A 52,506-nucleotide genomic window follows, 5' to 3' on the forward strand; every position below is an offset into this window, starting at 1 on the left:
TTTTACGATGAGTAAAATTCCACTGGCTTTTTTACTTCAGAGGAGGATTTGTCCCAGCCTCTTCTCTTTTTTATGGGCTTACTTTGATCAACTTGTTTGATGGTTCCTGTACTCTTCCGATTATGGCTGCCTCAGTGATACCCGCCTGATGTAGATCCTTCACATAAAGTTCGGCTTCCTCTTTACTTAAACTAACCAGCAGACCGCCTGATGTGATTGCATCGCATAGGATCAGCTGATCAGTTTCATTCAGATTGTCTGCATAAACAACATCATTCATCAGCCATTTATGATTCGATTTTGATCCGCCTGGTACCACTCCCAGAGCGGCAAGTTCTTTTGCTCCATCGAGAAGAGGGACCTTGTTATAGAATATTTCAAGGCTGACTCCGCTGCCTCTGGCAATTTCACTTGCATGTCCCATGAGGCCAAAGCCGGTTACATCTGTAACAGCATTCGGATGGTAAGCCTTCAGTTTTTCGGCCGCCGTATGATTCAAGGCTGCCATTACAGCTGTTACGGCTTCGCCCTGCTCCGCGGTTACGGCATCACGCTTAATTCCAGTGGTTAAGATGCCGACTCCGATCGGTTTAGTAATGACCAGAACATCCCCTGGTTTTGCACCGACGTTTTTCCAGACCTTATCAGGGTGAACAATACCTGTTACCGACAGTCCGAATTTAGGTTCCTGATCATCAATGGAGTGCCCTCCAATTGTAGCGGCTCCTGATTCCTTGACTTTATCGGCAGCACCTCGGAGAATTTCTGAAAGAGTCTCGCTGCCAAGCTTCTTGATCGGATATCCGAGGATATTCAGGGCAGTTTTCGGCACTCCGCCCATAGCATAGACATCGCTTAATGCATTGGCAGCGGCAATTTGACCAAACATATAAGGGTCGTCCACAACCGGTGTAAAATAATCTACTGTCTGTATGAGGGCGATTTCCTCAGTTATTTTATATACTCCTGCATCATCGGATGTTTCGTTTCCAACTAAAACTTCCGGAACAGGATCTTGCTTTGGTAAAAGACGCAAAACTTGCGCCAGGTCCTCTGGACCGATTTTGCAGCCTCAGCCAGCTTTTGTAGAAAGTGCTGTGAGCCTGATTTTTTCGTGTTCCGACATTGAGCATGCATCTCCTTTCATAAGTTACTAGTAAATTGTACTACGGAAAAAGAAATATACCAACGAATAGAATTTACAGAGGCAGATCCGTATGGTTATTTCAGCCCACGTCTATAGATGGGGTTGATTTACCTGAGAGAGACAACTTGTTTTTATCGGCACCATAATTCCGTTATTATCGCAAGAATATAGTTAGTTTGGAAACTGTAGTTTATATAAACTTTTTCACTAACGCCTAAGGGGTCAGAAATACCATTATTTTCTCACAGTCTCAGGAATAAAGAGCTGATAATAGAAAAACATTCTTCCACTGAAGTACATCACTAGACTAGCCGCAGGGTATGTATTATCTGCATATTGTAATCTTAGTGTATGATAAATCGTGTTCAATCTATTATAATGAATGAAACAAAAACCTAAAAAAAGAGGAGGGTCTATATGAACAAGTTTGAAGTTAAAGTTGAATTTTGTATGATGTGAAACTACTCACCAAAAGCTGCGAGTTTCGCAGAAGACCTTTTTAGCCATTTTAGAGGCAATGTCACGAAGATGGAACTCATTCCTGCTTCAGGGGGCGTATTTGAAGTAACCGTTAACGGGAAGCTTCTATATTCCAAAAAGGACACAGGACGGTTCCCTAAATCTAATGATATCATTCAGCAAATGGAAGAATTACAGTGAATAAAAAAGAACAGGGCGGTACCGCTCTGTTCTTTTGAATGTATGATGTTATTTTGCGATTCATTGATCGTGCTATGGCATCTATCAATCTCAAACCGCTGCTTTTTTTGTTCCTTTATTTTTGCCAAGACAGTCAATTAGGCGGTGCGGCCACTTCAACTTTTAACCGGTCAGGATCTTCAAAAAATACAGCATAATGCTCTTTTCCACCGGCAAAAGGATGCTTGTCCTCGTATAAAATCCGTATGCCCTTTCCTCTAAGCTTTTCTGTTAATTTATCGACATTTCTCGTGGACCGGCCATGGAAAGCAATATGATTAAGCCCGGTTTTTGCCCGATGGAAGGGGGGAAATAGATGCTTTTCCTCTGTTTGGACAAAAACTAAGTAAGTGTCTTGATGCTTCCAGCTGAATCCCTTTTCCCATGTTTGATATAATTCATAGCCCAGCTCGGGGAGCAGCCATCCCCAAAATTCTGCTGCCTGCGATAGATCTGAAACATTTATTTCTACATGATGCAGCATCTAACCTTCTGTACCTCCTTTATTTGAATACTTTGACTTCAAGTATATCTCTATTCATGGTTGATTGAATCGTTTTAGTGTGGATAGGAATAGGAAAGTATATTTTCCTCTCTAATTGCTCCTTCTCCGTTAACAGACGGATCACTAATTCATATTCTTTTACTGTTACCATGTATTCGTTAGACTGGCAATGATCGATAAGCGCTTCTATAATATAGGCATTCTCCGTATTATATACATCAACCCTGAAGGCGGTAAAATCTAAGTACGAAGTAAAGGGATCTTGGGAATACGCCTTCATCCAATTGTCAAAATCCAAAGCAATTCACCCGCAATGCTCTTTTTTCTAGGATATTCGGGCTTCATCTGAAAAGTGTTATAATGATGAAAATGCGTAACCCTGGAGGATTATTGTGAAGGAACTTGTTCGTCTATTACCAGCTGTACATGAATTACAAAAATCTGATCTATTCTTAGAACTTATACATAAAACTGGCTTTGATGAGATGCGCCTGACCCGGCTGTTAAAAAGTGAAATACAGCAAGTACGCTCTCTATTGTTAAAAGAAGAGTGGGAAGGCGCATTGCCGGGAACTGAGGAATTTACAAGCGAAATCTTTAAGGCGCTGGCAAAAAAAATCAATGACAGCTATGGATTAAAATTAAAAAGAGTCATCAATGCTACAGGGACTATTTTACATACGAACTTAGGAAGGGCCAGGCTCAGTGATCGTGCCATTCATCATGTGGTCAATATCGCCCGTAATTATTCAAATCTAGAATACCGGCTTGAAGAAGGGGAACGGGGATCCCGGCATGATCATATTGAACAATGGATATGCGACATAACCGGAGCCGAAGCTGCCATGGTTGTTAATAACAATGCTGCAGCGGTTTACCTTATCCTGCGGGCTTTGGCCAAGGAAAAAGAAGTAATCGTTTCAAGGGGGCAGCTCGTTGAAATAGGCGGATCCTTCCGAATATCATCCATCATGGAAGAAAGCGGGGCAAAGCTTGTTGAGGTTGGAACGACAAATAAAACCCATTTATATGATTATGAACAGGCAATCAGCGAACATACTGCCATTTTAATGAAGGTTCATACATCCAATTTTAGGACGATCGGCTTTACTAAAACCGTATCAGCAGCAGAGTTGGCCATTCTTGCTGCTGAACATGAACATCTCTTATTCTACGAAGACCTTGGAAGCGGGGTATTATTTGATCTTGCACATCTTGGAGTCGGAGATGAACCCGTGGTAAAAGAGGTCATTTCAAAAGGTGCTGACCTGGTTTCTTTTAGCGGCGATAAGCTGCTCGGCGGTCCGCAGGCAGGAATCATTGCCGGGAAGAAACGATACATCGACAAACTTAAGAAGCATCAGCTTGCGAGAGTACTTCGAGTGGATAAAATGACACTGGCTGCTCTGGAGGCCACACTTTTGGATTATGTAAAAGGTGATCTTGTTCGTGATACAAATCCAGCTCTCTCTGACATCCTGGCGGAACCCGAAGAATTATTTGAAAAAGCCAGTGTGCTATGCGAGGCCATTCAAAGAATCAGTAAAGGGTATACAGCCATTGTAACGGAAGACAAAAGTACGATCGGCGGCGGTACCATGCCCGGAGTAGAGCTTGAAACGTATGGTGTGAGTGTAACACACCCAGAGCTTGCGCCATCCGCTTTTCACAAAAGTCTTCGTTTAAGTGAACCTGCAATAGCTGCCCGCATCATCCATGACCGGCTCTTTTTTGATGTGAGGACATTGAGGCAGGAAGAACTGGCGGAGGTAGTCGCAGTCCTTAAGAATTTATAAAAAACAATATGTATAACAAGCCATTACACTTTTCTTCATATATATAAAAGGAACACAAGAATCTGCAAAAAGGAGGGATTAAATCTGGGCGTTGTATTAGTTCTTCTATATGTATTACTGCCCATCGTGATTCTTGCTTTTATTATTGGTGCTATTCTGAAGAATAACGGTAAAGGAGATGAGCACATGTTTCGCCATTTATATATTTATTTAGTTTTGTTTGCTACGTTAATGATGGCGATTGGGGGCGGTATATCCATTTTCATGGCAGCAGCAGACCTGGCCAGTCCGCCAGCCTATTACCAGAACTATAATGAGTTTGTTGATTTAAAGAAAAGTGAAAATGGTAAGAATTCAATGGAGTATACGGAAGAAGAACTGAGAAAACAGTTTGAGGCTTCTGTAAAGGACCATAAGGACCGGGTAAAAGATGAGGCGAAGAACCAATTGATAAAAAGCCTGGGATTCATTATTATTCCACTTCCGATATTCCTGTATTTTAACAAGCTCAGGAGCAGAGGAGAGCCTCAATGACTTAAGAGCTAATTAATTAGGAAAGATATGCTGCCTTACCCTTTGGAGGCAGCTATCTTTTTTAGATCCGTAAGTTATCATCAGGCTCTTCCAACCAGGGATATAAATCGTTCATTCGTTATCATAGGCGCAAGCTTTTAAGCACCCTTTAAATGATGGACAGGCAGCACAAATTCTTAATGGTTCAGGTATAATAAAACATACTGAATGACTAAAGGAGAGGGATTTATTTGATTTCATTTCTTGTAGCAATGGATAAGAACCGTGTAATTGGAAAAGATAATGGCCTGCCATGGCATCTTCCCGCTGATTTAAAGTATTTCAAGCAAGTAACGATGGGACATCCAATCATCATGGGAAGGAAAACGTATGAATCAATTGGCCGGCCGCTTCCTGGCAGAGAAAATATTATTCTAACTAGAAACCAGGAATACAAGGCTGAAGGCTGTACAATCATACATACCATTGAAGAGCTGATTGAATTAGAGGAAAACCGTAAAGTCGAGTGTTTTGTTATAGGCGGGGCAGAGATTTTTAACCTGTCGTTTTCTATCGCAGATCGTATATATATAACGGAGATTGACGAGGTATTTGAAGGTGATACCCATTTTCCTGAAATCAATATGAAAGAGTGGGAGCTGGTTTCTAAAGAAAAAGGGCCAAAAGACGATAAGAATCCGTATGATTATTATTTCTGTGTGTATGACCGAGTAAGATAACAGCTGCCGTGTATTTCGGCAGCTTTCCTTTTGTAAAGGCCGCGGAACGTGAGTGCCTGCCAGCTGAACTTACAGGCAAATAAAACCTTTTAAAAAGCAGGAGTCTCGCACCTTACGTTCCAATCAACCTGTTTAACAATAGGATAGGTTCACCGAACTATTAAAAAACAACAATCTTTTAGAAAAGAGCCTATTATAAAGAACCGTTAGATATACGATTGGTAATGTTGTTATAAAAGCTTAAATCAGATTGTGCCGAAATGAGGATAGACAATGGAATTAACTCTGTATAGAGAACTCAATTACACCAATAAAGAGCTGATCAACAAGAAAATGTATGAATTTAATGCCCAATACTTCCGAGATGAGCTAAAGGGTAGACACCAAGAGGTTCATGTATTCGTAAAAGATGAAGATGGCCGGGTATGGGGCGGATTACTAAGTGAGATCCGCTGGAATTGGATGGAAGTTCATTATTTATTTATTGAAGAAGAAATTCGTCATGAAGGGTATGGAAGAAAACTTCTTGCGGAGGCAGAAAAAATAGCTGTCCAGGAAAAATGTGATTTCATTAAACTGGATACGCTAAGCTTTCAGGCTTTGGGCTTCTACCAGAAACAAGGATATAACGTTTTTGGGACCATTGAAAATGCAGGGGGAGAATATTCCCATTATTATCTTAAGAAAGATCTTAACCCGTGAATTATACTCTCATCCTTATTAACCAATTCATTAATTTGTCTATAAAGGATACATAAATATCCAGATTCGCGAAAAGCTATGATAAGAGCTTAAAAAATAGGAGGGATAATCATGGCTATTAATATTCGGAACGCAGTCCTTCAAAATGTAATAGGGGACTCCAGGGAGGATTTAGAAGATACTATTGTCGACGCTGTACAAAGTGGTGAAGAATTAATGCTGCCTGGTCTTGGAGTATTGTTTGAAGTCATTTGGCAAAATGCTTCTGAAGCAAACAAAAAAGAAATGCTTCAAAGATTAGCAGGCGGATTGACAAGATAACCTATTAACTGTTTTCAAAGGCAGGCTGTTTTCGTAAACTTTGTTGCTATTGAACAAGTGGTTGATTTCCTCTCCAGGATGCTCGCGGACCTTAGGGGCGGGCGGTAAGCCTCCTCGTCTTCGCCTGCGGGGTCTCACCTGATCGAAAAGCGGAGGACGGTGCTTTTCAAGAAAAGATCCATCCAAAAGCTGAATGATGATCTTTTTTAATTAGAGGCAAAACGCTAAAAGAAAAGCAGACACCTGATAAAGAAGACTTGCTGATTGGCAAGCGATAGCGAAGACAGAAGCTTAGTCGCCCTTACCACGCTCGTGACACCACGTCCTGTGGCCCCGCCTGGCTCGCACATCCTTGTGCGTCGTGCGTTAGCCCGGCATAAGACTAGCGGCAGTAAAAGGCCGATTTTGCCTTTTAATGGCGATTGGCTAGACCCGCGGTGTCAGTCCGGAGCTGGGCAAACCGAAAAGCGGAAAGCGGTGCCTTCCCCAATAACATTGCTTAAGGAAGCTCATGATTAGCTATCTTTTATCACAAAAAACTCTCAGGGAAGGCAGAGACCTGAAAAGCATAAGACGAGCTGGCCGTGAGGAGCGGTTTTCTTCTCATGGACTGATTGGCTTATGACTCGAGGGTCTCAGCTTGTAGCTGGATCAAGGAGTCTCACACCTTACGCTCCAATCAACCTGATTAACAATAAGGTGATGTAACAAAACTCATTAAAAAACAACAATCTTTTAGAAAAGAGCCTAAAGGCATCAAGGCGTTGGAGGTGAGGTACATGAGGAGAAGTAATGATGAGCTATTAAAGAAAGCCCGGGATATGGACAGGAATGTAGAAGTTGAATCCGGTAATGAGCGTACAGGTGATGAACGGTCCAGAGATACGAAAACAATGGACCCGGCCGGACTCAGCGGAGCGGATACACAGGGGGGCTGACCGGGTAAAAAAACACTCCAGGTAAATAATCTTCGTCAAAGCAGTTCTTTTCTTAGAGCTGCTTTTTTTACTTCGTTGCAAAAGGAATTAAATCATTTTTTTCTAGGGTGTCTTTATGTTATAGTTAACGCGGATGGATAGAATCAATGAAATTTGGATGCTGCATACGGAGGATGGGCCATGAGTGAACTGGTTATGGGGATATTGGAGGAGATTTTAACCGCCGCTGAATTATTATTCGTGCTATGCTTTCCCTATTTCATTTATTTTTATATTCATAGAAAAGATTTGCAGGATGAATTAAGAAATCGAGAATAGGAAAGAACAACCATAGATATACCCGGGTTTCTGGCTTATGAGATCATAAGCCAGAAACCCGGGTCCTTCAGCCCTTTTCAGTCTGGGTTAGGTCGTTTTTATAAGAAAGATAATAAGCCATTGATACAAATACACTGCCCCCAATGGCATTACCGATGAATACCGGGATGAAATTATGAATGAATTCAGCCCAGGTAGCATGCCCTTCAAAAATGGCCGCAGGTATGATAAACATATTCGCCACCACGTGCTGAAAACCAATCGCTACAAACCCCATAATAGGAAACCAGATTCCGAGGATTTTTCCGCTCATATCCTCTGCGCCGTATGCAAGCCACACAGCTAAACCAACCAGCCAGTTGCAACCGATCGCTGAGACCATGCTTCCCACAAAGTCATCATGGATCTTATGATCTGCTATGGAAACTGTTTTCGCCAGAAAAGCACCTTCAGCTGTCAGACCTACAACATGTCCAAAAAAATAAGCGACGAATACAGCACCGATAAAATTAGCAATCGTAATAATTGTCCAATTTTTTACCAGACTGCCCAAGCTGATTCGTTTCACAAAGTAGGCAAAGGGGACAGCCATCATATTCCCAGTTAAAAGTTCTCCCCCAGCAAGAATTATTAGTATAAGGCCTAACGGGAATACGGCTGCGCCTAAAAATCCTCCAAACGTACCCCAATCCTTGGGAAGATCTGCAGATACTCTAATATCCAGCAAGAAACCTAACGAAATGAACGCCCCTCCCAGAAATCCCAAAACCAGCATGCTTTTTAAATTCAGAGCAGCCTTTGTCACACCTGCACTAATCGCAATCTCCGCTATTTTCCTTGGTGGATGATACGCCATTTTCCAACCTCCTATTCAACCTTACTATTTCCCATTGAAGGTATTTCTATAAACATTTTCTTGGCTGAAAATAGGGGGTGTTTAACCTTTACACCAATGTTAAAAGGCATCATCCCGATTTGGCTCTGAGAGATAAAAAAAGCAGGATGGAAGTTGAGCAAAAGATATCAAGAAAATTCGACACTTTTTTAGTAAAGGCTATGTTAAAGTAGAATGTTGATTTTTTGCACTATGTTGATTGTAACGGATATGCGAGACTCCTGCGGGATAAGCGAGTCAAGGGAGACCCCACAGGCGAAAACGCCGAGGAGGCCCCCGGACCGCCCGCGGAAAGCGAGTGCCTGAAGCGAAAATCAACAGCACGTTTAACAGACCTATAGTAAAATATGTAATGTATAGAATGAAATAGGAAAGGAGATTTAATATGTGGAGAAAGATAGAATGTACTGCGATTTATACAAAGAATATGGAGAAATCCATTTTATTTTACCAATCTCTTGGGTTAACTAAAGCATGGGATACATATCAGGATGACGAGAAGCAATATAGACTTGTAGGTATGCGGTTCCCGGAGGGAGAAACAGAATTAGTGTTAAAGAATAATCCAGCTCTTAATTTTACAGAAGTGGAAATTTTGGTGGATGATGTACTAAAAACATACGAAAGCATGAAGAGAGATACCGATGCAGAGTGGATTCGCACTCCTTGATTCGCTTGGCGGGCATGTGGCAGTCATGAAAGCACCGGACGGGAATGTATTTGTACTAATTGGGAAGTAACCAGGAGGAATCGAACCGTTTTTATAGAATTCTACTTTAATGGGATAAAAAGGAAGGAAGTGGAGAGTTGGCAGACAGACATTTGTTTTTACATGGGGGAAGTCCTCCCTTTCTTCAAGAGTCAGGAAGAACATTTTCCAAATTAGTTCCCAGAAGTGGGAAAACGGCCGTTTTATTTCTTGAAAGAGAAGGCTGGCAGGAATATATGAAGAGATACACTCAGGTGTTAGAAGCGGGTGGATTGCATGATTTCACTTATATCGCCCTTCACCGATCCCCGGAAGAAATAGCAGACTTGCTTTCTGAATGTAAAGGAGTAATTATTGGAGGAGGAGATACGGAACAGTATCATACCTATATCGTCGGGACTCCCGTCGGCACGTGCATAAGAGAGTTATATCAAAAAGGAGTTCCGATCGCTGGTTTTTCTGCCGGGGCCCTTATCAGTCCTGCACACTGTGTAATACCACCGATCGATAATGACAGGAAACTCCATCTGTTTCTTGATGGCCTTGGACTGTTGAGCGATTGTGTGATAAGTGTTCACTTTTCTAAATGGAATGAAGAAGAAAATCTGATAAATGCAGTTCATAACACACATGCAAACATTGGGTATGGCATAGATGATGAAGCATGCGCTTACTTTGAAAATGAAAAGCTGGTTTCCACAGAAGGTAACCTATTTATATATCAGCCAGCTCACAGAGAATGACTCATGAATAATAAATTATTTATTATAATTTCTATATTTCTCGTACTAACGGGCGGGTGTACGGATAAAACGGTCATCCATAAACGGGATACCGATTATTCTTCTGTTGAGCCGCACACTCTATCTGGAAAAGAAAAAAACCTGCTTCAATTAACAACCATAGAACCTAGTGAATTACTAGTTTATAATGTGCATTTAATCAAGGAACACAAGGTGAATGTAAAGGTAGATTATTATAAAAATAAAGAATTAAAGCAAACATTCATCAATATGACCAGCTCATTAAAAAAAGGAGATTCTCTTATATCTGCAGGTTTTGATAACTTACCAGGAGATCCACAAAATAAACGGATCTGGTTTGCAGCTATGGGCGGGGCAAAGGGAAGTACAGTAGAATCAATGGATATCAACAAAGGCACTGCATCATCAATTATCTCTATTAACGATAAAAAAGAACTTTTACATGACAAATATACCGTTATTGGAGTATATATTCAAAATTCCTTTGAAACCGATTTACATACAGTTACATTAGAGAATGAGCATTCATTAGATACGATATTGAAGGAAAATGAAAATGTGTACATGATCTCCTTTAGAATAAAAGGTTCTTAGGCCACCATTTTTTTACACAGAAATCTAAAACAAGGTGTATCTTTTTTCACATGGCCCCTATTAGAAAAACCTTAAAACCTTCCATAATCTTAGGTATAATAAGAAAGTATGGTGTTACAAAAAAGGGGGTAGGACGATGGTAAATCAGAGCAATTTACCAGAAACTGCAGCGTCTCATGCAAAGCCTGATAGAGGAATAGGCGATACTTTGCATGGGGTGGCAATCATTTTATAAATCGCCCAAAACTGCTGGTATCATTTCTATATTTGGCTTTGCCCTTATTTCAAATTTAAATAAGGAGCTGGCAGAAATGAGACAGATAAAAGCTAATGCCATATTACCGGATAAGCTTATTGCAGAAATTCAAAAATATATTCAAGGTGAAACGATATATATTCCTAAACCGGAAGCATCCTATAAAAAATGGGGTACTCAATCTGGGGGAAGGAAGCATATTGATGAAAGAAATGCTTCAATCAAATCAGCTTATAGAGATGGAGAAACATTTTATCAGCTTGCTGAGAAGTATTGTCTTTCCATGGAAACCATCAAGAAAATCGTTTATTCGAAATAAAATTTCGAATGCTTCAGCACTGATACTTTATTTATCAGTGCTTTTTATCTGGCGATTTTAATTCTACATTGTTTTTTACATGCTGCCCATTTGCCAATTCTATATAATAATAGCTAAACATTCGGTAAAATAGTTTTTTTTCGGAGGCATATATCATGGCTGTAACATTTATAAGGAACCATCAATATAATTTCATTAAAAAACAAGTAGATATAATAAAAGATACGTATAAAAAAGGAACAGATAAGCAAGTGATCAACGCTGTTAAGGATAGTGCTTATGCCAAAATGATCGATTTATTCCAAGATCATCCCGGTATTCCAACCCACATATTTGATTTGTCCGGACTTGCAACAGAAGCGGAGTTTGATCTCTATACAGCTGATTTAAACGCCTTTATACAACCGTTTCCCGCTGTGACTGAACAACAAATAAAAAAAATGTTCCCTAAGACGAAAAAATTAAAGATGCCGGACTTGAAAGCTATAGATTTGGAGCGTACTACTTACCTAAGCTGGTATGACATCGGAACAAATAAAAAATATATCGTATATGAGCTTAATGACCGGTTAGTGGGTATTGAATGCCGTTTTAATATTTTTAGCCGGAAAAATGTATGTTCGTTCTGTAATCGGCATGGACAGGTAGCATTTATATCGTCTGTAACCAAAGCTAAAAAGATAAATAATCCGGATTATTATAAAGCAATCGGCAACTATATCTGTTTTGACAGCACAGAATGCAATCATCAGATAACCAGCGTCAATTACCTCGACAGCTTCATTAAAGAGATCCTGCAGGAAAAATAAAACAACGGAAAACGGATTGTTGGATTTTAACTTTAAAAAAGGATATTCTAATACAATCACATTTAACTAAAAAATCAAGATATTGGATGGGAATTAACGATGATAGCAAAGACAGAAGAAGATTTTAACGGGTTGAAAGAGATTGGAAGAATCGTGTCATTGATTCGTAATGAAATGGTAGAAAAAACGGTACCCGGTGTTACGACCAAGGAACTCGATGAAATCGCCGGCCGCCTTTTCGAACAGAATGGTGCTATTTCTGCGCCTAAGGGAGAATACAATTTCCCTGGCTATACCTGTATAAGCGTCAATGAAGAAGTGGCCCACGGCATTCCAGGGAGCCGTGTGATTAAAGAGGGCGATATTGTCAATGTGGATGTTTCTGCATCAAAAAATGGTTATTTTGCTGACACAGGAATTTCGTTTGTTGTAGGAAACGGCGATCCGATTTTAACTAAGATATGCGAAACAGCTGTAGAAGCCTTTGAGGCAGGCTTAAAGAAGGCAAAACCTGGTTCAAAGAAAAGCGGTCTTGGTAAAGCAGTCATTGCGACAGCTAGAAAAAATGGACTTACAGTCATAAAGAATCTTACCGGCCACGGGATTGGACGCACTATTCACGAAGCCCCTAACCATATTTATAATTACCATGAGCCATGGGACGATGAGCTTCTTAAGGAAGGAATGGTTATCGCGTTTGAACCCTTTATTTCCACCCGTGAAGAAGAAGTATTTCAATACGAGAATGATGAATGGACATATGTGACAGAAAACAGTTTTGTAGCGCAATGTGAACATACCATCATCCTTACGAAGAATGGTCCAATTATTATCACCCAGTGATTATGATGAAGGAGCTGCTCGAGCTTTGAGCAGCTTCTTTTTTGTTTAATTTACCCGGGTAAACACATAAATTGTTAAATAGTGGTATTATAATAGGTATAACGATATAGGAAAGCGGGGATTCCATGGAAAGAAACGAACAGTACCAAAGAGCTAAACGAAGAGTGCAAAATCTAAAAGCTTTCTACTTACACTTGACTGTTTATATCTTTGTGAATATTATGCTTTTTTTTATTAACTTGACTTCAGATGCCGGAAACTGGTGGTTCTTTTATCCTCTTTGCGGCTGGGGAATCGGCTTAATTGTACATGGATTATCAACTGTAGTGTTTGGAAGATTCGGTTCTGAATGGGAAGAAAGAAAAATAAAAGAATATATGGATAAACAAAACTGATCTTATCCTGGTTCCATGATACTGATGGCAGCAGCTGCATTGCTTGCTAAAAACGTTAATCAAGTGCTGAAATCATCTGTAACAGATGCCCAAGTATCCAGCACCGCTAGATACCTTGTTCCAATCATTGCGTTAGGCTGTTTACTTTACGTTCAATGGCCGCAATATACTTGTAACCCTGCTATGAATGGGGTACAGCCTTGTTACACAGTTATTCCCGGCCTTAGTGTTCAGTTTGATGAAAATAATTTTGTCAATAAGCAGGGAGCTATTGCTGGAATTGCAGCAGGTGTAGCCGCCGTTTCTTATGTAACGATAACAGGTTCCACTGCGGGTACGATTTTCCCTTTCCTGCCGCAGGCTATCCAAGATTTCAACGTCGGGTATCATCGCCTTGATCATCAATGAAGTCGTGCTGTGTTGTAAGCTTAGGAACCAAAGCTGTTCCGGTGACAACCTCAAAAACTAAAACAGCATCTTAATTAAGAAAATAATGGAAATGGCAAGAATACAAATATGAAATTATGACTAGAAGAAAAAAAGCGGCAGCAAAATGCCGCTTTTTTTCTTTTTTTTAGGGGGAGTGGTTTTCTTATTAACTCTTTTGGATGGGAGCCGTGAAGCGGTCAGCATGAAAAAGCCTGACGCTGTGTAACTGGCTTTGGTAAAACCTAGTAATGTTTGGATAATAGGTTAAGGCGCAGTCGTGGGCCTGCCAGACCATAAGCATAAACCAGAATCACTAAGCATAACTCCCTTTAGATAAGCATACTCACAAAAGATAAGCATAGGCAAACAGCAAATAAGCATAAGTCTTCAAAACATAAGCATAAATCGTTTAAACTGAAGCATAAATCATCGAAACATAAGCATAAGCTTCCAGCTGGTGACTAAATCCGATTAAAATATAAGTAAAAGCACTAACGGGCCTATCCCAGATCTATATCCCGGCTTGCTGCCCTGATTCCACACAATAGAGGGAAAAAATATAAAAAAAGAGCTGCTGCCCCTTATTTTTAATATTTATGATTCGACCATTTTTAAACCAAAGCCAGCGTTTGAAAAAATCAATAAAACCTTCAGGCGGGGATGGCTTGTTGGTACAGTTGAGTAAGTGAACAAAAGACCGACTGTATTTGAACAGACTTGGACTGATAGATAAAGGATGAGTTCGGCCCCGGCTTTCTCATCTGAGGCAAAAACCATTCCCATACTAATAAGGACTTATTGACTGAAAAACAGAGGTGACTTATCCCTTTGCTGAGGTTACTGGACAAGCTGCCTTTTTTCCAGGCACGTAAAAACACCATACAGGCATACACCTCCATTTTTGGAGGTGTATGCCTTATGGCTCCAGCTTCCTTGTAGTCGAATTTTGAATGCTTGCGAATTCTGATCCTGTGCCGGATGAGCCTGCTTGGTTTTTTGCTGCTTCAGCTTGGTTGTCACAAGTAGCAGCTGCGTCCATTCCTGGAGTAGCATCCTGGTTCTCACGGGAAACAGCCACACAATTTGATTGTGGTTGATTTTTTTTATTCATTGATATGGTCACCTCCGTTTTTTTCGTAATTTTACGGATGTAAATACTATGACATCAAATTCAAATGGAAAAGGACCTGAAAAAAGGTCCTCCTATATTACATATCATGGTGTGCATGATGCTTTTGTCTTGAATGGTTGTGATTTTTGACCTTATGAGAACCGCTCATCGGCTCTGGCTGAGTATTATTTAGATTATCAGGTGCATTTCTTCTCGCATTTTTTTTCGTCATATATAACAGCCCCCTTACATTTAGAGTGCTTACTACACGTTCAGTTTATACGGTATGATGGCAGGCTGTTGAAGTATAAATTATTTCCTTACGCACAATCTAAGAAAGAGAATATTCGTGACGGGAGGAACAGAGATGGATAAATATCCTTATCATAAAAATAAACAGCAGGCTTTCCAGGCGGCACAGCAAGGGGTAGAACAAGCGAGGGATGAAGCCAGTGGAATCGATGATAGCCGTGCAGATTATGGATCGCAGGTCAAAGCGCTAAAAAAGGAAGTTAGTGAAGCATTTCAACAGATTGAAAATGCGTTAGAAGTGGCATCCGAGCATCAGCGGCTTCAACTTAAACAGTATCAGGACGAATTGGCTGAGATCATGAAGGAAGTAGAAGAATTGGAATAAATGTAAGAGCTAATTACAAGGTACATGTAATTAGCTCTTTTTATTTATGTCTGCTGAATTCAGATGCAATCCCTCGCTTTTTTGAAAGTGGATCAGATTTTCCACGTCGTATTTCTGTTTGGACTTCGAATAGCCATGTTTCGGGCAGGCCTCCCAAACAAGCAGGTACCAAAAGGATAGAAATAACTAGACCACGTTTAGTTACAAAAGAACCCTGTCGACAAATGTGAAAAATTAAATCGCTTTCACCAATAAATTTTGCTACAATAATGATAGGTTCCTCATTAGTATCTTTTTCAAGAAAATAGAAGTAAGGACTTTCAAGGTGTTTTCGCGCATTAATAAGTTTTTCTTATGTTATTCAATAACATACTTGTAATTTACTTATTGGAAAAAGAGGAATAATATAATAATGTGAAGTTGATTAAAATGATGGTTCGAATATTTCGACATTATTCTAGAAATCACTTATTATTAAAGAGGATGGCTTGATTCATTGGCTGTCCTATGTGCAATTAACTACTAAACTATGATTTTTTTCGAAACAAAAAGGGGTGTTTGATTAATGGCAAAGAACGATATTTTTCAATCACGCAGTTCATTTGAGGTAAATGGAAAGCGCTATAATTACTATCGTTTACATGCATTAGAGGAAGCTGGGGTTGCGAAGGTTTCTAATTTACCTTACTCCATCAAAGTATTATTGGAATCTGTCCTAAGACAGGAAGATGGATTCGTTATTAAAAAAGAGCATGTTGAAAACTTAGCAAAATGGGGAACAGACGGAGTTCAGGAAGTCGATGTTCCATTCAAGCCTACACGTGTCATTCTTCAAGATTTCACAGGTGTTCCAGTTGTCGTTGACCTTGCATCCATGAGAAAAGCAATGGCAGACCTTGGCGGAGATCCAAATAAAATCAATCCTGAAAAGACTGTAGATCTTGTTATCGACCACTCTGTTCAGGTTGATAAAGCAGGTTCCATGGATTCATTAAAATTCAATATGGACCTTGAATTCGAACGTAATGCAGAGCGTTATCAGTTCCTTAACTGGGCTCAAAAAGCATTCGATAACTACCGTGCAGTTCCGCCGGCAACTGGTATCGTCCACCAGGTTAACCTTGAGTTCTTAGCAGACGTTGTCCATGCTGCTGAAGGTGAGAATGGCGAAGTTGAATTGTATCCGGATACACTAGTGGGAACAGATTCCCACACTACAATGATAAACGGCCTTGGCGTATTGGGCTGGGGTGTAGGCGGAATTGAAGCTGAAGCAGGAATGCTTGGCCAGCCTTCATACTTCCCGGTTCCAGAAGTAGTCGGTGTTCGTTTCATCAATGAACTTCCTAACGGAGCAACTGCGACTGACCTTGCACTAAAAGTAACGCAGGAACTTCGTAAAAAAGGCGTAGTCGGCAAATTTGTCGAGTTCTTCGGCCCTGGGGTTTCTTCACTTCCTCTTGCAGACCGTGCGACTGTTGCTAACATGGCTCCTGAATATGGCGCAACTTGCGGATTTTTCCCGGTAGATGAAGAAGCGATTGCATACCTTCACCTGACAGGCCGCGATGCGGACCACATCAAAGTAGTTGAAGAATACTGTAAAGCGAATGGCTTATGGCTGACTCCAGATAACGAGCCTGTCTATACAGATGTTGTGGAAATTGACCTTGCGTTAATCGAAGCGAACCTTTCTGGTCCTAAGCGTCCTCAGGATTTGATCCCTCTTTCTGACATGCAGTCTTCCTTCAGAAAGGCAGTTGCGGCTCCTGCAGGCAACCAAGGCTTCGGACTTGAAGCAGCTGATCTTGACAGAGAAATCACGTTCAGCCTGAATAAAGAAGAAGTAACGATGAAAACTGGTGCTGTTGCCATTGCGTCGATTACAAGCTGTACAAATACTTCAAATCCATATGTACTTGTAGCTGCTGGTCTTCTTGCTAAAAAGGCAATTGAAAAAGGTCTTGAAGTTCCTAAATTTGTGAAAACATCTTTAGCACCTGGATCAAAAGTAGTAACAGGCTACCTTCGCGATTCCGGTCTTCAGCCTTACCTTGATAAATTAGGCTTTAACATTGTCGGTTACGGATGTACAACGTGTATCGGCAACTCTGGTCCGCTAGAAATGGATGTTGAAAAAGCCGTAGCTGATTCGGATCTTCTTGTGACTTCTGTTCTTTCCGGGAACCGTAACTTTGAAGGGCGTATCCACCCGCTTGTAAAAGGTAACTACCTGGCTTCACCGCCATTAGTAGTGGCTTATGCGCTTGCCGGCAATGTTAACGTCGATCTTCAAAAGGATGTAATCGGTAAGGATCAGGTTGGCAACGATGTATTCCTAAAAGATATCTGGCCAACAAAAGAAGAAATCAGTGAAGTTGTGAGCAAAACCGTTACTCCTGAACTATTCCGTAAAGAATACGAGAATGTGTTCAGAGACAACGAGCGCTGGAATGCAATCCAAACAAACGACGATTCTCTATATGCATTCGATGAGCAATCAACATATATTCAAAATCCTCCATTCTTTGAAGGTCTTTCTGCGGATCCGGAAGATGTTAAGCCTTTAAACGATTTGAAGGTAGTTGCTAAATTCGGCGATTCCGTTACAACTGACCATATTTCACCTGCTGGAGCGATTGGTAAAGACACACCTGCCGGACTTTACCTGCGTGCAAATGGAGTAAGTCCGCGCGACTTTAACTCTTATGGCTCACGCCGCGGTAACCACGAAGTCATGATGCGCGGTACTTTCGCTAATATCCGTATCAAAAACCAAGTGGCACCTGGAACAGAAGGCGGATACACTACTTACTGGCCGACTGGTGATGTTATGAGCATCTATGATGCATGTATGAAATACCAGCAAGACGGAACAGGTTTAATTGTTCTGGCTGGTAAAGATTACGGAATGGGATCTTCACGTGACTGGGCTGCAAAAGGTACGAACCTTCTTGGAATCAAGACTGTTCTTGCTGAAAGCTTTGAGCGTATTCACCGTTCAAACCTTGTGTTAATGGGTGTTCTTCCTCTTCAATTCAAAGCAGGCGAAAATGCTGAAACACATGGCTTGACTGGTAAAGAAACAATCAATGTTCAATTAGATCAAAATGTAAGACCTCGTGACCTCCTAAAAGTTACAGCAACTGATGAAGCTGGTAACACGAAGGAATTTGAAGTCCTTGTACGTTTTGACAGTGAAGTAGAAATTGAGTACTACCGTCATGGCGGTATCCTTCAAATGGTACTCCGTCAAAAACTTCAAGAAACTGCAAAAACAGAAGCATAAGATCTATAGAAAAAGGCCTCCTTCGTCGAGGCCTTTTTTTATGGAAATATTATTTCCTTCATAAATAAAATAAATTATTATAGATATAAGGTATCATTGTCTATACTGGTAATATCCAATGTAAGGAGGAACATCATGATCAAAAAGGTCCTTTCGGCTATAGTCTTGCTTTTAATGATATCTGTAGCGATTGTTCATGCAATGGACAATAAAAAGGAAGAAGCAGCTTCAGCTCCCGGTCTGGAAACGGGAAACAAAGCCCCTGGCTTTAAGTTAACAACAATCGATGGCAAGAGCGTCAAGCTTTCTGACTATCGCGGCAAAAAAATTATGCTGAATTTCTGGGCAACATGGTGCCCGCCTTGTAAAAAAGAAATTCCTGAAATGGAAGAGTACTCCAAACAAATGGGGAAAGACCAGATAATACTAGCAGTAAACATGGATCCGCAAGCAGATGTTAAGGGATTTGCGGCCAAAATGGGGATGACATTCCCGATATTACTGGACACTGATAATGAGGTGAACACAACCTACAAAATCATCTCAATCCCAACTACATATTTTATTGACAGCAAAGGTATAATCAGCAGTAAAATCCTTGGAGCCATGACCAAGAAGGACATGGCCGACAATATGAATAAGATGAAATAGGTACAGCCAGGCAGGTTCACACTGCCTGGCTTTTTATTAAAACTCTGTTAAACATGGCTGTTGATTGCAGCTAGCAGGCACTCGCTTTCCGCGGGGCGGTCCGGGAGCCTCCTCGGCGGTGAAGCCTGTGGGGTCTCCCTTGCCCCGCTTTTCCCGCAGGAGTCTCGGATATCCGTTCCAATCAACATCGTGCAAAAAACAACAATGACCTTTAACATAGCCTTTATTAAAAGGCTGTGTTAAACGATACTGTTGATTTTTTAGAAAAAGAAAAAGGACCTATGAGGTCCTTCTGTTATTCCCTTCTTCAACTAAAGTACCCGTTGCTTTAAGGACATTTCTTCACAAATAGAAGACACTAATAATGCTCTCTTTATATTTCAGGCTCTTTTAAATGAATGTAGTAATTATCAGCTCTTGTATAAATCAATGGTTAGTAGAAAACTGAAAATACTCATACTTGGTTATTTCTTGAAATATAATGTGATTCTTTAAAATTAGCTTGTAAATTATATGACTGATTGAAGTTGTATTTTAAACCACCACGAGACTTTCTAATCCATAAAACAATTAGTGTGATAACGATGAAACGAAAAGCTATCCCTACAATTCCACCTTCTGGACCATATAATCCACCAGAAAGCCAGGAGTCATCTAAAAGTTTTAATTTTAAAATTCCTTCTACTTTAAATCCACTAAGAGGGAAACCTAAAATTGGTGCTTGTACATAATTCCAAGCGAAATGTAGTGCCCAAGGAAGCCAAATTTTCCGTGTATAGATAAAAGCCAGTCCATACATAACCCCGCCTAACCCATTGCTGAAGGCGGATAATACGGTGGCGTGGTCATTATTTAAATGAACATAGCCAAAGTAAATGGATGTAATTAGTATTGCGAACCAAGGTTTTCTGAATACCTTTACGAGAATGAATAATAAGATACACCTGAACACTAATTCTTCATAGCCAGATGATAGTAATGTCAGTCCTGTATAATAAGCAAAGGTACTTGGATGAAAGCCGACATTTGTTATCTCTACTAATCCCAAAATTATACTTGCTACAAATATACCCATCATAGCAAAACTAGTGATTCCTATACCAGCCAAAATATCATTCCTTGCATAAATATCAGGGGTAATGGGTCCAAAGAGTGCTTTCCACTTACTCACTTTAGTCATATTTTTCTCCTTTAGTGTAATACTTTTATCCTAGTTTATTATACAACGAAACCCTTACAAATTAGTTTATATTTGGTAAAAAAACCTAATTCTCACATTTCACAAAAATAATTAAGCTCTTATTAAACAAACCTGCCACGTTAGTTGAACAAGAAAATCAACAGTATCCTTTAACAGAGCCTATTAAAAAAATAATGGGAACCCCATGCCTCTATTACAAAGTCCATCGTAATACAATGCCATTTTACTCTCCTCAACCCCCAGCGATTATAGCTCATATAACTGTTTTTACGGTTAGACAAACGGCATTTTTTATCTTTACCACACCATATAAGAATTAATTTTGATTTTTGTCATAATTTTAAGTTTATTTTAAGTGTATTTGGCCACAATGATACTAAATGAAAAGAAAAGGTGAAAATGATGAAGAAAAGAAGAAAGTTATCTTTTGAAGAATTGGTGAAGGAAAATAAACGTGAACTGTTAAAGGACGATAAAGCAATGGAACGTATTGAACAGCGTTTGGAAAGCCGCCATTTGGAAAAGGCAGAATAACCAGTTTTTATCTCTTATGAAAAGATCCCTCCACTGGGAAACTAATGTCACAGAGGAGGGATTTTTTAATGAGTAATCCAAAAAGGGATTCTAAACACTTCGTTCCGAGCCACCTTGGCACACAGCCTCGTGGATTCAGCGGCAACAATGGCAAAAAAATGCAGGATAAGTCTGGTAAGCATGCCCAAGTGATCCAGACAAAAGGTGAATGATACTAAAGATTTGTTTTGTAAGTGATTTTTTCCGACCAGGAATAGGTCTAAAAGATGTTAACATAATGTATTTATGATGAAATAAATACAGCAACTGTCTCACACTGCATCTCAAACCTGAATACCAGGGGGTACTTTCATGGATGAAACAAAGATTAAACCGGATGACCGCAGTGATAATGTAGAAAAACTTCAGGAAATGATTCAGAATACGATTGTAAGAATAGAGAGAGCTGAGGCAAGTATGGCTTTTTCTAATGAAGAAGAGCAGCAGAATATTATAGAAAAGAATAAAAAACGTGAAAATTCAATTGAATCGATGAGAACAGAAGTTAAAGAAGAAGCTGCGGCCAGGAAGAACGGTTATAGCTGAGGTATTATCCGCGAATTACTGCAAAAAATGTGCTAAGATAAAGGGTAGCTCCCTATATGGGAGTTACCTTATTTTCGTGCTGTTTTTAACGGTCACGAGAAGTAATTTGGTTGGAAGAAGTGACATAACATGATGAATGAAAATGATGAACAGAATATAGAAAAATTGGTTAAAGAACTCACGCTGGAAGCTGACGAAAAAGGGTATGTTGAGAATTATTCGCTCATTTTCGGCCTGCTCGCAAAGCTGGAAAATTCAGCAGGAGAAACGGATAAAAATAAGTCATTCCTGATTAGTGAGCTTTACGGCATTTTAGCCATGACAAGAAAAAAACTGATAGGCGAGGACAAGCTTTTTAAAGCGTGGATTCATGCGGCTGTCCAGTATAATAAAAAAAATTCCAGGGCAAACCGGCTTTTAGCTGAATCTAAATGGAAGCAGTATAGCGATATTTTTGAAGGTTATTCCTTTCCGCATATAAGAGAAACCGATAACCGAACCACAAAAAAGAAGATCGCTGATCAATATATCGAAACCTGCCGAAAAATACTGGACACTGCAGTCGAGACAGCTGAAGACCTGCGTGAAGCGCAAAGCCATATGGCAAAAAATCCTCATACTGAGTTATCCAGAAAATATAATGACTTACTTGATGCTGTAACGGCTATAGAAGAAGCGGTAACCGGGCTATTGCATTCAGCTGTTGATTATGAGGCTTCCATTACAGGTGTTTTCCATACTGCTGTTCATTTTAACTATGTGAAAATACATGTAGAGAAATTCGGGGAGCTTATAGCCGAATGGCGGTCCTTCTTCAAGGAAGATGAGTTAGAAGAACCTCGGGATAGCTCTATGCATGCTTTGAATGAATTAGTAGGGCTGAAGGAAGTTAAGAATCGGATCAATGATTATTACAAGTATCTGCAATATCAAAGGAAAAGAAATGAATTGGGCTTCATTTCCAAAGATGAAATGAGTCTTAATATGGTGCTTACGGGGAATCCCGGTACCGGGAAAACTACGCTTGCAAGATTGTTTGCAAAGATATTTAATGAGCTCGGTGTTCTCCCAAGGGAAGAGGTAATTGAAGTAGACCGTTCCCAGCTGGTGGGAGCATATGTCGGGCAGACTGAAGAAAATGTAAGACAGGTTGTTGAAAAAGCTCTTGGAGGAGTACTGTTCATTGATGAGGCATATGCACTGAGAAGAGCGGATTCCTCGGGAAGTGACTTTGGCCAGACTGCTATTGATACGCTGGTTTCCTTAATGACGAGCAGTGAATATTCAGGGAAGTTCTCTGTTATCCTTGCAGGGTATCCGGAGGAAATGCGCCAATTTTTACATACTAATCCTGGTCTAAGAAGCCGGTTTCCAACTTCTAACTTATTTGACCTGCCAGATTACTCTCTGTCTGAATTATTACAGATTGCGCATCAAACCGCAGCTGACAACGATTACGTGATAACAGCTGATGCAGAAACAGAGCTTGGTAAACGAATTGAACGGGAAAAAGTAGATGAAACCTTCGGTAATGCAAGAACTGTACGATCTCTGGTCATGGAAGCTATCTTTAAGAAAGGTTCAAGACTGGAACGATCGGATAGTCAGAATCTGCTTCAATTTGCCTCACTAAGTAAAGAAGATTTTGCTGCAGACGATACTGCCCAAAGTTCTGATCCAAAAAGCGGATTGGAACAACTGATTGGCCTTGGAGCAATAAAAGACGAAATCCAGACAATAGAATCCTTCGTAAAACTGCAGCAGCTCCGCAGAGAAAGAGGTCTTCCAGTAGTACCTGTGCAGCTGCATGCGGTATTTACCGGAAATCCAGGTACAGGAAAAACCACTGTCGCAAAACTGTATTCAGAAATTTTAAGGGACTGCGGTATGCTAAAGCGCGGTCACTTGATTGCTGCAAGCAGAGCTGATTTTGTTGCAGGTTATGTTGGGCAGACAGCTATTAAAACAAAGAAGAAAATCAGGGAAGCTCTTGGAGGATTACTTTTCATTGATGAAGCGTATTCCCTGTTAAGCGGGTCAGAAGGGGATTTTGGCAAAGAGGTTATAGATACACTGGTAGATGAAATGACCAAGCATAATGAAAACCTTGTTGTAGTACTGGCAGGTTACCCGAATGAAATGAATCAGCTCTTGAACATGAATCCCGGACTCCGATCCAGATTTAAAAAGTTTATTCACTTCCCTGACTACTCCCCTTCGGAACTTATGGAGATCATTACGGTGTATGCTGAATCGTTCCAATATGAATTGTCACAGGATGTCAGAGATTACTTAGTAAACTATCTCGGTACCCATACCGTTCATGGAAATGCAAGATTTGCGACCAACTTAATAGATGAAGTGATTCAAATCCAGGCATACCGCGTGATGTCTGAGGATGAACAAGTCCACATGAATCCAGATTTGTTAAAGCTGCAAAAAGAAGACTTTTTAAAAACCTTTGAGAAAAGAGAAAGAGGCGAAGGGTAATGTTAGTATCAGAAACACAAGTAGACGTACGCTATGGGGAAACCGATCAGATGGGAGTTGTGTACCATGCGAATTATATCGTGTGGATGGAGCTCGGACGGACACAGCTGATTGAAGAGCTTGGCTTTAAATATGCAGATATGGAGGAGGCTGGCATTCTTTCACCGGTGACAGACATCCAGGCATCTTATAAAAAACCCGTTCGTTATCCTGAAACGGCAACTGTGAAAACATGGATTGAGAAATATGATGGAATCCGCGTAACCTATGGCTATGAAGTATACAATGCTGCAGGGGAGCTTTCTTTAACCGGATTCTCTTCACATGTTTGTGTGAAAGCCGAGAACTTTAGGCCTATCTCCATTAGGAAGAAGTTTCCTGACTGGCATGAAGCCTATGAAAAAAACAAAAAAAACGAAGCTTAGGCAAGGTCAGAGAGTTTCTTTAATGAGACTCTCTTTCTTTTACAACATGAGGAGGAAATGTATGGCTTTTGGAATTAAGAGAAGAGATATAGAAAATTGGAAGCGCAAAATAGATCGTGGAGAAATTGCCTTCCTTACTCATTACTGGCTGGATGACCGGTTTCCAGGATGTAAAACGGTGACCAAAGCTGGCTGCAGCGATTTAGACAAGCTGGCCGAATGGGGAGCCAAATATGGCCTTCAAAGGGAGTGGATTCATATTAGGAAAGATGGATATCCTCATTTTGATCTATTGGGGGAGCGGCAGGCAGCCATTTTACAGGCTGAAGGAATTCACGAACCATTATTGAATAAAAATTAATCCATACAGCCATCTCTTTGGATAAAAGAGATGGTTTTTTTCTTGTGAATAAATCTATATAGTTATACGATATACCTGTGGATAAAACCATCTTAAGCATATATCGTAATCCGATATAGTTGTGGATAGGAGGGCGAAATGAGAAAATCAGAGCTGCTAAAAGGAATAACGGAAATGGTGATACTTACTTTTTTATCTGTAGAGGATATGTACGGCTATGAATTAACAGAAAAAATAGAGAAAGAGAGTGAAGGATATCTTAAAATGAAAGAAGGGACTCTTTATCCTGCTTTAAAGAAATTAGAAGCCAAAGGAATGATTGAAAGCTACTGGGAGGAGTCAAGGGAAGGTCCCCGAAGAAAGTATTACTCTCTCACTGATGAAGGTATTCAAGAACTAAACAATCAGAAGAAAGAATGGAGCTATTTCCAAAGCGTGTTGATCAAGCTGATGTTCTACAGCGGCTAAAACAAGCGTATTCGTGCACCGTTTTAGAAGTGCGCGTTTTTTCTGAAAAACAGCAAAAACCTGCAAGCGTCCACAGTGGACTTATTCGTGTATAAAACAGCAAAAAGACGAACTTGGTGCTCGGGCTCCTCTTTTTGCTGTTTTTATCAGTTTTCAATATAGGAATTAATTATTATAACAACTCAGGAACCTCATGAATTTCTTCAGCTGCTTTATCCATTTTTCCCCAGCGAAAAACCTGCAAAAAGTCTGCCTCCATATGGTTCCAAACTTTTGTCAGTAAGGGATATGATCCCACTCTTTTTACCAGTTCGATAGTATTCTTCAAAAGCTGCAAAAAATCTGCTGGCAAGTTCTCTATCAAAGTTCCGAAGAGCTTTATAAATCCATTTGGAACTTCCGGACCATTGTCCATTGATGCGCAAGATAAATTCATGCAGCAATTCTGAGAGGGAGCCTGCGATGAAAATCTCTTCTTCACGACTCTTTGCACCAATAAAATCAAGCAGAACATCGGTTAACATATACCGCTTAATTTCAATCGTTTGAGAATCCCAAAGCTTGGGTCCTTGCGCCAGCAGCGTTTGGGCTTCTTCTTTGATTTTCGGAATGGATGGGCTGTTCTTTATGATCACTCCTTCTGCAACCATTTTTGGCAGTGATGGCCGTCCGCGGTCACAATCGCTGGAAAAATACTTTTTATAGGAAGAACTTGTATGTACAAATGCTTCTACCATCCATCCTTCCTCATAAAAGGACTCTCTATATTCCTTGTGAAGAGATGGCATATAAATAAATAAATCCAGGTCAGAAGTTGACGTTGTTTCGCCACGTACAACGCTTCCCGCAAGAAGGGCAGCCTCACAGCGGGGAAAGTGGGAATTTACGAAAGAGGCAGCTGCAAGTATAGGATCACTTCTCATGCGCTCAGGTCCTTTCTGCAAAAAAAAATTCAGGCGATGTACACCGCCTGAATATATTATAGTAGAATAAGGGTTAATTGCCATATGATATTTCTGGCTCTTCAAACTTCTCATTAAAGTTAATAACTAAATCTTTATTATCAAAGTACCATAAGTCACTTTCTTCTACAAAAAATGTAATACCATTTTTTACGGCAGAAACACCTAGATTAACAGGTCCTTCAAGGCTGATTCCAAGAGAAAATCCGCTTTGGACGGTGCTGCATCCACCATAACGTGCCAAAAAGCGGACAAAATCTCCTTCTTTCAATTCCATTTCTTCGCTGTACCATTTTGCGGCTTCATCGCTGATCTTAATTTGCACAATAAAAAACTCCTTCCAGAAAATCCTTAAATCTTAGTATAGTGTATACAGAGAGAAATATCGAATACACCGACTTGGGGAGGTTCTTATTTTGAAACTGATCTATACCATCTGTTTTATCAGAAGGCTGAAACATCATGAACAGGAAGTACTGATGTTGTTCCGTTCAAAAGCTCCGAATCAGTATAAATGGAATGGTGTCGGCGGTAAAATTGAGCCGCACGAAAGTCCTTATTCTTCCATTGAAAGGGAAATTTATGAGGAGACAGGACTGCGTCCAGTAAACCTGAGGTTTGGAGGCATTGTCACCTGGAACCATACAGGAGGGATGTACCTGTTTACAGCTGATGACCCAGGAGGGAGTTTGGTGGAATCAGAGGAAGGTTCTTTGGAGTGGAAACCTATAAACTTGCTGAAACATTCTGATGATGTGGTACCAAATATTACGTTTTTTATCGATCGTTTATTGGCCGGGCATCCTCCTTGTGAATATTCTTGCACATATGATAAGGAAGGGAAGCTGCTGGAGGTACAGGAAAGAGCGTTGCCTAATCCGGTAATTACGAGTGTATTTCAGCTGCCGTATACTCAGACATAAGCACCTAAAACTTGTATATTCACTGAAGAGAATTAAACAGAAAAATAGCTGAAGCAGCATATTACACTGCTTCAGCTATTTTGCCCATTGCGACATATGTGCCATGGTTTCTGTATAAGATTCCGGCTTTTTCACCAGCCCCATTTTATCGGCCTGAGCCAGTGGAAGAACACGGAAGTTTTCTCTATCTTCACTGGTTACATAAGTGGGGATAAAGCTGAAGCTGTCAATCGCAACCTGTTTTGTCTTGTTACTCACTTTTTTAGTCACTTTAACTATTAAGATGCCGCCGATATCTTTATAGTCTCTAATCTGTCCTGATAAAAAATTTCCTAGAGAATAGATGACAAGGGCCTGCTTTCCATTAGTCTTAATCCATTGAATGGGCTGCAGGACATGAGGATGGTGCCCAATGATGACATCGGCTCCTGCGCCGGCCATCATGTGTGCCCATTCTTTTTGTTCAGGTGAAGGCAGGCGTTCGTATTCGTTTCCCCAATGGGTGCTTACGACCACGACATCGGCATATTTCTCTGCATTTTTTATATCTTGTATAACGGTATTAATGTTAAACATATTTACCATATATGGCTTGTCTTCAGGAAGGACATTTCCGTTTAAGCCATATGTATAAGCGAGGAAAGCAAAAGAAATCCCGTTCCGGGTAAGAATCCGGAGTGTATCGCTGTCTTCAAGATCCTTATATGCGCCGGTATATGGAAGTTTCAGTTTATTGTAGTAGCTGATGGCACTCAGCAGGGCTTTTTCTCCGTGATCCATAGAATGGTTATTTGCTATAGTTACCATGTCCACCCCGGCCTCTTTTAAGGTATCTCCAACTTCATAGGGACTATTAAAGGAAGGATATGAGGAAAGTCCTATTTGTTTTCCTCCAATCATAGATTCCTGATTTGCCACCAGCAGATCCGGATTTTTCAAATAAGGCATGACAGGCTTAAACATTTTATCAAAATCATAGGTTCCATGGTTATATGCATCCTTATACACCGCATCATGGATTAGAACATCCCCAATAGCACCAAGGGTTGCGCTTGTTTGATAAGTTTTTGATTCCAATGAGCTGCCACGGGTGTTGAGGTTCGCAATGTGTCCATTGCTGAAAGCCGGCCTGCTGCTTTTCTTGTCCATATATATAAATGAAGAAGTGATCACCGCAATAAGGAATATACATACTATAGAACCTGTTATATAGATTTTTCTCATCCAGGACTCCTATTTTTAGATTCATTTATATAATAATATATGGAAACGAGTCAGGATTATAGCTTTTTTTAAAAGGCTGTTTTCGAAAACTTTGTTGTTATTGAACAAAGGGTTGAGTGGAACGTGAGGATGCTCGCTTTCCGCGGGGGCGGACGCCCGAGCCTCCTCGGCTTCGCCTGTGTGGTCTCACCTGATTGGCTTATGACTCGAGGGTCTAAAGCCTTGGAGCCGGACAATATCCGCTGCTCCCGCAGGAGTCTCGCACCTTACGTTCCAATCAACCTGTTTAACAATAGGGCAGGTTCAGAGAACTATTAAAAAACAACAATCTTTTGGGAAAGAGCCTTTTTAAAAAGATGAAGGTAATTTTGCTTTTTAATTCGTTGTGGAAATGACGGATCCCAGCTATCTTTTGTTCGAGAAGGGAGTGGAATGATGACTAGACTTTCTGCCGGTTTTTGGGTATCACTTCTTTGCTTCATAGCCTTTCAATGGTCGGCATTGCCTGTTCTGGCTTATATTACGGATCGGGCGGAGCATGTAGTCACGGGGGCTTTGTTCATAGCAGGAGTCCTATATCCCATATATTTTATTGGCACTCTCGTTTATTTACATAAAATCAAGAAGGCAGCATATGAGGACTTGATGGCAGCAGCCTTATTTCTTCTGATCCCTCTATTTTTGTATTTTCCTATTTTTGAATTACTGTGAGAATCAGTGTTGGAATGCAGATCATATTAAAAAACAGATAGAAATTAATCTATCTGTTTTTTTGACAGCCATTTTATTTTGGGCTCTGTTCCGTTTTTTATCCTGACGAGATTTGCTCTGTGTCTGTAGACAATAAAAATCGTCAGTACCGAAATAACGATAATGAGCGGTACATCTCGGATGATGATGGTATAAATCAAGGCAAACACAGCCGTTAAAATGGATGAGAGCGAGACGTACTTTGTTATGTATAAGCATATAAAAAAGACCAGCAGAACCATTATAAACATTAGGGGAACATAGCCAAGAACCAATCCTCCTGAAGTGGCGACAGCTTTTCCTCCTTTAAATCCTGCAAACACAGGGTACATATGTCCTAAAACAGCAAATACTCCTGCCAGCAGAGGGTGAATATCGACACCCAGCATGACAGGGAGAACCGTAGCGAGCGTACCTTTCAGAATATCCATCATGGTCACAATCATCCCTGCTTTTTTACCCAGGGTGCGGAATGTATTAGTTCCACCGAGGTTTCCGCTGCCGTGCTCACGTATATCCGTTTTATAGAAGACTTTCCCAATAATGAGCCCAGAAGGAATAGAGCCGATCAGGTAAGCCAGTATTAAAACAACTATTGTCATATCTTCTAGCCCTTTCTAGCATAATGTTTTATTATTTTACCATGAGTTTGCTAAAAATCCATTACTTGTTGCTAGAATATTATTTTTTTGTTCCGTCAAAAACCTGCGCCCACGCTGCAAAATTAACCGAAACGAGAGTCAGCAATAGTTAAAAAGGGTATAATAACCATGAACATGATGTATGTGACAATGGACAAATTTCTTTTAAGGGGATGGGAAAGATGAGCATTGAAAATCCATCGCGGGAAGAGATCGGCAAAATATTAAAGAAGGCTAAACGCATAGCCGTTGTTGGACTGTCGGAAAATCCTGAAAAGACTTCTTATATGGTTTCTGAAGCGATGCAGAGAGCCGGCTACGACATTATACCGGTGAACCCGACTGCCACATCAAAAATTTTAGGGGTTGACCCTGTAAAGTCTTTGAAAGAAATTGAAGGGCATGTTGATATAGTGAATGTTTTCAGGCGGTCCGAGTATCTGCCGGGGGTGGCAAAGGAATTTGCAGAGATAGAGGCTGATGTTTTCTGGGCTCAGCTTGGTCTTTATCATCAGGAAGCATACGATTTTCTAAAGGAAAAAGGGTATACCGTCATCATGGACCGCTGTATCAAAGTGGAGCATGCAATAACAAGATAAAACGGTTGACCTGAGGGAGCAGATGTTACTGCTCCCTTTTGTTATGGATAAAAAAAGTGATATACTTAGCGAGGCAAAGGTAAGACTACCGAATATAATCCGTAATAAAGAGAAAAACTTTAACTTGAAAAAATTGGAGAAACCATCTTACAATCATGAGAGAATTAAGGGCGACAGAAGCGGCTGCGAAAAGTGTCATTTTAAAACGCTTATTTGCCAAATGCTAAATAACCGCTAAAATGAATGTGAGATGCCAGCAGAGTAAATGGAACTTCTGGCAGGATATAGCTAGAAACAAAATGCGAACATTTGTTCTTTTTCGGAATTTGTTTTATAATTAAAGAACAACACACAATATCCATTATATAAAGACAAGGATCATTGTGATTCAGAACGGCTTCGTGAGTTTAGAAAGGGGATTTTCAGTGTCAAGAAATGCTAAGCAAATTGAATATAATGATGATGCGATCCAAGTACTGGAGGGTCTTGAAGCAGTCAGAAAAAGGCCCGGTATGTATATTGGCAGTACGGATACGAGAGGACTTCATCATTTAGTCTATGAAATTGTAGATAATTCCGTGGACGAAGCGCTGGCTGGCTACGGAAATCATATAATCGTAAAAATACACAAAGACAACAGCATCTCTGTAGAAGATAAAGGCAGAGGGATGCCGGTAGGAATGCATAAGCTGGGCAGACCGACCCCAGAGGTCATTCTGACTGTCCTCCACGCCGGAGGAAAGTTCGGACAGGGCGGCTATAAGACGAGCGGAGGGCTCCACGGTGTAGGAGCTTCTGTTGTAAATGCTCTTTCAGAATGGCTGCTTGTAACAATTAAAAGGGACGGTTTTGTCTATCAGCAGCGTTTTGTAAATGGCGGAAAGCCGGAGACAACCCTTGAAAAAATCGGAAAGACCAATCAAACGGGCACAACGATTTTCTTTAAGCCTGATCCATCCATCTTCTCAGTTACCACCTATAATTATGAAACCTTATGCGAACGTCTGAGAGAATCTGCCTTTCTTTTAAAAGGGATGAAAATAGAATTAATTGATGACCGGGACCGCCTTCGGGAAGTCTTTCATTATGAAACAGGAATCCAAGCCTTCGTAGAGTATTTGAACGAAGAAAAAGATACTCTGCACAAGGTTGTCAGCTTAGAAGGAGAACAGAACAATATTGAAGTGGATTTTGCTTTCCAGTTCAATGACGGATATTCAGAAAATATTCTCAGCTTTGTTAATAATGTCCGGACAAAGGACGGCGGCACCCATGAAGTGGGAGCCAAGACAGCCATGACCCGTGTATTCAACGAATACGCACGAAAAACAGGGCTGTTAAAGGAAAAAGATAAAAACCTGGAAGGCTCGGATATACGCGAGGGGCTTTCTGCAGTTGTCTCTGTCCGCATTCCTGAGGAATTGCTGCAGTTTGAAGGACAGACAAAAAGCAAATTGGGTACGAGCGAAGCACGTTCAAGTGTTGATGCAATGGTTTCTGAACATCTGGCTTACTTTCTTGCCGAGAATCCAGACATCAGCTCTTTATTAATTAAAAAGTCCATCAAAGCTTATCAGGCCCGCGAAGCAGCCAGGAAAGCACGAGAAGAAGCACGGGGCGGGAAAAAACGAAAGAAAAATGAGGCCATCCTGTCCGGGAAATTGACTCCCGCACAGTCCCGGAATCCTCAAAGAAACGAAATATATCTGGTTGAGGGAGATTCTGCAGGCGGTTCGGCCAAACAGGGCCGTGACAGAAGGTTCCAGGCTGTCCTGCCGCTTAGGGGAAAGGTTATCAACACAGAAAAAGCAAAGCTGCAGGATATATTTAAAAACGAAGAAATCAATACGATCATCCACGCAATCGGCGGGGGGGTTGGGCCCGAATTCAGCATAGAGGATATAAACTACGATAAAATCGTCATCATGACCGACGCTGATACGGATGGAGCTCATATACAGGTATTGCTGTTAACTTTCTTCTACCGTTATATGAAACCTTTAATTGAAGCCGGTAAGATTTATATCGCTCTTCCGCCTCTTTATAAAGTGTCCAAGGGATCCGGCAAAAAAGAAGTAGTGGAATATGCATGGAGCGACGAAGAGCTTCAGGGAGCCATGAAAAAGGTCGGTAAGGGATATATGATCCAGCGCTATAAGGGCCTCGGCGAAATGAATGCAGACCAGCTATGGGAAACCACAATGAATCCGGAATCCAGGACGCTGATCCGCGTAAGGATTGACGACATAGCACGGGCAGAAAGACGTGTGACAACCCTGATGGGCGATAAGGTTGAACCGCGCCGGAAATGGATTGAATCCAACGTGGCTTTCAGCCTCGAAGATGAAACAAACATACTTGAAAACGAAAATATCCATGTTGAAGAGGAGGTCCAATAATTATGTCAACACCGGAAAAATTCCGCGACCTCCCGCTGGAAGATGTACTAGGAGACCGATTTGGACGCTACAGTAAATATATCATTCAGGACCGCGCACTTCCTGATGCACGGGATGGATTAAAACCAGTTCAAAGGCGAATTTTGTTTGCCATGCACGAAGAGGGAAACACACATGATAAAGGTTTCCGTAAATCGGCAAAAACAGTTGGGAATGTCATCGGTAATTACCATCCGCACGGAGACACCTCCGTTTATGACGCCATGGTAAGGATGAGCCAGGACTGGAAGCTTCGCAACGTTTTAGTAGAGATGCACGGGAATAACGGAAGCCTCGACGGCGATCCTCCGGCTGCCATGCGTTATACAGAAGCCCGTATTTCCGCCATTGCGGGAGAACTTTTGAGGGACATTGACAAAAGAACGGTAGATTTCATCCCGAATTTTGATGATACGGCAAAAGAGCCGGTTGTACTTCCAGCTATCTACCCAAACCTTCTGGTAAATGGTTCTACCGGAATTTCCGCAGGTTATGCTACGGAAATCCCACCGCACCAGCTCGGTGAAGTGATCGATGCAGCAGCCATGCGCATCGATCATCCTGACTGCTCGGTTGAAGACCTCATGACTGTCATTAAAGGGCCGGATTTCCCGACAGGGGGCATCATCCAGGGTGTAGACGGCATTAAGAAAGCTTACGAAACGGGTAAGGGAAAAATCATCATCCGAGGAAAAGCAGAGATTGAAACGATCCGCGGCGGAAAACAGCAGATCGTGATTACGGAAATTCCGTACGAAGTAAATAAAGCGAATTTAGTAAAGAAAATGGATGAATTCCGTCTTGACCGCAAAGTGGAAGGGATATCCGAGGTCCGTGATGAAACGGACCGAACAGGACTCAGAATTGTTGTCGAGCTGAAAAAGGAAGCAGATGCTGACGGTGTGCTGAAGTATCTCTACAAGAACAGTGATCTGCAGGTGCCATACAATCTCAATATGGTTGCCATTTATAAAAAGCGCCCGACTTTAATGGGTCTTCCGCAGCTTCTCGATGCCTTTATTGACCATCGCAAAGAAGTGATTATCAATCGTTCACGTTTCGAATTAAACAAAGCCTTAGACAGGGAACATATTGTACAGGGGCTTATGCGCGCCCTCTCCATCCTGGATGAAGTTATTGCTGCCATCCGGGCTTCCAAGGATAAGAAAAACGCCAAGGAAAACTTAATGGAGAAATTCGGCTTTACCGAACCGCAGGCAGAAGCTATTGTATCCTTGCAGCTATACAGGCTGACAAACACAGATATCACCGCCCTTCAGCAGGAAGCTGATGAGCTTAAGAGAAAAATAGAAGAACTAAGAGCCATTCTTGAAAGCGAGAAGAAGTTATTTTCTGTCATTAAAAAAGAACTAAAGGAAGTACGCAAGCAATTTAATGACGTAAGGCGCAGCAGGATCGAAGAGGAAATAGAGGAACTTAAAATTAATCTTGAAGTGCTGATTGCGAGCGAGGACGTTATGGTCACCGTTACAAAGGAAGGCTATGTAAAGCGCACAAGCCTAAGATCATATACTGCTTCCGGCGGACAGGATTATGGAATGAAAGAATCCGACCGTCTCCTTTCGCAGTTTGAAATGAATACAACGGACGTACTGCTTGTGTTCACTAATAAAGGAAATTACCTATACTGCCCTGTGCATCAGCTTCCTGATGTACGCTGGAAGGATGTCGGCCAGCATATCGCAAGCATTGTTCCGATTAACCGTGACGAGCAAATCATTAAGGCGATTCCAGTACGAGATTTCGAAAAACCGGAATATCTGTTATTTTTCACCAAGAATGGAATGGCCAAAAAAAGCGAGTTAGGCTTGTATAAGGCCCAGAGGCATTCAAAGCCATTGGTAGCCATAAATCTAAAAGCCGATGATGAAGTAGTCGATGTCCATTTAACGGATGGAACGAAGGATGTATTTCTGACAACGCATTTTGGACTGGCGCTTTGGTTCAATGAAGAAGAGATTAATGTAGTCGGCGCCAGGGCAGCAGGTGTCAAAGGAATCAATCTTAAAGAAGGTGATTTTGTCACAGCCGGCCAAATCATAGAGAACCCTGAGAAACAAAGCATCGTCATTACAACCCAGCGCGGTGCAGTAAAAAGAATGAAGATGAAGGAATTTGAAAAATCCTCACGTGCAAAACGAGGTGTCGTTATGCTTCGTGAGCTTAAGTCCAATCCGCATAGAGTGATTGGAGCCGTTGCTGCAAAAAATGATACGGTCATTTACCTTCTGACTGAAAAAGGCTCTGTAGAAAGTACGGCTGCTTCCTCAATCCGTTTCAACGACCGCTATACAAACGGATCATTCATCATCGATGAAGTGGAAAGTGGAAAAGTGATTGAAATGTGGGCCGTACATCCAGAAGAAGAATCAGAAAATCCATAACTTTATCTGACCCGGCCTGCCTGGCCGGGTTTTATTTCGTTACAATGCAATGAATTCTGCTAAAATAGGGATGAAATGATGCCAAGGAGCTGTAAATGTATGGGATATGAAAACGATTTATTGTTTTTCCAGAATAACATTGGAATGGAAAAGCCAAATAGCATGGTAAACCGCAGTACGGATTGTCCCTTTTGTGATCGCGATGCTTTGACAGATATTTTGGATCATAGAGGCTCTATCTTGTATCTGAAAAATAAATTTCCTACTTTAACAGAAACATATCAAACGCTGATCATCGAAACTGATGACTGCCATGCCGATATCTCTACCTATGAAAAACCGCATCTGATTAACCTGCTGGATTTTTCTATACAAAAATGGGAACAGATGATAAACACTGGAGAGTTTAAATCGGTTATCTTTTATAAAAACCACGGTCCCTTGTCGGGTGGTACCATTCATCATCCCCATATGCAGATCGTCGGCCTCAAATCTATTGATTACAACAAAAACATTTCTGACCACTACTTTAGAGGCTTACCAATTGCAGAGGATGACGGCCTTGAACTTAATGTATCAAGTCATCCTATTATGGGTTTTACCGAATTCAATATTATATTAAGAAACAAAAATAGGATTGCTGCGTTTGCTGACTACCTGCAAATCACGGCTCATTATATCCTTAATTCCTTTCATAAAGGGTGTAACAGCTATAATTTGTTTTTTTATCATCGGGATGGAGCAATTATGTGTAAAGCAGTACCGAGGTTTGTGGCCTCGCCTTTATTTATTGGATACTCGCTCTCACAGGTATCAAGCAACTTAGAGGAAACGGTCAAGAAAATCAAGGCTCTCTATAAATTGTAAATTTATCGCTCCTTTCCGGTAAACGGTAAATGCCGGTTGAACAAAGTGGTTTCTACGATCTTGTTATTCATACCTTGGAAATTTCTAATAATTGAGTCACACAATTCGGCAGGGATCCGAAGGCTTCCAAACCCGTTGCCGCCTTAAAGAAGAGAACGCTTGATTATATCTTGTAGCTTGAGATAGAATTACAGACTTTCCGAGTATGGGCTTTCGTCCGGGTCCTGCAGGCTGTACTAAAGTGGTATAAAGTTCCCCATCCGAGAGATGAAGCCCAAACTTTGATAAAACGCTCAAGAAAAGTCCTTCATTCTGCTTATGAAGACCCTTTTTCAGCTTGAGAGCTTAAGAAAGATCCTTCATGCCGGTAATGAAGACCCTTTTTCAGCTTGAGAGCTTAAGAAAAGTCCTTCATTCAGGTTATGAAGGCCCTTTTTCAGCTTGAGAGCTTATGAAAAGTCCTTCATGCCGGTTATGAAGGCCCTTTTTCAGCTTGAGAGCTTATGAAAAGTCCTTCATGCCGGTAATGAAGACCCTTTTTCAGCTTGAGAGCTTATGAAAAGTCCTTCATGCCGGTAATGAAGACCCTTTTTCAGCTTGAGAGCTTAAGAAAAGTCCTTCATTCCGGTTATGAAGGCCCTTTTTCAGCTTGAGAGCTTAAGAAAAGTCCTTCATCCAGGTATTGATAAACAAGTCTAAGTCCGGATACAAAAGAAACGAAAGAAAGTACATACCGTTCGCTGCCATCTCTGATTGATGAAGATCTATAGACATAAGCAGCGCGGAAAATGTAAATGCAAGAGAAATAAGCTTTAGGTTTTTCATACAGCAAGGAGTTTGTCACAGTGGATAGGCTTTTATCATAAAATATGGCAAGAGTTACTACTGTAAGGAAAGGAGCTTCGCTTGCCATGGCAACTTTTAATCCCAAACATTTAATAACCACTTATATGCCGATGACGACATCATTTATGCCGGCAGATGGCAGAAAGTATACATTAACACATTCCGACCGAACAGGAGATTTATTTTTAAGCATCGGTGCAGAGTATAATTCCAAAGCGATCAACCAGAGTCTTCGCGACGAAGTGATTGCTGAATGGGTGCCTCAAATGGGGCAGTATGTACTGGCAGGAAAGGTATATGTAGGCGGTAATGAGCATAGTGAGAATGACGCAAAAATCCGATTCACCATATTTGAGCAGGAAATGGATCTGGCACTGGAAGCCATCATCTATGGAGACCAGGCTTTCTTTGAATATTTTCCTTGGCTGCTTGACAGTCCGATATATATCCACTTTGAATCTGTTTACCCAATCTGTAACAAAATGCTTTATTTTGGAACACCAAGACAATTCTTGCAAAAAAGCAGAATCGCGAATGCTTGAATGGATGAAAAGTGCTGTGCACGTTTTTTCACCTGCCAAAATGATTAAACCACGAGGGGCTGGCTAAATTCATGGTCTGTCCCTTACTTTGAAATTTCTCAGTTCTCAATTGACAGACAATACATAATTATCCTACTATTTGATTAAGGCCTACCTGAAAGAAACTGAAAAGTATCGTACTTCAGGGAAGTTCTTTAGCGAAATCGTTAGAGAAAGGAGCTGAAACTGACGGAATTAAAGGACAGAATTATCGAAACATCGCTTAGACTGTTCGAGTCACATGGATTTCATGGCGTGACTGTCAATCAAATTGTATCGGAAAGCGGTACATCAAAGGGCGGGTTTTATCACCATTTCCAGTCGAAGGATGAACTTCTTTATGTCATCCATGATTATTTTATTTCATACGTATTAACCAAAGCGAAAGAAGCAGACTCATCAAGTAAAAAACCCACAGAAAAGCTGCAGAAGATCATCCAGTCTTTTGTTAAAGTATTTCATCTCTATAAACCTCACATCTCAGTATTCTATCAGGAAAGTATGTATCTTAAACCCGAATATACGGAAGAGATAAAGAAGAAACGGGACTCTTATAAGAATCTCATTTTTAAATGTTTGGAAGAAGGCAGAGAAGCTGGCGAGTTCCGCCCAGAAGTTCCAGTGGATATTACAGGAATGACGATACTTGGCATGGTCAACTGGACATATAAGTGGTACCAGCCAGGCGGTGAAAAAACGATTGATGAAATAGGCAGTATATTTGTCGACCTCATCTTAAACAGCCTGCTTACGGATTCAGCCAAACAAAAAAAGGAATATCAGAAGTTCTTCTTAAAAAGCGGCTTGGCTGAGGACAAATTATAAAGCGCTTACATTTATTGTGTATGGGACAGACCAACCAGTCGGTCTCTGCCTGAATTATTTAGAGGAGGATTTATATGGACTTTTCATTATCAAAAGAGCAGCAGATGATAAAGGAAATGGTACGGGACTTTGCAGACAGAGAAATAAAACCTATTGCTTTTGAGCTTGACCGTGACTCTAGGTTTCCAGAAGAGGTTTTTAAGAAAATTGGAGAATTAGGACTGCTCGGCATTCCTTTTCCTGAAGAATATGGCGGTTCGGGCGGAGATACCATTTCCTACGCAATAGCTGTAGAAGAAATCGGGAAGGCGTGCGGGGGTACAGGGCTTAGCTATGCGGCAGCTGTTTCCCTGGGATCCAGCCCGATATATTACTTTGGAACCGAGGAACAAAAACAAAAATTTCTAGTGCCGCTGGTAAAAGGGGAAGCACTTGCTTCGTTTGGTCTTACTGAACCTAATGCGGGATCGGATGCTGGCGGCACAAGAACCAAGGCAGTGCTTGAAGGCGACGAATATGTAATTAACGGTGAAAAGTGCTGGATCACGAATGCAGGCTATGCTAAAACGCTGACAGTTACGGCTGTATCTGGAAAAGATGAGAGAGGCAAAAATATTATTTCAGCATTCCTTGTACCGACTGATACTCCAGGAGTAACCATAACAAGTGATTACGATAAAATGGGCGTCCGCGCCTCCAATACTTCTCAAATTGTGTTAGAGGATGTGAGGGTTCCTAAGGAGAATATCTTAGGAGATCCGAATAAAGGGTTTAAGCAGTTCCTATATACTCTTGACGGAGGAAGGATTTCCATAGCAGCACTAGCTGTCGGGCTTGCACAGGCAGCATTTGAGAAAGCGCTTCAATATTCGAAAGAGCGGGTGCAGTTCGGCAAGCCTATTTCTCAATTCCAGGCGATCGGATTCAAGCTCGCTGATATGGCTATGGAAATAGAATTGGCGAGAAACATGGTTTATAAAGCAGCCTGGCTGAAGGATCAAAAGAAGCCGTTTACCAAGGAATCTGCCTATGCAAAGCTATTCGCCACGGAAATGGCATTCAGAACGTGCAACCAAGCCATCCAGATTCATGGAGGTTACGGCTATATGAAAGAATACGAGGTTGAAAGATACTTAAGAGATGCCAAGCTTCTTGAAATTGGGGAAGGAACTTCTGAAATCCAGAGATTAGTTATATCAAGACAGCTGGGATGCTAATGTCAGATTAAGAGGGATAGCTGCACTGCAAGTTCGCGCGGATCAATTCTTATAGGTAATGAGGGGGATATCAGTGGCTGAAATCTTAAAAGTGTCTGTAGGGCAATTATTAGAGGATGTAGCAGCGAGACAACCCAAAATAGAGGCAATGGTTTATGCAGACAGGGGCCTCAGATACAGCTATGAAGAATTTAACGGCGTATGCCGGGATGCAGCGAGAGGATTTATGAGCTTGGGAATTGAAAAAGGGGATCATATAGCGATCTGGGCTGCCAACACCCCTGAGTGGCTGATCAGCCAATTTGCTACAGGGAAAATGGGAGGAGTCCTGGTTACGGTCAATACCAATTATCAGGCTCATGAGCTTGAATTTCTGTTAAAGCAGTCCGACTCAAAAACTATTATTTTAATGGAAGAATTTAAGGGACATTCTTATATTGATACTTTATACGAAATTATTCCTGAATTAAGAAATTCTAAGCCGGGCCAGCTTCTATCAAAAAAGCTCCCGATGCTTAGAAATGTAATTGTAATGGGCGATAAAAAATTCCCTGGCACCTTTAACTGGAATGACGTACTTTCTGGAAAAGAACAGATAACTGAGGAAGAACTTGATTTCCGGATGAAATCCCTTCATTGGGATGATGTCATAAATATGCAGTACACGTCTGGTACGACCGGATTCCCTAAGGGAGTCATGCTCACACACTCGAATGTTGTGAACAATGGCTATAACATTGCCCAGTGCATGAAACTCTCGCATGAGGACCGGCTATGCATTCCCGTTCCGTTTTTTCACTGTTTTGGCTGTGTTCTCGGTACGATGGCCTGTGTTTCAGTGGGTGCGACCATGATTCCCGTCCAGGAATTTAATCCGCGTACTGTTTTGCAAACCGTGCAGGATGAAAAATGTACCGGTCTTCATGGCGTGCCAACGATGTTTATCACGGAGCTCAGCCTGGATGATTTTGATTCCTTCGATCTATCAACGCTCCGGACCGGGATCATGGCCGGATCCAATTGTCCATTGGAGGTAATGAAGGCTGTAGTGGACAGGATGGGGGCTGCTGAAATTACGATAGCGTACGGACAGACTGAATCTTCGCCGGTCATAACCCAAACGCGTACAGACGATCCGCTGGAGCTAAGAGTCTCATCTGTCGGAAGAGCACTTCCCAATGTGGAAGTGAAAATCGTCCAGCCGGGAACGAATCAGGAAGTGCCCCGGGGGATACAGGGTGAGCTATGTACACGGGGATATCATGTGATGAAAGGCTATTATCAAGATCCGGATGCAACCCTTAAGGCGATAGATTCAGAGGGATGGCTGCATACGGGAGACTTGGCTGTCATGGATGAAAACGGATATTGCCGGATAACGGGCAGGCTGAAGGATATGATCATCCGCGGAGGGGAAAACATTTATCCCCGCGAAATAGAAGAGTTTTTATATACTCATCCGCAAGTAATGGATGTTCAGGTCATCGGAGTTCCTGATGAAAAATACGGGGAAGAAGTGATGGCCTGGATCATTCCTCGCGAAGGCCAAAAGCTGTCGGTTGAGAATATTAAAGATTTCTGCCGCGGCAATATATCAAAGCATAAAATACCGAAATATATACAGTTCACGAAAGAATATCCGATGACAGCTTCTGGAAAAATCCAGAAATTTAAACTGAGAGAGCTCTCACTAAGTCTAATAAATGTCAAATCGTAATGAGGAGGATACTGTCTTGTTAAAGAAAATACTGATAGCAAACAGGGGAGAAATCGCTGAAAGAATCATTAAAACCTGTTCGAGGCTGGGAATAAAGACCGTTGCTGTTTACTCGGAAGCCGATAAGGAAGCTCCTTTTGTTGAAAGTGCTGATGAAGCATATTTACTCGGTGGTCCACGGGTTCAGGAGAGTTATTTAAACAGTGCAAAAATTTTAGAGATTGCTAAGGAGACGAAAGCAGAAGGCATTCACCCGGGATACGGATTTTTAAGTGAGAATGCTGAATTTGCTAAAGCATGCGAAGCAGAGGGAGTCGTATTTATCGGCCCTTCTCCAAAGGTCATCTCTCTAATGGGAAAAAAGGTGGAATCCAGAATAGCGATGGAAGCAGCCGGCCTTCCGCTGGTTCCGGGAATATCCCGGCCGCTTAAAGATGCAGATGAAGCAGCAGAGCTGGCAGGGCAGTTTGGGTATCCCGTAATGCTGAAAGCTTCAGCCGGAGGCGGAGGCATCGGGATGCAGGCCTGCAGCACGGAAGCAGAATTAAGAAAGGCATTTGAAGGAAACCAAAAACGCGCGGTCATGTTTTTTGGGAATGGAGATATGTTTCTTGAAAAGCTGATTGAAAAGCCGCGGCATATTGAAATTCAAGTCCTGGCAGATAAGCATGGAAATACTGTTTACCTATGGGAGCGCGAATGCTCCATTCAGCGCCGGCATCAGAAGGTACTTGAGGAAGCACCCTCACCATTTCTAGACCGGGAAACAAGGGAAGCAATGGGAAAAGCAGCAGTGGAGGCAGCAAAATCCATCGGCTATAGCAATGCAGGGACGATTGAATTTTTAGTGGATGAAGAAAAGAACTTTTATTTCTTAGAAATGAATACCCGGCTTCAGGTAGAACACCCAATAACGGAGGAAATAACCGGACTGGACCTTGTGGAAGAACAGATCCGAATCGCTTCCGGGGAGAGCTTAGGATTTCAGCAGAAGGACATAGTGTTGAAAGGCCACGCTATTGAAGTCCGAATTTACGCAGAGGATCCAAAAACCATGTATCCTTCACCCGGAAAAATTACTAATCTTAAGCTGCCTCAAGGCACTGGCATACGCCATGAGCTTGGGGTAACTTCCACCTCACATGTCACACCTTTTTATGATCCAATGATTGCTAAACTGGTTATTAAGGGCCGTACGAGAGGTGAGGCAGCCGCAAGGCTTGAGGAAGCACTGGCTCAATATCATGTGGAAGGAATCAAGACAAACATTCCGCTGCTTTCAGAGATTGTTGCGCATGAAGCCTTTAAATCCGGTGATACAACTACAGATTTTATTCAAAAAAACATAGTAAAAACAAACACAATTTCATCCTAGGAGGAAAACAAAATGGCAGAAATTAAATCTAACATGGCAGGAAGCGTCTGGAAAATATTGGTGGAACCGGGTGAACAGGTAACCGAAGGACAGGATATTATCATTTTAGAATCTATGAAAATGGAAATCCCTATCGCATCTGAACAGGATGGAACCATAGCAGAGATTAAAGTCAATGAAGGTGACTTTGTAAATGATGGGGATGTGCTAGCCACTATAGAATAAAGCGGGCTCGGAGGGGATAGGGATGAAGTGGCCTGAAAAAGTAACAATCAAGGAAGTCGGTCCAAGGGACGGACTTCAAAATGAAAAGAAAATTATCCCTTCGGAAACGAAAATCGGGTGGATCGATTCACTTTCAGAGACTGGGTTATCTTATATCGAAGTCACTTCGTTCGTGAATCCTAAATGGATTCCACAGCTGGCTGACTCCCTTAAAGTGGCTGAGGGAATACACAGAAAGCCAGGAGTGACATATGCCGCCCTGGTTCCGAACCTCAAAGGTCTTGAGGGAGCACTACACGCTAAAATGGATGAAATCGCGGTGTTTATGTCGGCTTCAGAAGGCCACAATCGAAAAAATATTAACAAATCCATCCATGATACCTATCCGGTCCTTCAAGAAACCGTTAACCTGGCCCTCCAAGAAGGAAAAAAAGTCAGAGGATACCTATCCACTGTTTTTGGGTGCCCTTATGAAGGGAAAGTTCCAGCCGCTCAAGTGTTGTCTATTTGTGAAAGACTTTTTGAGATGGGTATTGAGGAGCTTTCGCTTGGCGATACGATTGGTATTGCCAATCCAAGGCAGGTGGAAGAAATCCTTGAACAATGCTTGAAAACATTCAAAGGAGCACGTTTCGCCCTTCACTTTCACGATACACGGGGAATGGCGCTCGCAAATATATTAAAAGCGCTGGAAATGGGCTTCGATACATTCGATTCGGCGCTGGGGGGACTTGGCGGCTGTCCTTATGCCCCTGGTGCCTCAGGCAATGTCGCGACAGATGACCTGGTGCACATGCTTGAAAAAATGGGAATTGATACAGGAATCAATCAGGATAAACTTCTGGACGCCGGATACTTTTTACAGCAAAAAATGCAGTCCAAGCTTCCCAGCCATCAAATGGCCGTATACAATGCTGCGAAAGCATAATATAGAGGTGATCAATCATTCTTGAATCTATTACTATAGAAATGAACGAAGAAGGAGCTGCTATCCTTACCTTGAACCGCCCCGAAGCGGCTAATGCCTTATCGGTGGAGCTCCTTCGGGGTTTGGGTGACACCCTGGATAAGATAAAATTCGAGAAAAAAGTAAGAGTGGTCATTCTCACGGGCGCCGGGGAAAAAGCCTTCTGTGCTGGTGCTGATCTTAAAGAGAGGGCAAAAATGAGTCCTGAAGAGGTTAGGCAGACTGTTGCTTTAATCGGTGAGACGGTGAAAAAACTCGAAAATCTGCCTCAGCCTGTTATCGCTGCCATAAACGGTGCCTGTTTTGGAGGGGGCCTTGAGCTGGCTTTGGCCTGTGATATAAGGATTGCTTCTTCATCAGCAAAAATGGGTTTGACAGAAACTTCACTTGGCATCATTCCAGGAGCAGGCGGGACGCAGAGACTGCCGCGTATTATCGGCATCAGTAAAGCCAAAGAACTTATTTATACCGCAAGAAGACTTCAAGCAGAAGAGGCAGCAGATGCAGGAATCATTTCAGCTGCGGTACCTCCACATGAATTATTGCAAAAGGCTTTAAGCCTTGCAGGTGAGATTGCAAAGAATGCTCCGATAGCTGTTGCACAGGCTAAAAAGGCAATAGACTTGGGCATGCAGACTGATCTTGCGACGGGGCTTAAGCTGGAGGAACAATGCTATAGCACGACCATTCCTACAAAGGACCGATTAGAAGGTCTGAACGCATTCAAAGAAAAACGCCAGCCCCGTTATATTGGGGAATAATGTTTACGGAGGTTGACCATGACCATTCAGGAAAAACTGAAGGAGACTGTCGAAAGAATTCAGAAGGGCGGATCAGAAAAATATCATCAGAAGAACTCCGAAAAAGGGAAGCTTTTCGTAAGAGAGCGCCTTAATCTATTATTCGATCACGGGCTTGACATTGAAGATGCATTTTTTGCTAATTGCAGTGCAGAAGGGCTGCCTGCAGACGGTGTGGTAACAGGGTTAGGAAAAATAAACGGCCAGACCGTTTGCGTCATGGCCAATGATTCTACTGTGAAAGCTGGATCATGGGGAGCACGTACCGTAGAAAAGATCATTCGGATCCAGGAAACCGCTGAAAAGCTGAATATACCCATGCTCTATCTAGTAGACTCCGCAGGAGCGAGGATTACCGACCAGGTTGAAATGTTCCCAGGAAGACGCGGAGCTGGGCGGATCTTTTATAATCAGGTTAAATTATCCGGAAGAGTTCCCCAGGTTTGTCTTCTATTTGGCCCTTCAGCCGCAGGAGGTGCCTATATTCCGGCTTTCTGTGACATTGTTGTAATGGTGGAAGGGAATGCTTCCATGTACCTTGGCTCCCCAAGGATGGCAGAGATGGTCATTGGTGAAAAAGTGACAGAGGAGCAGATGGGCGGCGCACGGATGCACTGTTCCCAATCAGGATGCGGTGATGTAATGGCAAAATCAGAAGAGGAAGCCATCCAATTTGCCCGGAAATATTTATCCTATTTTGGTGCCAATTTCAGTGAACAGCCACCTGTCGTGGATGGGATTGGGCCCCGTGAAGATATTAAACCTATTTCCGAGCTGCTGCCTCAGAATCAAAATGCACCCTTTCAGATGTATGACTTAATAGATAATTTGATTGATCAAGGCTCGTTCTGCGAAATCAAAAAGCTGTTTGCTCCCGAGCTGATTACCGGCCTTGCACGAATGAATGGAAAACCGGTCGGTATTCTTGCAAACCAGCCCCGCGTCAAAGGCGGAGTGCTTTTCCCGGATTCAGCCGATAAAGCAGCCAAATTCATTAACTTATGTGATGCCTTCCATATTCCATTGCTGTTTCTGGCGGATATTCCTGGCTTCATGATCGGAACAAAGGTGGAACAGGCGGGAATCATCCGCCACGGAGCAAAAATGATTTCAGCTATGTGTGAAGCAACTGTACCAAAAATTTCGGTGGTAGTCAGAAAAGCGTATGGAGCAGGGCTGTATGCCATGGCCGGACCGGCTTTCGAACCGGATTGCTGCCTGGCGCTTCCTAGTGCATCCATTGCTGTCATGGGGCCGGAAGCGGCAGTGAACGCCGTATACGCGAATAAAATCAAAGACCTTCCGCCGGAAGAAAGGGCTGCATTCATTGAATTAAAGCGCGAGGAATACAAACAGGACATTGATATCTACCGCCTGGCATCAGAAATGGTCATCGATGACATCGTTCAGCCGGACCGCCTCCGGGATGAACTTATCACACGTTTTGAAGCATATTCTACCAAACAACTGACTTTTACTGCTAGAAAGCATGGAGTGTATCCAGTTTAAGAGGACAAATCAAAAAAAGAATTCCCAGATGTAGGGAATTCTTTTTTGGGTTGTTTAATATCAAAAGGATTTATTTTTTTTCTATGGTTTTTTTGATTTAATAACCTTATATCATATTTTACCGATATTTTTCACAATTAGGATCCCCCGCAAGAACTTCCGCAGGAGCTTGAAGAGCAGCTTGAACTGGAACAGGAATTTCCCGAGCTGCAGGAGTGATCATGATGATTATGATCATGCTTATGATCTGGGCCGGACCCTGTACAGGTTGACCACCCTGAGCAATTATTCCGGGATGCTTCTTTTTTAATCTCTTGATCATCAATCCCATAGTAGGAGGTAAAAAGTACCGTTGGAATCAAAATTGAATCTGAAGTCGAGTTTTTCTTTAGACTTATTTTTCCGGATTTCAAATTTTCGTTATGTCTGATCGTATCTATATCGTCTATTAATTTTTTGATCAGAGCTCCGGCAGCTGCTTCTGCTTCTACGTTTTTAGGATTGAAGTATTTTTCAGAAAGTTCCGGTATGGTGCTTGCTTCAAAATCCCACAGTACCTCCTGATCTAACTCAAATCTAAAAGGACCAAAAATGATGAAAGTGTTCGGAGACCATTCAAAGAGATTGGTATAGATCAGTTCAAACCAGGCTCTTTCCGAACTGTTTTTAGCATGAACCGTTTCTGATAGCAAATTCTTAGTAACATTAGGTTCATGGTGAATATAACATCCGGTAAATTTAAAGCTGAACGTTTCATAATTCTTGGTGAACATGAGCATTTCGTGCCATATTTCATCGACTTGTTCATTATACATAGGCACATTTTTTAACAGGGCAGACATAAGGAAAAATCGCTTCAGCTCCAGCTCATACATGTCATATTCGGAAGCGGTCATTTTTCCTTCTGCTAGAACCCTTTCTTTCACATTGGCTGCATATTCATTGTCCCAGGCTTTCTCGAGTCTTTCTGCCAGACCCTCAAGCCCTAGATTCGGCTTTATACCAAGGTTATCCGGAATTCCGATTGGCTTCAATCTGTTTTGATAAGCAGGAAACCAGCGCTTCCCAAAGATAAAAGCTAAATAGATGGCTGCAAAAAGAATGACAGCGGTAATCATCTGGTTCATACAGAATCCCCCTTTTTTCGTCAAATCTATTTTATTTAAAATTCGATAAGCTGCCCCGAAAAATCCTTCTTTCATGAATAATAATTTCCATTTTGAAGAAATTAAAGAAAAACTGGAAGAGGAAAAGGTGATGACTGTGAGTGATTTGGTTATTGCGAGAGCCATGTTTGGCACGACCATGGCTTTTCATATTATTTTTGCTACCCTGGGAATCGGTATCCCCTTCATGATATTGATGTCAGAATTTGTCTTTTTAAAAACAAAGGATCAGGATTATTCCATTATGGCAAGAAGGTGGACGAAGACAAAAGGGGTGCTTCTCGGGATTGCTATTCCGTCAGGTACTATTGCAGGGGTATCGCTTTCACTTCTGTGGCCAGGTTTCATGGAGGTTATCGGGCGTGTTATGGCATTGCCATTTCAGATTGAAATTTATGCTTTCTTTATTGAAGCATTATTCCTTTCCATCTATGTATATGCATATGATCGAATTTCAGCAAGAGCAAGAATTATATCACTGGTACTTGTTACACTTGGAGCACTCGCTTCAGCTGTATTAATTTCTAATGTACATGCTTTCGAAGGAACTCCTGCAGGTTTCAGGGTTGTAAATGGCCATATTGTGGATGTGGACCCATGGGCGGCATTTTTTAATCCCGGCTTTTTTGTAACGGCTGGTCATGTTTCACTGACAGCTATCATGACTGGAGCTTTTGTTTTTGGGGCGACTGCTGCCTATAAAATGCTAAGGAATTCACCTGGAAGCCGGTCCTATAAATTTCATTCAAAAGCTCTCTTCATGAGTCTCGTAACAGGCGGAGCCATCGCATTATTAAGTTCGCTGAACGGCCATGCGTCGGCCCAATTCCTTCATGAATATCAGCCTGAAAAGCTGGCAGCAGCGGAAGGGCTTTTTGAAACGCAGTCACATGCTCCGTTATTAATCGGCGGTACGGTCGACCCGGATACAAAGGAAGTTAAATATGGAGTGGAAATTCCATGGGCCTTAAGTTTTCTGGCCGGAAACAGCTTTGACACCGTGGTCCGCGGCTTAAACGAATTTCCGAGAGAACATTGGCCGCCTTTATTCATTCATACGATGTTTAACGGCATGGTTGGAGTCGGTATGTATTCACTTCTCATAGCGGCGCTGGGAATCATCTGGATCAAGTTCCTTAAAAAAGAAGTACTTCCCAAATGGCTTCTGTGGGCAGTTACCCTTGCAGGTCCTCTTTCCGTACTCGCGATTGAATTCGGCTGGATTTTGGCCTGTACCGGCAGGCAGCCTTGGACTATCTATCATATTCTCAGTACGGCCGACTCAGTGACAAGCCAAACAAATCTCGGGACACTTTATCTGCTGTTCGTATTGGTATACCTGCTTTTGGGTATCGCGGTCATAGCTGTACTATACTTTTACTTCAAGAGGCATCCACTGATGAACGACCTTTCGAATCAGACGGATGGCGATGATAAAAATTATACGGTGCATTAAGGGGGGACAAAGATGACAGGATTAACATTAACGGATGAAATACTAGCGATCACATTAATCTGGGGTTTTGTTTTTATATATGCTGTTATGGGATCCATGGATTTTGGCGCGGGATTCTGGTCGATGGTCTATATCAACCGGGAGAAAACAAATGCGACAAACATTGCAAACCGCTACTTATCGCCGACTTGGGAGGTTTCCAATGTATTTATTGTCGCCCTGGTTGTTGCTATCTACAGCATGTTTCCAAGGGCAGCCTATTCACTTGGAACCATTCTGCTGGTACCGGGATGTCTAATACTTTTGCTTCTGGCCATTCGGAGCGCATTCCTGGTTTTTTCACACACTGCCGAAAAATATAAATCACTTCTGATTTATGTTTCAGGTGTGACAGGCATTATAATCCCTGCCTTATTGATGGCCGTGCTTCCCATATCGCAGGGAGGCTATGTAGTCGAAATGAATGGGAGAGAAACATTGTCTTTAGCCAGACTGTTTACAAGCCCTAATGTATATGCCTTCATGGCTTTCGCAATCAGCAGTTCGTTATTTCTGTCTTCACTGCTGCTGGCCGATTACTCCAAAACATCAGATGACATGAGGGCCTATGACGTATACAAACGTGATGCAATCATCACAGGTCCACTATCATTGATCAGTGCTTTCTTTATCATGGTAACACTCGAAAGGGAGGCCGCCTGGATTTTCGATGAGATGATGAAAAATATACCTCTGTTACTAGCATCGGCTGTCTGTTTTTTGTTAGCCGGAATAGCGCTGATCATCCCGGGCAAGAACGGTACCCGCGGTATTCCTAGGCTTGCTGTTGTAATAGCAATCATTCAGTACATGCTTGCAAGCTATGTTTACGGAAGAGCACATTTACCATACATCGTATATCCGAATGTAACCATCCAATCTGGATTTACAGATCCGAATTCATTCCGGGCGGTTTTCATTGTTTATGTAGTAGGATTCGCTATACTCTTCCCGGGCTTTTACTACTTTTGGAGTCTGTTTATGAAAAACAAAAGCCTGCAGCAGAGAGAGGAGTAGCACCCCAATTTTTTATTGGCGGTGCTTTTTTCTGTTCAAGGCTGTTTTATTAGATAAAATAGAAGTACGGCTTACTAAGAGGGGAAAAATGTATGCGTGAAAAAATAGTACTTGCCTTTTCATCGGGCAAGGATTCTGCAGTACTTCTTCATGAATTGCAAACAGGGAATCAATACGAGGTCGTATCACTTGTTACTACCTGTACAAAAGAAGGGAAAACGACAAGTCATCATATTGATGAACGGATCGTCGAAGAACAGGCTGAATCTATTGGTCTGCCTCTGTATAAGATTAAAATGGATGTATTTAATGCAATAGAATTTGAGGATGGGCTGATCAACGCCATGAATCATTTCAAAGAAACCTGCGGCGTGACCAAGATTGCTTACGGAGACTTATTCTTGGAAGATGTAAGGGTTTATAAGGAACAGTTACTAGAGAAGTTTGGCTTTCAGCTGCTCGTTCCGTTATGGGGAAGAGATACTTCAGAATTTGTATGCTCTATCGTGGAGTCAGGGTGGAAAGCGGTAATTGCTGCCGTTGATACTGAAAAACTGACACAGGACTACCTGGGAAAGACTCTCACAAAGGAAATGATCGATCGTTTCCCAGCAAATATGGATCCCTGCGGTGAAAACGGAGAATATCACACGTTTGTATATGATGGCCCTATTTTTAACAAACCTATTTCTTATCAGATAGAACTGCCTGAAGAAAAAGGGGACAGGTGGATTTTCGCTAATCTTGCATTAACCCCTGATGGCAAGGGAAACTGAAGCTTTAAAACGAAAGGAGGGCCGATAAGTGGCTCAGCATGATTTTACAACTGGGAATATCTTTAAACAGCTGATTGTTTTTTCAACTCCGATTTTATTGGCGAACTTATTGCAGACCTCTTATCAATTTATTGACAGCCTATGGGTTGGAAACCTGATCGGTTCAAATGCCCTGGGAGCCGTCGCCGTTTCAAGCACAGTCATCTTTACGATCCTTTCTTTTATAATCGGCATAAACAATGCTGCTCTCACGATATTGTCGCAAGCGAAAGGAAGGAACAATGAGGAAAGGCTGAAGAGGTATCTTAATGGCTTTGTAGTCATTTTATTCAGTTTAGCTTTATTACTGGGAATCTCAGGATACGTACTTGCTGAGTTTATATTAAACATGATGGGGACACCCCAAGACATCATTCCCCAGGCAGTAAAATATCTTCAGATCAATTTAGCGGGAATCGTCTTTTTATTTGGCTATAATTTTATCGGCACTATATTAAGAGCCATGGGAAATAGTAAGGCACCGCTAAGATTTGTCTTTATTGCGGTTATTTTAAATACAATCCTGGATCCTATATTTATTTCTGTCTTTGATTTAGGCATTGAAGGCGCTGCATTTGCAACGATCCTATCGCAGGGATTTTCCTTTTTTTACGGACTGTGGTATATCATCAAACAGAAAATTGTCCCGCTCTCTTTACCTAAAATTCCGAAAAGAGAGGAAACACTCACGATCCTCAAGCTGGGAATTCCTTCCGGGCTTCAGATGAGTGTCATCTCTGCTGGGTTAATGGCAATCATGAGTGTGGTGAATTCTTATGGAAATTCAGTGGTGGCGGGGTTTGGAGCCGCCCAGAGACTGGACAGTATCCTCATGCTGCCTGCACATGCTCTGGGAACCGCCGTAAACAGCATGGCCGGCCAGAATATCGGCAGGGAAAAATGGGAACGCGTCCACAAAATATCGTTATATGCTGTCTTCTATAACCTAATGATCATGTTTGTTATAGCCTTGCTCGTCTTCCTATTTGCCTCATGGGGGATAAGTTTGTTTGTAGAGGATGAGAAGGCAGTTCATTTCGGTACACAATACTTGAAGATCATTGCGTTCTTTTATCCATTCCTTGGCATAAACTTTATCTTAAATGGAGTGGTTCGGGCATCCGGAGCGATGATGGCTGTTCTTATGTTAAATATCATTTCGTTCTGGGTTTTGAGATTTCCGTTAACCTCACTTGCATCCAGCCTATTTGGATCATCAGGCATTGGAATAGGCATGGGAGCCAGCTTTTTCATTAGCAGTTTCTTTGCCATTCTTTATTACCGCTATGGGACGTGGAAAGAGAAAAAGATATTTAGTAAATGAGAAAGATACAAAAAGACCAAATCCTGGGCAGGGATTTGGTCTTTTAATTTGGCTCTTTTCTAAAAGATTGTTGTTTTTTAATAAGTTTTGTTACATCACCTTATTGTTAGATCAGGTTATGGAGCGTAAGGTGCGAGACTCCTGCGGGAATAGCGGGCATTGTCCGGCTCCAGCGCCTAGACCCTCGAGTCATAAGCCAATCGGTCCATGGAAAGGAAAACCGCTTTCCACGGCCCGCTTGTCTAATGCTTGGCTAACGCATAAGCGCGACTAAGCTTCTGTCTTCGCTAACGCTCGCCAATCAGCAAGTCTTCTTTATCGGGTCTGAACAAGGCGCTTCCGCTTTTCTATCAGGTGAGACCCCGCAGGCGAAG

The 52,506-nt window shown here is 41.7% G+C and carries 54 protein-coding genes and 3 pseudogenes; 45 read left to right on the forward strand and 12 right to left on the reverse strand.

Annotated elements, in window-relative coordinates; all coding sequences use genetic code 11:
* Positions 1–70: 70 nt before the first annotated feature.
* Entirely contained in the window at positions 71–1,126 is a 1,056-nt protein-coding gene (gene selD, locus CUU66_RS13425) for a selenide, water dikinase SelD (RefSeq protein ID WP_101643017.1), read from the reverse strand.
* 492 nt (positions 1,127–1,618) lie between these two features.
* Here selD and CUU66_RS13430 point away from each other — a divergent pair.
* Positions 1,619–1,807 (forward strand): annotated as a pseudogene (locus tag CUU66_RS13430) (Rdx family protein); the annotation flags it as partial.
* Between the two features lie 133 nt (positions 1,808–1,940).
* On the opposite strand, the gene CUU66_RS13435 reads toward CUU66_RS13430, so the two are convergent.
* Positions 1,941–2,330 carry a VOC family protein gene (locus CUU66_RS13435; protein WP_101643021.1) on the reverse strand — a complete coding sequence of 130 codons (390 nt, stop codon included), beginning with the start codon at positions 2,328–2,330 and terminating at the stop codon, positions 1,941–1,943.
* 19 nt (positions 2,331–2,349) lie between these two features.
* Complete coding sequence (locus CUU66_RS13440; protein ID WP_101643023.1) at positions 2,350–2,649, reverse strand: Hsp20/alpha crystallin family protein; 300 nt, start codon at positions 2,647–2,649, stop codon at positions 2,350–2,352.
* A 94-nt stretch (positions 2,650–2,743) separates the two neighbouring features.
* On the opposite strand from CUU66_RS13440, the gene selA reads away from it, so the two are divergent.
* From selA to CUU66_RS24210, 7 genes are all read left to right on the forward strand, one after another.
* A complete protein-coding gene (gene selA, locus CUU66_RS13445) occupies positions 2,744–4,147 on the forward strand; it encodes an L-seryl-tRNA(Sec) selenium transferase (RefSeq protein WP_101643026.1) in 1,404 nt (467 codons plus the stop codon).
* Between the two features lie 186 nt (positions 4,148–4,333).
* On the forward strand, positions 4,334–4,681 hold the full coding sequence (locus CUU66_RS13450; RefSeq protein ID WP_257967994.1) for a hypothetical protein: 348 nt from the start codon (positions 4,334–4,336) through the stop codon (positions 4,679–4,681).
* Between the two features lie 230 nt (positions 4,682–4,911).
* Entirely contained in the window at positions 4,912–5,400 is a 489-nt protein-coding gene (locus CUU66_RS13455; RefSeq protein ID WP_101643030.1) for a dihydrofolate reductase, read from the forward strand.
* Positions 5,401–5,673: 273 nt separating this feature from the next.
* Positions 5,674–6,102 carry a GNAT family N-acetyltransferase gene (locus CUU66_RS13460; RefSeq protein WP_101643032.1) on the forward strand — a complete coding sequence of 143 codons (429 nt, stop codon included), beginning with the start codon at positions 5,674–5,676 and terminating at the stop codon, positions 6,100–6,102.
* A gap of 111 nt (positions 6,103–6,213) precedes the next feature.
* Positions 6,214–6,423 carry a small acid-soluble spore protein SspI gene (gene sspI / locus CUU66_RS13465; protein ID WP_101643034.1) on the forward strand — a complete coding sequence of 70 codons (210 nt, stop codon included), beginning with the start codon at positions 6,214–6,216 and terminating at the stop codon, positions 6,421–6,423.
* 779 nt (positions 6,424–7,202) lie between these two features.
* Positions 7,203–7,361: a hypothetical protein gene (locus CUU66_RS24205; protein ID WP_180955283.1), complete on the forward strand. Its 159-nt coding sequence runs from the start codon at positions 7,203–7,205 to the stop codon at positions 7,359–7,361.
* 180 nt (positions 7,362–7,541) lie between these two features.
* The gene (locus CUU66_RS24210; protein WP_180955284.1) at positions 7,542–7,679 is read left to right on the forward strand and encodes a hypothetical protein; all 138 of its coding nucleotides are present in this window, start codon (positions 7,542–7,544) and stop codon (positions 7,677–7,679) included.
* 67 nt (positions 7,680–7,746) lie between these two features.
* Here the strand turns inward: CUU66_RS24210 and CUU66_RS13475 are convergent, their stop codons facing one another.
* Positions 7,747–8,535: a formate/nitrite transporter family protein gene (locus CUU66_RS13475; protein ID WP_101643038.1), complete on the reverse strand. Its 789-nt coding sequence runs from the start codon at positions 8,533–8,535 to the stop codon at positions 7,747–7,749.
* A gap of 424 nt (positions 8,536–8,959) precedes the next feature.
* Between CUU66_RS13475 and CUU66_RS13480 the strand changes: the two are divergent.
* From CUU66_RS13480 to CUU66_RS13515, 8 genes and pseudogenes are all read left to right on the forward strand, one after another.
* A pseudogene (locus CUU66_RS13480) lies at positions 8,960–9,314 on the forward strand (VOC family protein).
* A gap of 67 nt (positions 9,315–9,381) precedes the next feature.
* Positions 9,382–10,026, forward strand: coding sequence for a Type 1 glutamine amidotransferase-like domain-containing protein (locus CUU66_RS13485; RefSeq protein ID WP_101643039.1), 645 nt, complete (start codon positions 9,382–9,384; stop codon positions 10,024–10,026).
* Between the two features lie 3 nt (positions 10,027–10,029).
* Positions 10,030–10,641, forward strand: coding sequence for a hypothetical protein (locus CUU66_RS13490; protein ID WP_101643041.1), 612 nt, complete (start codon positions 10,030–10,032; stop codon positions 10,639–10,641).
* 311 nt (positions 10,642–10,952) lie between these two features.
* Positions 10,953–11,216 carry a CD3324 family protein gene (locus CUU66_RS13495; RefSeq protein ID WP_101643117.1) on the forward strand — a complete coding sequence of 88 codons (264 nt, stop codon included), beginning with the start codon at positions 10,953–10,955 and terminating at the stop codon, positions 11,214–11,216.
* A gap of 155 nt (positions 11,217–11,371) precedes the next feature.
* Positions 11,372–12,025 carry a FusB/FusC family EF-G-binding protein gene (locus CUU66_RS13500; RefSeq protein ID WP_101643042.1) on the forward strand — a complete coding sequence of 218 codons (654 nt, stop codon included), beginning with the start codon at positions 11,372–11,374 and terminating at the stop codon, positions 12,023–12,025.
* Between the two features lie 99 nt (positions 12,026–12,124).
* Positions 12,125–12,868, forward strand: a complete 744-nt coding sequence (gene map / locus CUU66_RS13505) for a type I methionyl aminopeptidase (protein WP_101643044.1) — start codon at positions 12,125–12,127, stop codon at positions 12,866–12,868.
* A gap of 125 nt (positions 12,869–12,993) precedes the next feature.
* Positions 12,994–13,263 carry a 2TM domain-containing protein gene (locus CUU66_RS13510; RefSeq protein ID WP_101643046.1) on the forward strand — a complete coding sequence of 90 codons (270 nt, stop codon included), beginning with the start codon at positions 12,994–12,996 and terminating at the stop codon, positions 13,261–13,263.
* Between the two features lie 6 nt (positions 13,264–13,269).
* Positions 13,270–13,745 (forward strand): annotated as a pseudogene (locus CUU66_RS13515) (sodium:solute symporter family protein); the annotation flags it as partial.
* A gap of 863 nt (positions 13,746–14,608) precedes the next feature.
* Here CUU66_RS13515 and CUU66_RS13520 read toward each other — a convergent pair.
* Together CUU66_RS13520 and CUU66_RS13525 are read right to left on the reverse strand one after the other, a co-directional pair.
* Entirely contained in the window at positions 14,609–14,803 is a 195-nt protein-coding gene (locus CUU66_RS13520; protein ID WP_101643050.1) for a hypothetical protein, read from the reverse strand.
* Between the two features lie 97 nt (positions 14,804–14,900).
* Positions 14,901–15,035: a small acid-soluble spore protein P gene (locus CUU66_RS13525; protein WP_101643052.1), complete on the reverse strand. Its 135-nt coding sequence runs from the start codon at positions 15,033–15,035 to the stop codon at positions 14,901–14,903.
* Positions 15,036–15,170: 135 nt separating this feature from the next.
* Here CUU66_RS13525 and CUU66_RS13530 point away from each other — a divergent pair, with 135 nt between their 5' ends.
* From CUU66_RS13530 to CUU66_RS13540, 3 genes are all read left to right on the forward strand, one after another.
* Complete coding sequence (locus CUU66_RS13530; protein ID WP_101643054.1) at positions 15,171–15,440, forward strand: hypothetical protein; 270 nt, start codon at positions 15,171–15,173, stop codon at positions 15,438–15,440.
* A 565-nt stretch (positions 15,441–16,005) separates the two neighbouring features.
* Entirely contained in the window at positions 16,006–18,729 is a 2,724-nt protein-coding gene (acnA, locus tag CUU66_RS13535; RefSeq protein ID WP_101643056.1) for an aconitate hydratase AcnA, read from the forward strand.
* Between the two features lie 135 nt (positions 18,730–18,864).
* Positions 18,865–19,380, forward strand: a complete 516-nt coding sequence (locus CUU66_RS13540) for a redoxin domain-containing protein (RefSeq protein WP_101643058.1) — start codon at positions 18,865–18,867, stop codon at positions 19,378–19,380.
* Positions 19,381–19,834: 454 nt separating this feature from the next.
* Here CUU66_RS13540 and CUU66_RS13545 read toward each other — a convergent pair whose 3' ends face one another.
* A complete protein-coding gene (locus CUU66_RS13545) occupies positions 19,835–20,560 on the reverse strand; it encodes a CPBP family intramembrane glutamic endopeptidase (RefSeq protein ID WP_101643060.1) in 726 nt (241 codons plus the stop codon).
* 423 nt (positions 20,561–20,983) lie between these two features.
* Between CUU66_RS13545 and CUU66_RS13550 the strand changes: the two genes are divergently transcribed.
* From CUU66_RS13550 to CUU66_RS13580, 7 genes are all read left to right on the forward strand, one after another.
* Positions 20,984–21,115, forward strand: a complete 132-nt coding sequence (locus CUU66_RS13550) for an FbpB family small basic protein (RefSeq protein WP_101643062.1) — start codon at positions 20,984–20,986, stop codon at positions 21,113–21,115.
* Positions 21,116–21,183: 68 nt separating this feature from the next.
* Positions 21,184–21,327, forward strand: coding sequence for an acid-soluble spore protein N (locus tag CUU66_RS13555; protein WP_026695801.1), 144 nt, complete (start codon positions 21,184–21,186; stop codon positions 21,325–21,327).
* A 139-nt stretch (positions 21,328–21,466) separates the two neighbouring features.
* Positions 21,467–21,700: a small acid-soluble spore protein Tlp gene (tlp, locus tag CUU66_RS13560; protein ID WP_101643064.1), complete on the forward strand. Its 234-nt coding sequence runs from the start codon at positions 21,467–21,469 to the stop codon at positions 21,698–21,700.
* Positions 21,701–21,829: 129 nt separating this feature from the next.
* Positions 21,830–24,190 carry an AAA family ATPase gene (locus tag CUU66_RS13565; RefSeq protein WP_257967995.1) on the forward strand — a complete coding sequence of 787 codons (2,361 nt, stop codon included), beginning with the start codon at positions 21,830–21,832 and terminating at the stop codon, positions 24,188–24,190.
* The gene (locus tag CUU66_RS13570) at positions 24,190–24,615 is read left to right on the forward strand and encodes an acyl-CoA thioesterase (protein ID WP_101643066.1); all 426 of its coding nucleotides are present in this window, start codon (positions 24,190–24,192) and stop codon (positions 24,613–24,615) included. The genes CUU66_RS13565 and CUU66_RS13570 overlap by 1 nt, the downstream gene beginning before the upstream one ends.
* 61 nt (positions 24,616–24,676) lie before the next feature.
* The gene (locus CUU66_RS13575) at positions 24,677–24,976 is read left to right on the forward strand and encodes a hypothetical protein (RefSeq protein ID WP_101643069.1); all 300 of its coding nucleotides are present in this window, start codon (positions 24,677–24,679) and stop codon (positions 24,974–24,976) included.
* A gap of 138 nt (positions 24,977–25,114) precedes the next feature.
* Positions 25,115–25,444 carry a PadR family transcriptional regulator gene (locus CUU66_RS13580; protein ID WP_219622794.1) on the forward strand — a complete coding sequence of 110 codons (330 nt, stop codon included), beginning with the start codon at positions 25,115–25,117 and terminating at the stop codon, positions 25,442–25,444.
* Positions 25,445–25,656: 212 nt separating this feature from the next.
* Here CUU66_RS13580 and CUU66_RS13585 read toward each other — a convergent pair whose 3' ends face one another.
* Together CUU66_RS13585 and CUU66_RS13590 are read right to left on the reverse strand one after the other, a co-directional pair.
* Entirely contained in the window at positions 25,657–26,367 is a 711-nt protein-coding gene (locus CUU66_RS13585; protein ID WP_101643124.1) for a nucleotidyltransferase domain-containing protein, read from the reverse strand.
* A 73-nt stretch (positions 26,368–26,440) separates the two neighbouring features.
* Positions 26,441–26,731: a HesB/YadR/YfhF family protein gene (locus CUU66_RS13590; RefSeq protein ID WP_101643071.1), complete on the reverse strand. Its 291-nt coding sequence runs from the start codon at positions 26,729–26,731 to the stop codon at positions 26,441–26,443.
* 91 nt (positions 26,732–26,822) lie between these two features.
* Here CUU66_RS13590 and CUU66_RS13595 point away from each other — a divergent pair, with 91 nt between their 5' ends.
* Complete coding sequence (locus CUU66_RS13595) at positions 26,823–27,329, forward strand: NUDIX hydrolase (RefSeq protein ID WP_257967996.1); 507 nt, start codon at positions 26,823–26,825, stop codon at positions 27,327–27,329.
* A 75-nt stretch (positions 27,330–27,404) separates the two neighbouring features.
* On the opposite strand, the gene CUU66_RS13600 is transcribed toward CUU66_RS13595, so the two are convergent.
* A complete protein-coding gene (locus CUU66_RS13600; RefSeq protein ID WP_101643073.1) occupies positions 27,405–28,553 on the reverse strand; it encodes a CapA family protein in 1,149 nt (382 codons plus the stop codon).
* Between the two features lie 432 nt (positions 28,554–28,985).
* Here CUU66_RS13600 and CUU66_RS13605 point away from each other — a divergent pair, with 432 nt between their 5' ends.
* The gene (locus CUU66_RS13605; protein ID WP_101643075.1) at positions 28,986–29,264 is read left to right on the forward strand and encodes a hypothetical protein; all 279 of its coding nucleotides are present in this window, start codon (positions 28,986–28,988) and stop codon (positions 29,262–29,264) included.
* A gap of 44 nt (positions 29,265–29,308) precedes the next feature.
* Here CUU66_RS13605 and plsY read toward each other — a convergent pair whose 3' ends face one another.
* Entirely contained in the window at positions 29,309–29,905 is a 597-nt protein-coding gene (gene plsY / locus CUU66_RS13610) for a glycerol-3-phosphate 1-O-acyltransferase PlsY (protein ID WP_101643077.1), read from the reverse strand.
* A 221-nt stretch (positions 29,906–30,126) separates the two neighbouring features.
* On the opposite strand from plsY, the gene CUU66_RS13615 reads away from it, so the two are divergent.
* The 13 genes from CUU66_RS13615 (at position 30,127) to CUU66_RS13685 (ending at position 46,315) form a co-directional block, all read left to right on the forward strand.
* The gene (locus tag CUU66_RS13615; RefSeq protein ID WP_101643079.1) at positions 30,127–30,543 is read left to right on the forward strand and encodes a CoA-binding protein; all 417 of its coding nucleotides are present in this window, start codon (positions 30,127–30,129) and stop codon (positions 30,541–30,543) included.
* A gap of 425 nt (positions 30,544–30,968) precedes the next feature.
* A complete protein-coding gene (gene parE / locus CUU66_RS13625; protein ID WP_101643083.1) occupies positions 30,969–32,942 on the forward strand; it encodes a DNA topoisomerase IV subunit B in 1,974 nt (657 codons plus the stop codon).
* 2 nt (positions 32,943–32,944) lie between these two features.
* Positions 32,945–35,386: a DNA topoisomerase IV subunit A gene (parC, locus tag CUU66_RS13630; RefSeq protein ID WP_101643084.1), complete on the forward strand. Its 2,442-nt coding sequence runs from the start codon at positions 32,945–32,947 to the stop codon at positions 35,384–35,386.
* Between the two features lie 99 nt (positions 35,387–35,485).
* Positions 35,486–36,253, forward strand: coding sequence for a DUF4931 domain-containing protein (locus CUU66_RS13635; protein WP_101643086.1), 768 nt, complete (start codon positions 35,486–35,488; stop codon positions 36,251–36,253).
* Positions 36,254–37,164: 911 nt separating this feature from the next.
* Complete coding sequence (locus CUU66_RS13645) at positions 37,165–37,641, forward strand: staygreen family protein (protein WP_101643091.1); 477 nt, start codon at positions 37,165–37,167, stop codon at positions 37,639–37,641.
* A gap of 225 nt (positions 37,642–37,866) precedes the next feature.
* Positions 37,867–38,505: a TetR/AcrR family transcriptional regulator gene (locus CUU66_RS13650; protein ID WP_374703001.1), complete on the forward strand. Its 639-nt coding sequence runs from the start codon at positions 37,867–37,869 to the stop codon at positions 38,503–38,505.
* 74 nt (positions 38,506–38,579) lie between these two features.
* Positions 38,580–39,722: an acyl-CoA dehydrogenase gene (locus CUU66_RS13655; RefSeq protein ID WP_101643095.1), complete on the forward strand. Its 1,143-nt coding sequence runs from the start codon at positions 38,580–38,582 to the stop codon at positions 39,720–39,722.
* 82 nt (positions 39,723–39,804) lie between these two features.
* Positions 39,805–41,439, forward strand: a complete 1,635-nt coding sequence (locus CUU66_RS13660; RefSeq protein ID WP_101643127.1) for an AMP-binding protein — start codon at positions 39,805–39,807, stop codon at positions 41,437–41,439.
* A 16-nt stretch (positions 41,440–41,455) separates the two neighbouring features.
* Positions 41,456–42,814: an acetyl-CoA carboxylase biotin carboxylase subunit gene (locus tag CUU66_RS13665; RefSeq protein WP_101643097.1), complete on the forward strand. Its 1,359-nt coding sequence runs from the start codon at positions 41,456–41,458 to the stop codon at positions 42,812–42,814.
* Positions 42,815–42,826: 12 nt separating this feature from the next.
* On the forward strand, positions 42,827–43,039 hold the full coding sequence (locus tag CUU66_RS13670) for an acetyl-CoA carboxylase biotin carboxyl carrier protein subunit (protein WP_101643099.1): 213 nt from the start codon (positions 42,827–42,829) through the stop codon (positions 43,037–43,039).
* 22 nt (positions 43,040–43,061) lie between these two features.
* Positions 43,062–43,967: a hydroxymethylglutaryl-CoA lyase gene (locus tag CUU66_RS13675; protein ID WP_101643102.1), complete on the forward strand. Its 906-nt coding sequence runs from the start codon at positions 43,062–43,064 to the stop codon at positions 43,965–43,967.
* A 17-nt stretch (positions 43,968–43,984) separates the two neighbouring features.
* Entirely contained in the window at positions 43,985–44,767 is a 783-nt protein-coding gene (locus CUU66_RS13680) for an enoyl-CoA hydratase (protein ID WP_101643105.1), read from the forward strand.
* Positions 44,768–44,785: 18 nt separating this feature from the next.
* On the forward strand, positions 44,786–46,315 hold the full coding sequence (locus tag CUU66_RS13685; RefSeq protein ID WP_101643107.1) for an acyl-CoA carboxylase subunit beta: 1,530 nt from the start codon (positions 44,786–44,788) through the stop codon (positions 46,313–46,315).
* 137 nt (positions 46,316–46,452) lie between these two features.
* On the opposite strand, the gene CUU66_RS13690 is transcribed toward CUU66_RS13685, so the two are convergent.
* Positions 46,453–47,442, reverse strand: a complete 990-nt coding sequence (locus CUU66_RS13690; RefSeq protein WP_142383729.1) for a hypothetical protein — start codon at positions 47,440–47,442, stop codon at positions 46,453–46,455.
* Between the two features lie 136 nt (positions 47,443–47,578).
* On the opposite strand from CUU66_RS13690, the gene CUU66_RS13695 reads away from it, so the two are divergent.
* The 4 genes from CUU66_RS13695 (at position 47,579) to CUU66_RS13710 (ending at position 52,132) form a co-directional block, all read left to right on the forward strand.
* A complete protein-coding gene (locus CUU66_RS13695; RefSeq protein WP_101643129.1) occupies positions 47,579–48,937 on the forward strand; it encodes a cytochrome ubiquinol oxidase subunit I in 1,359 nt (452 codons plus the stop codon).
* Between the two features lie 12 nt (positions 48,938–48,949).
* On the forward strand, positions 48,950–49,993 hold the full coding sequence (locus tag CUU66_RS13700; RefSeq protein WP_101643111.1) for a cytochrome d ubiquinol oxidase subunit II: 1,044 nt from the start codon (positions 48,950–48,952) through the stop codon (positions 49,991–49,993).
* 92 nt (positions 49,994–50,085) lie between these two features.
* Positions 50,086–50,769 (forward strand): diphthine--ammonia ligase, encoded by a 684-nt coding sequence (locus tag CUU66_RS13705; RefSeq protein ID WP_101643113.1) that lies wholly within the window; start codon positions 50,086–50,088, stop codon positions 50,767–50,769.
* A 28-nt stretch (positions 50,770–50,797) separates the two neighbouring features.
* On the forward strand, positions 50,798–52,132 hold the full coding sequence (locus CUU66_RS13710) for an MATE family efflux transporter (RefSeq protein ID WP_101643115.1): 1,335 nt from the start codon (positions 50,798–50,800) through the stop codon (positions 52,130–52,132).
* Positions 52,133–52,506: the final 374 nt, after the last annotated feature.

This window comes from Peribacillus deserti, from assembly GCF_002863585.1.
Classification (GTDB): Bacteria; Bacillota; Bacilli; order Bacillales; family DSM-1321; genus Paraperibacillus; species Paraperibacillus deserti_A.

Coding starts and splice junctions, on each gene's coding strand:
- CUU66_RS13435 (WP_101643021.1), bottom strand. CDS start 2,330: ATGCTGCATCATGTAGAAATAAATGTTTCAGATCTATCGCAGGCAGCA.
- CUU66_RS13450 (WP_257967994.1), top strand. CDS start 4,334: ATGTTTCGCCATTTATATATTTATTTAGTTTTGTTTGCTACGTTAATG.
- CUU66_RS13460 (WP_101643032.1), top strand. CDS start 5,674: ATGGAATTAACTCTGTATAGAGAACTCAATTACACCAATAAAGAGCTG.
- sspI (WP_101643034.1), top strand. CDS start 6,214: ATGGCTATTAATATTCGGAACGCAGTCCTTCAAAATGTAATAGGGGAC.
- CUU66_RS24205 (WP_180955283.1), top strand. CDS start 7,203: ATGAGGAGAAGTAATGATGAGCTATTAAAGAAAGCCCGGGATATGGAC.
- CUU66_RS24210 (WP_180955284.1), top strand. CDS start 7,542: ATGAGTGAACTGGTTATGGGGATATTGGAGGAGATTTTAACCGCCGCT.
- CUU66_RS13475 (WP_101643038.1), bottom strand. CDS start 8,535: ATGGCGTATCATCCACCAAGGAAAATAGCGGAGATTGCGATTAGTGCA.
- CUU66_RS13490 (WP_101643041.1), top strand. CDS start 10,030: ATGAATAATAAATTATTTATTATAATTTCTATATTTCTCGTACTAACG.
- CUU66_RS13495 (WP_101643117.1), top strand. CDS start 10,953: ATGAGACAGATAAAAGCTAATGCCATATTACCGGATAAGCTTATTGCA.
- CUU66_RS13500 (WP_101643042.1), top strand. CDS start 11,372: ATGGCTGTAACATTTATAAGGAACCATCAATATAATTTCATTAAAAAA.
- map (WP_101643044.1), top strand. CDS start 12,125: ATGATAGCAAAGACAGAAGAAGATTTTAACGGGTTGAAAGAGATTGGA.
- CUU66_RS13510 (WP_101643046.1), top strand. CDS start 12,994: ATGGAAAGAAACGAACAGTACCAAAGAGCTAAACGAAGAGTGCAAAAT.
- CUU66_RS13520 (WP_101643050.1), bottom strand. CDS start 14,803: ATGAATAAAAAAAATCAACCACAATCAAATTGTGTGGCTGTTTCCCGT.
- CUU66_RS13525 (WP_101643052.1), bottom strand. CDS start 15,035: ATGACGAAAAAAAATGCGAGAAGAAATGCACCTGATAATCTAAATAAT.
- CUU66_RS13530 (WP_101643054.1), top strand. CDS start 15,171: ATGGATAAATATCCTTATCATAAAAATAAACAGCAGGCTTTCCAGGCG.
- acnA (WP_101643056.1), top strand. CDS start 16,006: ATGGCAAAGAACGATATTTTTCAATCACGCAGTTCATTTGAGGTAAAT.
- CUU66_RS13540 (WP_101643058.1), top strand. CDS start 18,865: ATGATCAAAAAGGTCCTTTCGGCTATAGTCTTGCTTTTAATGATATCT.
- CUU66_RS13545 (WP_101643060.1), bottom strand. CDS start 20,560: ATGACTAAAGTGAGTAAGTGGAAAGCACTCTTTGGACCCATTACCCCT.
- CUU66_RS13550 (WP_101643062.1), top strand. CDS start 20,984: ATGAAGAAAAGAAGAAAGTTATCTTTTGAAGAATTGGTGAAGGAAAAT.
- CUU66_RS13555 (WP_026695801.1), top strand. CDS start 21,184: ATGAGTAATCCAAAAAGGGATTCTAAACACTTCGTTCCGAGCCACCTT.
- tlp (WP_101643064.1), top strand. CDS start 21,467: ATGGATGAAACAAAGATTAAACCGGATGACCGCAGTGATAATGTAGAA.
- CUU66_RS13565 (WP_257967995.1), top strand. CDS start 21,830: ATGATGAATGAAAATGATGAACAGAATATAGAAAAATTGGTTAAAGAA.
- CUU66_RS13570 (WP_101643066.1), top strand. CDS start 24,190: ATGTTAGTATCAGAAACACAAGTAGACGTACGCTATGGGGAAACCGAT.
- CUU66_RS13575 (WP_101643069.1), top strand. CDS start 24,677: ATGGCTTTTGGAATTAAGAGAAGAGATATAGAAAATTGGAAGCGCAAA.
- CUU66_RS13580 (WP_219622794.1), top strand. CDS start 25,115: ATGAGAAAATCAGAGCTGCTAAAAGGAATAACGGAAATGGTGATACTT.
- CUU66_RS13585 (WP_101643124.1), bottom strand. CDS start 26,367: ATGAGAAGTGATCCTATACTTGCAGCTGCCTCTTTCGTAAATTCCCAC.
- CUU66_RS13600 (WP_101643073.1), bottom strand. CDS start 28,553: ATGAGAAAAATCTATATAACAGGTTCTATAGTATGTATATTCCTTATT.
- CUU66_RS13605 (WP_101643075.1), top strand. CDS start 28,986: ATGATGACTAGACTTTCTGCCGGTTTTTGGGTATCACTTCTTTGCTTC.
- plsY (WP_101643077.1), bottom strand. CDS start 29,905: ATGACAATAGTTGTTTTAATACTGGCTTACCTGATCGGCTCTATTCCT.
- CUU66_RS13615 (WP_101643079.1), top strand. CDS start 30,127: ATGAGCATTGAAAATCCATCGCGGGAAGAGATCGGCAAAATATTAAAG.
- parC (WP_101643084.1), top strand. CDS start 32,945: ATGTCAACACCGGAAAAATTCCGCGACCTCCCGCTGGAAGATGTACTA.
- CUU66_RS13635 (WP_101643086.1), top strand. CDS start 35,486: ATGGGATATGAAAACGATTTATTGTTTTTCCAGAATAACATTGGAATG.
- CUU66_RS13645 (WP_101643091.1), top strand. CDS start 37,165: ATGGCAACTTTTAATCCCAAACATTTAATAACCACTTATATGCCGATG.
- CUU66_RS13655 (WP_101643095.1), top strand. CDS start 38,580: ATGGACTTTTCATTATCAAAAGAGCAGCAGATGATAAAGGAAATGGTA.
- CUU66_RS13670 (WP_101643099.1), top strand. CDS start 42,827: ATGGCAGAAATTAAATCTAACATGGCAGGAAGCGTCTGGAAAATATTG.
- CUU66_RS13675 (WP_101643102.1), top strand. CDS start 43,062: ATGAAGTGGCCTGAAAAAGTAACAATCAAGGAAGTCGGTCCAAGGGAC.
- CUU66_RS13685 (WP_101643107.1), top strand. CDS start 44,786: ATGACCATTCAGGAAAAACTGAAGGAGACTGTCGAAAGAATTCAGAAG.
- CUU66_RS13690 (WP_142383729.1), bottom strand. CDS start 47,442: ATGAACCAGATGATTACCGCTGTCATTCTTTTTGCAGCCATCTATTTA.
- CUU66_RS13700 (WP_101643111.1), top strand. CDS start 48,950: ATGACAGGATTAACATTAACGGATGAAATACTAGCGATCACATTAATC.
- CUU66_RS13705 (WP_101643113.1), top strand. CDS start 50,086: ATGCGTGAAAAAATAGTACTTGCCTTTTCATCGGGCAAGGATTCTGCA.